The sequence below is a fragment of the Vibrio sp. Isolate34 genome (assembly GCF_022397915.1).
GTDB lineage: Bacteria > Pseudomonadota > Gammaproteobacteria > Enterobacterales > Vibrionaceae > Vibrio.
The window spans coordinates 1-57,671 of sequence record NZ_JAKEUO010000009.1; the positions used below are offsets into that span (position 1 = coordinate 1).

Sequence of the window (57,671 nt, forward strand, 5' to 3'; positions counted from 1 at the left end):
GAGCGACATGAGCGACATGTGAAAATCAGGAGTTCAGCGACTCCTTTTGACCCTGAATACCAAGAATACTTGGTAAAGCGGAAGTCAAAAAGACAAGCTCGCAACTCGTGGATTGATCCTGCTCTAACTGCTTTATAAGTTGTTGGGTGTCAAACGATGCCTTAGTGGAGGCTTGAGCCGTATGCAGTGAAAGTTGCACGTACGGTTCTTAGGGAGACGGCACTTGGTAACAAGTGTCGTCCACCCGACCAAAATGAGTTTGGATAGGAGGCAAATGCAATTTTAATCCGCCTGTTTTATCAAGCTGTCAAATTAGGAAACAACCTGTTTCCTAAATTATTCCTGCCCCAAAGTTTGTCTGATCGGGAATGAGCTTAATTTCAAGTTCGGTAACCTGATTTATTTATCCTAATGCCTAAAACTTCATCTATTTGTATAAATTTGCTCATTCGCTATGAATAGAGTTCTTCAGAAGTTGGAAGCTGCAAACCCAAGTATCTGATACGCTCTTAGCAAATTGGCTGTATTGGTTCTGGTTCTCTTCTTCTTTGAGGTTTAGCTGTATTGTTTTTACTGGGTGGCAATCTAGCGCATTAACTATGGCGTTCAATCCCTCGTTCTCCGCGCTAACCTTCTCAGCAGCATTTACATTGGCTACCAGTATTAACGAAACCGTTAGTGCCATTACCTTGATCATGTTTCCTCCTTAAAATCTAAATATAACCCCTAGTGCGCCTGAATCTAAGCTCATAGTATACTTCTCTGTATCCATTTCGCCGCCTGTTGTGGCAGACAAGCCAAGCACCTTAGTTACGTTGCAACGAAGCCCTGCACTAAAGCTAAGAGGCTCCTCTTTTGCTGCCACACGATGCGTAGCTTTGGGCGCATCAAACTCCATCGGACGACTACCAGAGCCTATAGGTTCAATACTTGAGCAAACACCTGAGCATGCGCACAGAGGGAGCCCTAAGAGGATTGGAACAACAACCTTAGAGATCATTAAGTTAAGCCAAAGTTAAATTTATTAAAATAAGCGTACTATTTAAACTGGTCGGTTTAAACGAACAAATCTGGAATCTTAGTTGTCAACCAAAAGCTTTAATATTGATAGCTTAATCAATATGAATTAACAAAGAGAATGTGCCAGACTATAAGTAAAAATATATTGGTTCACTCCCTTTATCCCATCCCCTTACTAGCCTCAACAAGGACAACGTATGAAGATAAAACTACTCGCACTATTAAGTTTGGCGGCTACTTCTGCATTTGCTAATCCAGCAGGCAATGACTTTTACAATTTTGTAAACGAAGACTGGCAGAAGTCGGCGGTGATACCCACAGGCTATCCTTCAAATAACTCTTTTGTTGAAGTTCACCTTCGAACGCAAGCGCAGCTTCAAGAGCTTGTAAATAAAATTATTGAAAGTGATGACCGTAAGCTTACGAACGACGAGCGTAATATAAAAACTCTTTACATGAGTTACACGAATATTAAGGAGCGTGAAGCTTTGGGTTTAGCGCCTTTGATTAGCTCTCTCGAGTCGATTGAAGCAATTAAAGACCATACAGGGGCAGTTCGAGTGATGACGCATATCGGGCAGGACTCGATTTTCAAAGTTGGGGTGTCTCAAGACGCTAAAGCTCCAAGCCATTATGCCGCTCACATCTCACAGGGAGGTTTGATAATGGATGAAAAAAACTACTACACCATACCTGAAGCACGAGAGGCTTTCCTTGCTTACACAACTCAGCTCTTTGTGTTATCAGGATTCGAAGATGCAAAATCTCGCGCAAAACAGGTTCTGGATTTTGAATCTAAGCTAGCCTTGACTCATTGGGATGGTTCAAAAATGCGTGATGTTTCCCTTGCGTACCACCCGATGACAGTAGCGGAGCTGAGTGAGTACACTAAAGGTTACGATTGGGAAACCTTTTTTACTTTCAGTGGTGCAGATAAAGGCCTGAAAGGTAAAAAAGCCATTTTAGTGACGGATAGCGCGATAAAGGATGGAGCAGATCTATTTAGCAAAACTGATATTGAAGTTATTAAGAGTTATATGTATGCCCATCTTCTTGATCGTAGTGCTTCCTTGCTTTCGTCGAAATTTGTTGGAGCTCACTTCTGGTTTCACAGTACAGTCCAACGAGGAATTAGTGAACAAATGCCACTAGAGGCTCGCGCCTTGTCTTTTACAAACGGGTATCTCGGTATGCCGCTTGGGATGATCTATGCAAAAGAATACTTCCCTGAAGAGTCGAAGAAAGAGATAGAAGAATTAGTGGCCTACATTAGTAGTACATTTGAAAGACGCTTCAAAGCTGCCGAATGGATGGATGAGCAAACTAGAAATGAGGCTATCCACAAGCTCCATCAAGTGCGCGTGAAAATCGGTTATCCAAGCCGAGAACAAGGCATATCGGTTAATCTTTTAAGCACCAACCCACTAGAGAACGCGCATAAAGCAGAGGTTTGGTTGACTGCTGATTCCATTGGGAAACTCGATGAGTCATATCGAGGTTGGGAATGGTCAATGACGCCGCAAACTGCGAATGCCTACTACACTGCTAACTCTAATGAAATCGTCTTCCCTGCTGCATTCTTGCAACCTCCGTTCTATGACAAAACAAAAGATGCTGCTTACAATTTTGGCAGCATTGGGGCGATTATCGGACACGAACTTGGGCATGCATTTGATGATCAGGGTAGTGCCTTCGATGGTCGTGGTGTTATGCGTGATTGGTGGAGTAGAACCTCTAGCGAGAAGTATAAAGTAAAAACCACACAACTCATAAAACAATACAACCAGTACGAATCGGCGGGGATGAAAATTAATGGACTCCTAACATTGGGTGAGAACATAGGTGACTTGGGGGGCTTAACAGTTGCGCTGGAGGCATACCGTCAATATAACCGTGAAACGTATCCTAACGGGGTTGCACCTATCGTTAATGGATTAACGGGAGAGCAAAGATTCTTCTTAGCGTGGGCTAATGTTTGGCGTGAGAAGACGACTGACGAGTTCACCAAAGAGATGATAATGACAAACCCACATGCTCCGAGCAAATGGCGCGTAAATGGTGTGGTTCGCAATATCGATGCGTGGTATGAAGCATTCGATATAGGACAAAACGATGATCTTTACTTACCACCGGAAGAGCGCGTGAAGATTTGGTAAATAAGGAGTGACCGTAGAGAACGAGGTACGATTGAGAGTTGAGATAAAAACTGGCCGAAGTTACTTGCAGAATAACGAAGTCCATCAAAAAAGGTCGCTATCATAGCGACCTTTTTTGATGGTGAGGAACTTTTACGTTTACGGTAACAACAATATTTTACCCATTACCGAACGACTTTCGATTGTATCGTGTGCTTGCGTTGCTTCGAACTGAGCTGAACCATCAATACAGAACACTAAATAGATTGATTTACCATATGGGTAGTTATCCATAAATTGCTAATTTAGAATAACCACTGACACGTTTTTGTCCAGAAATGTGTTTTGGATAAGTGGATTATAAAATCATGACGTTTCAATATGATTGGAACAGAAAGAGCCGCTTTTTAGCGGCTCTTTCTGTTTGAGTTTTAGCTATCACTTAGTAGAGCATTAGCTTTCAATTCTTCTACTTCGCATAATTCGAAGGAAACAGTGCTCGTTTCGCTTCTTCATCACGTTCGGTTTTAAATTCAATGCCTTTACCAATCTCGCGAGCGCGCAGTGCAGCAGGGCGGGTGTTGATTGCGTTAAACCAACGCTTCAAGTTCGGGTAAGGTTCTAGGCCTTCTTCACCAAGCACGAAAGGTGCTTTATCAATCCAACCCCATGCCGCGACATCGACAATGGTGTACTCATTTCCGACGATAAATTCACGACCTTCCATATGCTTCTCTAACACTTCGTAATGACGTTGTGCTTCACGTAGGTAACGGTTCACAGCGTAGTCTAGACCTGCTGGCGCAGCATGACGGAAGTGTACCGATTGACCTGAATAAGGGCCAAGGCCGCTGGCGATAAACATCATCCAAGAGAGCAGTTCAGCTCTGTCTTCTGGTTGTCCCCCAAGCTCGCCAGTCTTCTCTGATAGGTACAAAAGGATAGCGTTAGAATCGAACACGCGCTGTCCATCGTCTTCAATGGCTGGTGTTTTACCGTTCGGGTTAATCAAACGATATTCCGGCGTGTGTTGCTCGCCCTTTAAGGTATCAACAGGAACGAGTTCAAAATCTAGGCCTGTCTCTTCTAGAAACAGAGCGATCTTCATTGGGTTGGGTGTTTGGTGAAAATAGAACTTAAGCATGGGGTAACTCCTTGTATTGATAATTCATTAAAGCACCTCTTGAACGGTCGTTCAATGATTGATTTTAATTTATTTGAAAACCGGTTGATGCGTGTTTTAAATCTATGCGCTTAAAACTTCGTTATTAGAGCGAGAATGGAATCGAATGATTCAGTGTGTTGAATTTTAAGTTGTTGAAAAATGAGCTTAAAGTTGCTGTTTGGCGTGTTGTTTTCTGCGGAGTTCGGGTTTGTGATGGGTGGTTTTCGGTGGAATAGGGCGTATTAAATCCGCAGTCAGATATTCCAACAAAAACGTTGAGCACTGGTTCAAACCAGAATTATCTGGATATACAGGCTTATTGGTAAGTTCAAAATCGTGATCTGTTGCCACACCTTATGCAACAAATGAATATTAACCTCGGAGATTCTGGTGTGGTTCACAGTTTTTTAATCTTAGGGACTTACATTGGTGAGCAAATCTGATGTGAACACTTAACGACACAGGATCTTTCCATGAAAAAGAACATTATCGCCCTCGCTCTTGGTGGCATGCTTGCTTTTGGCGCAACACCTTATTCTTTTGCCGCTAACGATGGCGCAGTACAGGCTTCAGCGGATTACGCGCAGTTGGTGACTAAGCGACAAGTTGTCGACCAATTACTTCTTGATGCGTTGCAGGCCTTTAAGTCTCCGGCAAGAATTTCTCACGCGGGCTTCACGGCTAAAATGCCAAGCAACATGGAAATTGTGACTAACCGATTGTTAGAAGCGTACCAGCTAGAACCTTACCGTACTGATTTGTTGATCTCGGCGGCGAATGCTCAGATCTACAACAAGAACGCAGAGCGCGCGATTGAGTTATTTGAACAAGCGTTGACGGTTGCACCAGACGATGTCGATCTTCATGCTTACCTTGCGGTTTGGCAGCGTTTTGAAGGCAATGAAAGTGAATCCAACAAGCACATGGAGAAGCTAGAGAGCCTGAATAAAGGTAAGGCAGAAGATATTAAACGTATTTTTGCAACGGTCGACCGCGTGTTAGAAACACCTCTTAAAGAATCTGCAGATAAGGGACTGTTGAGCGACCACGGTGCCATCGTCACTTTAGGCTACGCGCTTAACCCTGATGGCTCTATGCATGAAATCTTGATTGAACGTCTTGAAACGACATTAGCGATGGCTAAAGCGAACCCAGATGCGATGATCGTGTTAACGGGTGGCGTGCCGAAGAACCATAAGACTGAAGGCAAGTTAATGGCGGATTGGCTTATCTCAAAAGGGGTAAGTAAAGATCGCATCATTGAAGAGAACTACGCGACCAGCACGGTAGGCAATGCCTTATTCAGTAGCTATGCGCTTGCTCGTCATGATATTAAGCATGCGACCATTATCAGCTCGGCAAGCCATGTTCGTCGTGGTCAAACTCTGTTTGAAATCGCGAGCTGGCAAACGGGGCCTCAAGGCATCACCTTTGATACGGTTTCTTACCCAGACAAGCCGCTCGCAGATCTTAAGAAGGCGAGCAGTGGTGAGCTGCTAGGTATCTACCGCGACGCTCTTAGAACGTATGGTATGTGGAGTTACCGCTCTTACCCATTAGAGTCTCGCTAGGCTTAGGGTTATTTCATAGTAGGCAAAGTATAAGTTGCTAGTACAATCGAGCACAGCTAGATGGTATGCTGTGCTCCTACTTAATTTAGTGTTTCAAAGGCAAAAAAATGAACCCGATTTTAGCAATGTTGAAAGAGAACAATATTAGCGACGAGCAGATCAGCGAGCTATTCAAGACGTTGACCGAGAACCCTCTTGCAGCAATGGCGACGATCAGCCAACTTGGTTTACCTCAAGACAAACTTCAAATGCTGATGGGTCAGGTAATGCAAAACCCTGCGCTAATCAAAGAAGCAGTTGAAGAGCTTGGCCTAGATTTTTCTAAGGTTGAAGCGGCTAAAGAGCAACTTCAAAAATAAGTGAGTTTGAATGAGCTGATATCGTCTTAGCTTATTCGCATTCAATGAAAAGGTCGTTTAAGTTCAGCAATAGGCTGTCTTGACGGCCTTTTTTGATCTTGGTAGTAGTTTGGGGCTTTGGTTGAGTTGCTTTCAATTATCTTATCTGACTCCATACACACCGACTATTTCAACACAATTGACAGCAATCTTGCCAAATATGTGCGACTACTGACAATTTACTTACTAGACTTAATTAACCTATGTGCGACCTGATATGTGCATCTTGATGAGCAGAGTTTTTGGATGAAGAAAGCCTTAAGTAATAGGGCTAACCGATTTTGGCCATAAGCGCGGTTTATCTATGAGCCACATTAAGGAAATGAATAAGAGGGCAACAAACTAAGCCCTTTATTGAGCAGTGATTTATAGGAAGCTAGTTATGAAGTATTTAAAGGAAACCGCTTTAGCGAGCCTTGTGCTGGCTGGGCTTGTTGGTTGTGGCGGTGATTCAGGTTCATCAAGCAGCACGACACCCATTACCTTGAGCGTGAGTGATGCGCCCATTGATGATGTTAAAGACGTCACCGTGACATTCAGTAAGGTTGCTTTACTTCCTCAAGGGGGAGGTTCGCCACTGATATATGATGTGTATAAAACGGACGAAAACGGCGATTACGTTGATGAAAATGGCGATCCATTGCCAGATGGTGAGGATCCGATTCCATTAGGTGTGAATTTGCTGGATTACCAAGGCAGCGATGCGCTTCCTTTGATTGAAAATGAGGTCATTCCGGTAGGCAGCTATAAGTTGTGTGTGTTTGCGAATGATGGCGATCATCCAACAGATCCATCATATGTCGTAGATGATAATAATGTGGAACAAAGCTTAACGGTGAAAGGTGAAGGTGCGTGTCCGCAAGGTGTGGGTAAAGAAGATAACGCTGGCGTACTTTACTTTAATAACTCATTTAATGTGAACCAACAAAGTAACGATTTTGTTGTCGAGTTCGATCTTCGACGTGGCCTAAAGAACAGTTCGACTTTCCCTGATTACACCATTCAAAGAACGTCTGTGAGCCTTATCAATACGGTTGAGACAGGAAACATTGAAGGTACTGTAGCGACCACAACTTTCGAAGCTTGTAATCCTACAGACGATAACACGTTCGTTCAGTCGGTTTATCTGTATGAAGGCGATGTCGACAAAGCTGACATGGCACCAATCGGCGGCAGTGATGAAGTGAAACCGATCACTTCAGCATCAGTGACAATGAATCAAGCACAGACAAACTATGAGTTCTCTCTGGGCTTCATTGACCCAGGTACTTACTCATTGGGTTATACCTGTACTGCGCAGCATGACAGTGATGAAGACAATGCTGCGCCATTAGCCGCAGGCTTCGCAATATACGAAGCTCAAAATGGCGTGCAAGTCACCGTGGGTCAGGACAGCCAAGTATCATTCTAATCTTGGTGTGAATTACGCTTTTTAATAAAAACGGCCTCTCATTTGGAGGCCGTTTTTGATCATGTTGCCTAGCTAGCATGAATTTGATGAGCATTGAGTGTGACTCTAGGGGAGTGATAATGTAACGTTGTATCTCTTACTTTAACCTAGCGAAATGTACTCCGGCGTTGCTCATGAAATCTAGCTTAAGCATTCGATCTTACACCAAGCAATTTAATACCCATGCTCATGATGACCATCATCAACTGGTATTGCCGATCCAAGGGAGTATCAACCTTGAGATGGTTGGATATGTCGGCAAAGTGGCCGTAGGTGAATGCGTGGTGATTCCGGTAACCACAGCGCATGCCTTTAAGGCGGATGAAGCAGCGCGGTTTATTGTCGCAGATATGGCAGAGTTACCGCAGCACTTGTTAGAGCATGAGCTCTCTGTATTTGCGATTACTCCGCCTTTGATGAGCTTCTTACTGTTCGTTGAGAAGCAGCTGGAATATCAAGTAGACAGTGGCATTGAATCGTCAATCTTGGATGTGTTCTCACTACTGTTAGAGCAACAACAAGTAAGCAAGAGCATCGACCCAAGAATCCGTGCGGTACAAAGATTGATAGCGGATAATTACGCCCGACCTCTCTCTATATCTCAACTTGCAGAAACGGCCTGTTTGAGTCCTACTCAATTCAAAAAACGCTTCAAAGAGTGCCTAGGTATCAGTGTGCTTAAATACATCACTCGATATCGTATGGAGAAAGCGCAAGCCTTGCTAAGCCATACCGATCTGCCTGTCCAATTGATCGCTGAAAATGTTGGGTATACTGATGTGTCTGCGTTCAGTCGCCGCTTCTCTCAGCACTTTGGGATGTCCCCTAGGGCGTTTCTAGGCTCGATGAAAGAGAGTCTTTCGAAATAACAATAGCGTCCGTTCTGCAAACTAATTTTAAGGCATCTTCACTATTATCTATTTCAGAGCTGAAAATTGGGTAATAGAAATGAATCTTGCCATCAATCGTGTTAACGAATTCCAAACGGGCACTTTAGCCATCTTGTTTGCTTCTATTTTATGGGGCACGACAGGCACCGCCGCAAGCTTCGCACCTGATTTAAGTCCCTTGGCGATTGGTGCTTTCTCTATGGGTGTCGGCGGCCTAATGCAAGCGGGCTTGGCGTATCGAAAAATCCTATTCGCTTTCGACAAACTTTTGCAGAACAAGAAGCTGTTGGCAGTGAGCGCTTTGGCTTTGGCTGTATACCCCTTAGCTTTCTATTCATCTATGAAGTTATCGGGTGTCGCAATTGGTACGGTCGTGTCGATTGCTACCGCACCGTTCTTTTCTGCTCTCTTAGAGTGTCTTATCAGCAAAAACAATAATATCAACAAACGCTGGTTAACGAGCTTTGCGATTGGTGTGGTGGGTATTGGGTTATTGGTGTTTTCAGAGTCGTCATCGGCGAGTGAATCTGGCGACGAACTGAAGCTTTTGGGTATTGGATTAGGTTTGGTTGCTGGTCTGTGTTACGCCATTTATTCATGGGCGACGAAGGCTTTGATAGACGAAGGCATTGAGTCGCAAGCGGCGATGGGCAGCATATTTGGTTTAGGTGCAATGCTATTACTGCCAACGCTTTGGTTTACAGGGAATAACCTGTTCGCATCGAATACCAATATATTGGTCGTGAGTTACTTGGCGTTAATTCCTCAATGCATGGGTTATATCGCCTTCAGTTTTGGCCTGCGACATGTCACCGCGAGCAGTGCCAACTTGATTACCTTGCTTGAGCCGGTCGTTGCCGCCGTGTTGGCCGTGTGTATTGTGGGTGAGCTTATTCCATTGGTTGGCTGGCTAGGTATGTTCTTGATTGTGATGTGTTTATTCATCCAATATCAGCCGACTAAAAAGCCGTTATAACTATTTGTTAAAGCGAGATTAATTGAATTAAATTCATGCGTGATTCTTATAATTGAATAAAATGAGTATCTCAGTTGCGAGAGTGCTGTTACTATCGTTATCAATAGTCGGGGGGCATATACCTTAGTTGGTGTTTGCTGAGATCGTTATTCGAGACCCGTTGAACCTGATTCAGTTAACACTGGCGTAGGGAACTATGATTACTTTGCCTACGTGGTTCAACAATGATCTCTCATTGCTTTCACCTCCACACTCTCTTTGCGGCCAAAGTTCGGTTCTCTTACGTCTTTTAGACAGTAGGAGCGACCATGACACAGCATTCCAATTCTCAAGCATCACCTAGCAGCATTCAAACACCAGAAAACCCATCTTCTTCGATCAATACTCCGATTGTTTTGACCATTGCGGGTTCTGACAGTGGCGGCGGCGCGGGCATTCAAGCTGATATTAAAGCCATGTCTGCTACGGGTAGTTTCGCTTGTTCGGTAATTACCGCGATTACATCTCAGAATACCCAAGGCGTGTCAGCAATTTTCCCTATCCCGCTTGAGCATGTCGCTAGCCAGCTAGATGCAGTGTTTACCGATTTGAATATCGTAGCGGTAAAAGTTGGCATGTTGGCGGATTCGCAAATCATCAAAGTTGTCGCGGACAAAATCAAACAATACCAGCCTAAACACCTAGTGATTGACCCTGTCATGGTGGCGACAAGTGGCGACCTTCTTTTAGAAAACTCGGCTATCACCACGCTAAAACAGGAGCTGATTCCGCTCGCAGACATCATTACCCCTAACTTGCCAGAAGGTGCAGCACTTACAGGTAAAGCTGTGCCTGAAAGCCAAGCGGAAATGCAGGATATGATTGAAGACCTGCGCGCTTTAGGTGCTAAAGCCGTCCTGCTAAAAGGCGGTCACTTGGAGAAAGATGAAAACAGTAGCGACTTACTGATTCTGCCAACCACATCTGCTTTGATTAGCGCGAAGCGTTTTCCTACCAAAAATACCCATGGTACGGGTTGTACGCTTTCTTCTGCGATCGCTTCTTTCTTGGCTCAAGGCAACACGCTTCCAGAGGCTGTCGACCTAGGTAAACAATACATTTCACGCGCGATTGCTCATGCTGACGAACTTCAAGTTGGTCAGGGGCATGGACCGGTAAATCACTTCTTCGCTGGGCATGGTAATGTCCGTTAATACGATTGGCGTTCAACTCAGTAATGCGACTCTGCGCTACCGAGATAGCGAGCACGCGACCTTGTCGGGGCTGTCATTGAACTTAAAGGCAGGTAAGTGGACTGTGCTGCTTGGTCGCAGTGGTTGCGGGAAAACCACGGTATTGCGATACCTAGCAGGTTTACTCGATGACAAAGTTGAATGGCAGGGCACATTGGCAACGTCTGATGAACTGCCTCTCACCGATCGCATCGCATATATGGCGCAGCAAGATTTATTACTGCCGTGGTTGTCGGTTATCGACAATGTGTGTCTGAGCCATCGCTTTCAAGATTCCGTAGATAAGCATCAAAATATCGAGCATAAAAATCAGGCGTTAGAGCTACTGACTTCTGTTGGTTTGGCTGATTACGCAGATACCATGCCGGATCAATTGTCTGGTGGTATGCGTCAACGTGTTGCTTTGGCTCGCACTTTAATGCAAGACAAGCCTGTCGTGTTGATGGACGAACCTTTCTCAGCGCTGGATGCGGTAACAAGACACAAGTTACAGACCTTAGCGTGTGAACTGTTAAGAGATAAAACCGTTGTGTTGATTACTCATGATCCACAAGAAGCGGTGCGTTTGGCGGATAACTTGTATGTGCTGCAAGGCTCGCCTGCGAGTGCTCACTCTTTACCTGTGCCTCACACCTCAACGCCACGAGTGCTCGATGGTGAGTGTGCCGAGTTGCAACAGGCGATCTTAGATCAGTTGGAGCGTGATTATGAATGATCTAACGCGAAGTGAAGCTGTGACTCAGTCAACGAACGTGCAGTCTAGCACTGAACGTTCAAGTCAGATGAATCCCGTTATGCGTTTGCTTATCAGCAGTGTTGTGATTCTTGGCTTATGGCAACTTGTGGTCGTTGTTTTCGAAATGCCGAGCTTCATTCTTCCGGCCCCCGCAGAAGTCTTTCTCAAGCTTATTGAACGCTACGATGTGTTACTCAAACACACTTGGGTGACCGCACAAGAGATCTTACTTGGGCTATTACTAGGTTTGTCTATGGGGCTGTTTTTCGCCTTGCAGATGTTGATGTTTGATCCGTTGAAACGTTGGCTGTTGCCTATCTTGATTGCTAGCCAAGCGATTCCTGTATTTGCGATCGCGCCAGTACTGATGCTGTGGCTTGGCTATGGCATAGCTTCAAAAGTGGTGATGGCGGCAATCATAATCTTCTTCCCAGTGACGACTTGCTGCTACGACGGCCTGCGAAATACACCGACGGGTTATCTTGACCTCGCCAAGACGATGGGCGCATCGAAATGGCAACTGCTACGCCACATTCAACTTCCTGCTGCACTGCCAACATTGGCGTCAGGTATTCGTGTGGCTGTGGTTATCGCTCCGATTGGCGCGGTTGTCGGCGAGTGGGTGGGTTCGAGTGAAGGGCTAGGCTACTTAATGCTGCAAGCCAATGCACGAATGATCATTGATGAGATGTTTGCTGCCTTGTTTATCTTGGCGGTGCTCTCTATCTCGCTCTACTTCATCACAGACAAATTACTCAAAAAAGCTATCCCTTGGGAGAATCAGTGATGGTTCGCTCAATAACCCTTTGTTTAATAAAGCTTCGCTCAAGGCTCTTTATCTAAACAAACCTCGTTAGAAATTAGATTGAAAAACACAATAATAATATTCAAAAGGAAAGGTTAACTATGAAAAATACCAAATTGGTAGGTGCAGTGGCACTGCTTGCTTCGCTAGTTTCAGGTCATGCATTAGCGGATTCTGAACAAAAGAAACTAACACTGATGTTGGATTGGTTTGTCAATCCGAACCACGGCCCAATTGTGATTGCTCAAGAGCGTGGTTACTTTGCTGACCAAGGCCTAGAGGTTGAAATCCAAGAGCCAGCTGACCCAAGCACGCCAGCAAAACTCGTTGCGGCAGGGAAGGTTGACTTAGCCGTCACCTACCAACCAAGTTTAACCATGGATGTGGCGGCAGGTTTGCCTCTGGTTCGTGCATCAACCCTTATCGCGACACCACTGAACACACTAATGGTGTTGGATAATGGCAAGAACGATTCGTTAGCAGATCTGAAAGGCAAGAAGATCGGTATCGCGATTGCGGGTAACGAAGAAGCGACGATCGGCACCATGTTAGCTCAGGAAAACGTTGAGTTCACTGACGTGCAAACCATCAATGTCGGTTGGGCACTATCGTCTTCACTGGCATCGGGCAAGGTAGATGCAATCTGGGGTGGCTTACGTAACTTCGAAACTAACCAACTAGCGCTTGAAGGCTTTAAAGCAAAAGCGTTCTTCCCTGAAGAACACGGTGTGCCAGTTTACGACGAGCTGATCTTTGTTGCGAATGCGAAGAAACACGACGACGAAGCTATCAAAGCCTTCAACAAAGCACTAGAGCAAGCAACGACTTATATTGTGAACCACCCACAAGATTCATGGAGTGAGTTTGTGGCGTATTCACCAGATACGTTGAACAACGAACTTAACCAACGCGCGTGGAACGACACACTGACTCGTTTTGCACTTCGCCCTTCTGCAGTAGATATGAAGCGTTACGATGATTACGCGCAGTTCATGTTCGACAAAGGCATTATCAAATCACTACCAATAGCTGCTGATTACGTACCGGCTTTTGACTAAGGAATCTCATGAAATATCAAGACTTAATCCAAGCCTGCCAGCAAGATTGGCAAGACTACACCGAGCATGATTTTGTGAAAACGCTGGCAAACGGCACTCTGGCTCAGCCGTGTTTTCTACATTACCTGAAGCAAGACTTTCTGTTCTTAAAACAGTATGCCCGTGCTTATGCATTGGCCATTTACAAGGCGAAAACCTTGGCTGATATGCGTCGCGCACTGCCAAGTGTACATGCTTTATTAGATTCTGAAATTTCACACCACGTGACTTACTGTGGTCAGTGGGGTTTAACGGAATCGGATTTAGAAAACGAACCAGAAGATTTTGGCACAGTCGCTTACACGCGCTACGTTCTAGATGCAGGTATGACGGGGGATCTTGTCGATCTTTATGCGGCACTGGCTCCGTGTTCAATTGGTTATGCCGTGATTGGTAAAGCGCTATTAGAAAGCAGCGATACTGTTTTAGAAGGCAACCCATACGCGAGCTGGCTGCAGCTTTACGGCGGAGAAGAGTTCCAGTCTGGCGTGGCAACGGGCGCAGAGTATTTCAATCAGCTACTGGCTGAAATTGATATTAACAGCGAGCGCGGTCAGAACATCGTTCATATCTTCAAAACCGCAACTCGTATGGAAGTGGCTTTCTGGCAGCAAGGTTTGAATGCACTTAATGACTCAACAGCGGCTTTCACGAATAAGGATTAATCGATGCTAACTGAACAAATCATCCAATCACTGCGCGCAGTACGAGAGCAAAAACCGTTGGTTGTGAACATCACCAACTATGTAGTGATGAACAACACGGCCAATGCGTTATTGGCGATTGGCGCTTCGCCTATCATGGCGCACTCACAACAAGAGCTGGCAGAGATGATGTCTTTCTCTGGCGCTTTAGTGATCAACATTGGCACGCTCGACAGTGTTTGGACACCAAGAATGTGTTTTGCTGTTGAACAAGCGAATGCGAACAATAAGGTTGTGGTTCTTGACCCTGTGGGTTGTGGTGCAAGTACGTTGCGTACTGAGACTTCTCGTCAAATCGCACGTTTAGCGGATAAGTTAATCATTCGTGGTAATGCGTCTGAGATTATCGCATTAGCGGGCGAACAAGCGCAGAGCAAAGGCGTTGATGCGTTAGATAGCAGTGATGCTGCATTAGGCGCTGCACAGTGCTTAGTGGCTGAATACGGCGCGAATGTGGTGATTTCTGGTGAGACGGATTACGTTGTCACTAAAGACAGCGTGGTGACGTTAAACAATGGACATCCAATGATGCCGTATGTGACGGGCATGGGTTGTACCTTAACGGCATTGACAGGTGCGTTTGCTGCCATTGGAGATGAAAGTGGTTTAGCGGCAGCGGCGGTATTGGGCGTAGTTGGTGAAATCGCGGCTGAAAACTCACGCGGCCCGGGTAGCTTGCAAATGAACTTACTTGATGAGCTATATCAGTTAGACGAAGAGACTCTGATTCAACGTTTGAAGATTCAGTAGAGTTAATTTAGCTCTAAGCTATCAGTTAGAAGCCTAACTTAAAACGCTTAGTTATAGAAAAGCCCCCGACACTTATGTGTTGGGGGCTTTTTATTATTGGTTTGGAACTGTGTCAGCTGTGTATAGACTGGCTGGCTAGGTTCTAAATCGGTTCACTTGGCTCTCTAGGTGATGAGCAACCTCGGTTAAGTCGCTCGCTGCACCTGAAATGCTGCTTACCGACTCTTGGTTGCTTTGAGCAATAGTGTTTGCACCTTGTGCGTTTTCACCCAGAGATTTGGTTAGACGATCTTGTTCATCAACCGATACTGCGATCTGGCTGTTGGCCTGATTCAGATCTTGGATGTGTTGATTAATCACATGTAAGTTCTGAGAAGCTTGCTGTGCTTGAGTTGAAGCATCTGAAACTGTGCTGTGGCTCTCTTTAATTGACTCTAACGCATCTTTAGCGCCACGTTGTAGTGAGGTGATGAGCTCATCAATCTGGCTAGCAGAGTCTTGGGTGCGCTTAGCGAGAGTCCTTACTTCATCGGCTACGACGGCAAATCCACGTCCTTGTTCACCTGCGCGAGCGGCTTCAATTGCGGCATTCAGCGCGAGAAGGTTGGTCTGCTCTGAAACGCCTTTGATTACTTCCAGTATTGCGCCAATGTTCATCGACTCTTTGTGGAGGTCGGTTACCTTCTGGCTGCTGACCTGCATGCTCTCATCGGCGCTGCCAATTTCGTGTAGTGTCTTATCTACTTCTTTCAGACCCATCGCCACATTCTCGGTCGCTTGGTTCGCTACTTGAGAAGCGTGGTTAGCACTTGAGGCAATTTCAGATGTACTTGAAGCCAGTTGGTCAACCGCGGATGAGATGTTCATCATTTCGCTGTTCAACTGAGTTGCGTTGGTCGAGCTGTTATTCGTCACTTGGTTAAGTGATTCAGACATCTCGCCAATACGTACACTAGAGCGGTTCACTTGGCCTACGATATCGCGCAGAGACTCAATGGTGATCTCCATGTTGGTTAGTAGCTCGCCAATCTCGTTTTTGCTCTCAATGTTCACTTCAACATTCAAGTTACCTTGCGAAAGCTCATTGGTTATCTGTTTAACCTGTGCGATGCCTTTGGTGATAGAACGAGTGACCAACACGGCACTTGTCGTGCCGATAATCAGAGCGACACTCGTTAGTAAAATGATGATTTGAATCGAGCGCTTTTCACTGGCTTGCAGCTCTGGTGTTAACGCTTGTTTCTGTTGTTCGAGAATACTCTGAGCATCGGCCACCGAAATCGCTAAGCTATCGCCAATAGAGGCGAGGGTAGCGGTTCTTTGGGTGTTCTCAATCATCTGCTGATGAACTTGCTCAAAACCTTTCGCGTACGCTTCACGTTGGTTAGAGAAATCTTCAATCAGTTCACTTTGATAAGGAGATGATTTAAGAGATTCAATATCACCTTCGATACCTGGCAGAGCATATTCAAAGATGTCTTTACCGGCTTCATAGGTTTTGAGGTCGTTGTTGTTGGAGTAACTCAGCACAGTGATCTTGGCGGCGAGGAAGTTCTCCATCAACATGCCGGCGTACAAGCTCGCGTTTGGATCGTTGTTGTTGTAAGACTCATACAACAAGCTCTGCGCAGCTTTTAGTGCGTTGGTTTCTCGTGTGACCATCTCTACGTTAACTAACTGGTCAATGAGCAGTTGGCTCTGTTTCATTGAACCATAAGCCGCATCAAACGCCGCAACGCTGTCTTGCACTAATTGCAGGCTCGACAAGCTATCAGTATTGGTGGTGGTTTGGATTAAGTTGTTCAGCAGTTCATCAATCGCCAATTTGCTCGATTGATAATTCGCTTCATATTGATCATCCAATGACTCTAAGTAACGTTCAGAGGCTAAACGCATCTGAAGAAAGTGCACTTGAATGTTGCCTGACAATGTCGCCTTGTGGCTGAGTTCACTGTATTGGCTAAAGCCGTTCGACAAGGTTTGAATACCTTTGTAACTCACAAGGCCTGAAATGACGAAAAAGAGCAAGCAGATGGCATAACCCAGCTTGATCTTGAGCGCTATAGAAAGGTGGCGCATAACTATCCCTATATTTACCTGATTCCTTCATAGGGGAGTATTTCATAAAACAGCATTCTAGGCATGCTAAAGCGAATAGTTTGTGTAATAAGTAACGCTTTTGTTAGAAAGCTCAGGTTTTTCGATATGCTTTCAACGAGTTGCGTATTTGAATTCGCCCGCCTAATTTAAGGAATTAAGTGCTAACTTCCATGCATAGGATGTGATTTGTCGGTAAAATGGCAGAAAACCATTTTTAGAAATCGACTTCAAAGGTATGCGATGAACCCTTATAAACTTTATCTGGTGACTGACGACCAACAAGATTTAGAAACGCTTAAGTTCGTGGTTGAACAAGCGGTTGCTGGTGGTGTCACTATGGTTCAAGTAAGAGAAAAACATGGGGACGTAAGAGCGTTCATTGAGCGTGCACAAGCCGTTAAATCGATTTTAGCTGGAACGGGTGTGCCCTTGATCATTAATGATCGAGTCGATGTGGCATTAGCCGTTGATGCCGATGGTTTACACTTGGGGCAATCGGATATGCCTGCCGCGTTAGCACGTAAGCTGATTGGAGTTGATAAGATTCTTGGGTTATCGATTGAGACGGAGCAGCAGTTACAAGAAGCCGATAGCTTACCGATTGATTACATTGGCCTCAGCGCGCTTTTCGCGACACCGACCAAGACAAACCTCAAGAAACACTGGGGTTACGAAGGCATTCAAATGGCGTTAGAAGCGACCAAGCTTCCGATTGTTGGGATTGGCGGTATTAACGAATCGAACATCCCACAGCTGACTGAAACGGGCATTCATGGATTGGCATTGGTATCAGCGATATGTCACGCAGAAGATCCGAAACAAGCGACGCAGGATTTGCTGTCCCTAATGGGAGAGTGAAGGGGGAATAGACTAGAAAACAAATGAGACTGGTCATTTGTTTTCTAGTTAGATCGCATTAAAGCGCTCGATGCAGTAGCCAGTAAAATGTACGGTCTAACTTACTGAATGCACAAAGCAACGGTGCCGATGATCATAAGAACGATCGCAGCGTACCAGCCGTATTGCGCAGTTTTATCAGCAACGAAAATCCTAATGTAGTTGATTTCTTCGTGCGCCATTGCGATGAAGTCGGTGTCGTTAATCGATAACTCACGGCTAGCGTCTTTCAGGTCTTGCTGAAGCTTGTTGAAAGACTCATCGATGAAGCCTTTTGTTTCCGAAGCAGACGGAGTAGCAGTTAACGCTAGGCTATTCCAAACAGCCATACGCGATTCATATTCGCTTTCACTGACACAATTAAGTACGCGTAAATCATACTCTCGTTTGTTACGCTCTTTCCCCATTTTCTCAGGGCAAATATTTCTTAAAACGTTCACGACAAATTTTCCAAAAGGTTCATTTAGATATAGAAAAGCACTCAAAGAGCGCTCATAAACTGGGGTGAATTAAATTCAAAAAGTGATCTATTTGAAGTTGTCACAAGCGGCTGCGATGCAGAACACTCATGTGGGAGTTTTGAAGTTAGGTCAGTGGTGTTAAAGAGCGATTTGGGTCTGTCTACATTCTTTTGAAAACACAAACCCGTTGGGATCGCAGTGTAGTTAGGTCACTTTGGGACATCAACTAGGGTGTTTTGTCCAGACGACAAAGATATTTATCGGTGAAACGTGTAGAAATGCGGTAGTACGGAGAAACGCACTACCGATATTGAATCTCTGAATTGATGACTTTTTCAAAATAGAGAGGCTTTGAAGAGCAGAGGAGTTTTGAAAAATAGGGGAGCTTTGAAGAATAAGGTGCAGCTAGTTTGCCTTCCATCACCATCATTTCTGGCACATTTGCCCAGCCAACATTTTGTTCGACCAATTCGATGATGGTTTTATGATTATTCGCATACCAGAGCATTGAGCTAATCCCGTAGGTGAACCAAAGTTCTCGTTGTTTTGAGCTACGATGCACGCATTGGCGGTAACGCTTTAAGTCGGTGTCATGTCCTTGCAAACGTATCTTGGTAGGTTGCCAAGGTGAGTGAGACAGAATCGTGATCAGTTCGATGATGTAGGTGATGGCAAATACTTCGCCCCATTGGAACATCGATGAAGGCTCATCAGGCGATGTTCGGCAAAACCAGCTTTGGCCGTGTTCAACGACGAAATCGACACTACTGCCCGGCGAGTCATAAGAGAAGATCGTGTTGATGTGTTTTAACGAGTCGCCAATGGTTTCGAACTCAGTAAATTGATGCAAGACGTATGGGATGATTCTTCGTCTAAAAGCAAGGCCAAGTACATCCGTAAATCGGGAAACGCCCAATTGTGATGAGGTCAGATAAATCAATCGTTTGATGGATTCCGATGGCACAAAGTCACTTTCTGACTCAATAAGATCAGGTGGTAGACCCGAGTCTTCGAGAAGTTTGTGTAGGTCTAATCCATAGTCAGTAAAAATTTGGACTAAGATCTTGGCGTAACTGGTTTGTATAACGGGTACTTGATAAGAGCTGTTGGCCATGATCAATCAATCCTTGTGCATTGATACATAATTGGAGGTGCATATCATTTACGACACTTTGTTTAGTAAATCTAACCCTATTTACTTGAGTTTTCCATGGTCAGGTTTATTTTTAAGATATTAATTTTGTTGATGTTAGTTATCTATGAGGGAGTCCCATGTCAGAAGTCAACGGGAATAAACAAGACGACAATGAAGACAGTAGCCAACTAGAGAATGGCAAGGATAAGGTAAGAAAGGTAACCAACTATTTACTTGGGTTTGTGTCATTCATGCTGGTGTTCAGTATTGTCGCCGACCGAATTATTCCAATCACCGATAATGCCCGCGTGAAGGGGTATATTGTTCCTATTAAGCCTGAAGTGTCAGGCAAAGTGCTTGATATCTTAGTTAAGCCGAATCAACTGGTTAATCAAGGTGACACACTCGCGATTCTTGATGAATCTGATTACCGAATTGCGGTGCAACAAGCCGAGCAAAATCTTGAGATTGCAGGGCAGAATGTCGGTGCTCAAACTGCAAACATCGCTTCTGCCCAAGCTAAATTAACTTCTGCTTTGGTCGAGAAACAAAACACTCAGCTTCAAGCGAAACGTGTGCTGGAAATGGCTGAAAAAGGCGTGATGTCTAAATCGGATGCTGATGAGGCTCGAGCGGCATTAGCAACTTCTAGCGCTGGCGTGACTAACGCTGAAGCGGATCTGGAACGTGCCAAGCAGCAGATGGGTAAAGAGGGTGAAGAGAACAGCCAAGTGAAGGCGGCCTTATTGGCGTTGGAACAGGCGCAGCTAAACCTTGAACGTACCGTTATCAAAGCGCCGACTCAAGGCGGTGTGTCTAACTTTAGCCTTTCTGAAGGCTTCTATGCTTCTGCAGGACAAGCGATTATGACGTTTGTCTCGACGGAAGACATCTGGATCGAAGCTTATTATCGTGAAAACAGCTTAGGTAATGTTGCGGTGGGTGATGAAGTCGAAGTCGCGCTTGATTTTGCTCCGGGTCAAATTGTCAAAGGCCGTGTCAGCAGCATCGATTGGGGTGTGGATTGGGGGCAGAACGATCAAGCGGGTAAGCTTGCTCAAGCTAGCCAACAAACGGGCTGGTTGCGTCAAACACAGATGCTTCCTATTACCATCGAATTTGAACGAGATGAGATGCAAGGCATGCTCCGAGTTGGCGGCCAAGCGGATGTGATTGTTTATAGCGGCGACAACTTTGTGTTCAACGCGATAGGCAAAGTATGGATTCGTTTGATTAGCGTATTGTCTTATGTCCGATAAGCCGATTCCTGACCAACAAACACAGCAACGGATCCTGCGGTATACCGTCGGGGTCACGTTGGCTGTTTTCTTGGCGGCGTGGATAAACTGGCCACTTGCGTTTGTAGCGCCAGTGTTCACTGCTAAGTTCTTAATCGATAAACCTAATCTGCACAAAGAAACCGTCTACGAACTGTTGTTGGCGGTGGTTGCCACCATGGCGCTCGGTTTGTTGCTGTCTCGTGGTATTACACATTATCCCATCCCTTTGCTGGTTTTAGTGGGCTTGATGATGCTGTGGGGCTACTACTTGTTTGTCGATCCAAAGTGGAATCTGTTCGCCACCATACTGCTGATTGCCGTGTTGATACTGCCATTCATGGCCATTGATAATCCGGGTGTTTCGGTGTTATTGGCATCTGGCTTGGCAACATCGGGTGTAGTTTCAGTGATGATATTTGCTTTGGTGCATGTGTTCTTTCCTGAACCTAAATCGGAGTTTTCAGGTTTCGCGGCTGCGCCACTCGAAAAGAAACAACGTTGGTATGCGGCCTTTAGGGCGATGATTATCTCTTACCCTGTGGTGTGCTTTTTCTTTATCTTTCAGATATCTGAAGCACTACTAACTATGATGTTTATCGCGTTGTTGTCGTTAATGATCACCTCAGAAAAATCTGTAAAACTGAGCGCATTTCTTGTGTTCAGTAATGGTATTGGAGGCTTGTTGGCGATTGCTGCTTTTTCAATCCTTTCTATTGTTCCCAATATTGTCTTCTATTCTTTATTTATAGGACTTATTGCCATTCTCATGGCGACTAAGATCTATACCGTTCCAGAAAAAGCACCGATTTTCGCCACTGCATTCAGTACTTTATTGGTACTCGTAGGAAGCACATTGATGAGCTCAGGCGATATCGACAGCAACACATTCATACGTATATTCCAATTAGTGTTAATTGGAGTTTATATGATTTTGGCTTCACTCTTCCTTGAAACCAGGAATTGGAAGTTTCTACAAAATCAGCCCTAACAAGGACGTCTCATGAAGTTAACCGATGATTTTTCAAAACAGGCGATTGATGCCGCAATTAAGATTGCAGCCATTGCCATGCTCGTCTATTGGTGTTTTTCAATTCTACGCCCATTCATTCTATTGGTCGTGTGGGGCGCAATCATTGCGACTGCGCTTTACCCAGTGGCAGTCGCAATTTCAAATAAAACGGGAATGTCGAAAGGTAAAGCCAGTGCATTGCTGAGCTTTATTGGTGTCATTCTTCTGTTTATTCCTTTGGCGGCGCTTTCTTCTGGTATCTACACCAGCGCTACTGACCTGATGACAGGGCTTCAAGATGGCACATTGTCATTGCCTAAACCGAAAGCGTCCTTACAAGATATCCCATTCATAGGTGAGAAGGTTTATTCAACCTTGGTTGCCGCCTCCAACAATATTGAAGGCACTTTCATAAAGTATGCTGATGAACTTAAACAGTTCGCGACGAAAGCTGCTTCTGTTCTTGGCTCGTTGGGTGGTGGCTTTATTCAGTTCATCATCTCTACCATCATTGCTGGTGCATTTATGAGTAACGCAGATAAATGTCAAACCGGTGTGACTCACTTAGTGGCGCGTTTGACGGGCGGCAAAGGTGAAGAGTTGGTACAGCTCTCTAAATCGACTGTGCGCAGTGTTGTGCAAGGTGTGATTGGTGTTGCTGTGATTCAATCCATGATGTCGGCAATCGGTTTAGTGATTGCTGGCGTTCCTGCTGCGGCGTTTTGGGCGCTAGCTGTGCTGCTAATTGCAATCATCCAACTTCCACCGATTCTTGCTCTATTACCTGCGATCATCTACATGTTCAGTGTTGAATCGACACTGGCGGCGAGCTTGTTCTTAGTGTGGTGTATTTTGGTGAGCGGCAGTGACGCTATCTTGAAGCCTGTACTGCTAAGCCGAGGCTCTCATATTCCAATGCTGGTTATTTTATTGGGTGCACTGGGCGGAATGGCGATGTCAGGAATTGTCGGTTTGTTTGTTGGTGCTGTGATTCTGAGTTTGACCTATGAGCTGATGATGGCATGGCTTGGACTTGAAGATAAAAACCAAGAAGAAGCGGAAACAAACAAAGCAGAGACAGAGGAGAAATAGATGAAGGCAGTCTCGAAAGACGACAACTTCTACTTCTTATTCTATGCACTGTTGTTGTTGTTTTTTGGTTGCGCGGTGATGCAGCAGTTTTATCCGCAAGGCCAAAAAACGATTCTATTTTTGATCATTATTACTCTAGCGGTTTCGATTGTCGGTATTCATAGAGAGCGAGCCTTGTATCGCTCTTGGTATGGGTTGCTGTTGATCACGGCGTCGGTGTCGGGTGTGTTTTCTTTCTTAGAAGGCTACAACCTATCTATCGTGACGCTAACTGCGTTGGCCATCTTTCTGTTTTCACATATTTACTCTGCGCTAAGGCAGGTGATACAAGCGAAAACCGTCACGCCAAATCACATCATAGGATCCATCTGTATTTATCTGCTGTTGGGGTTTGCTTGGTCGACCATCTACTTGTTGATTTTAGAAATCTTTCCGAATGCATTTAATGGGTTAGAAGAGCAAGTTTGGTTAACTAATTTGTTCAATGCGATGTATTTCAGCTTCATCACTTTGACTACGGTGGGCTATGGTGACATTTCACCGGCTTTGCCTATTGCTCAGTTCTTTGTGTTTATGGAGTCGATCATCGGCAGTTTTTACTTAGCGATTATGGTGGCGAGCTTGGTGAGTATTCGACTCGCTCAATCCCAGTCCTAATCGAGCAAATACAAAGAAGCCCGGCAATCGCCGGGCTTCTTCTGTTTTACGCTGTTCAAAGTCAAACGTAGCTTTGAGATTGAGCTCGCTATGAGCTACGAATCTTAGATCTTAGTGCGAGCTAAGAACCTTAAGCTTCAGTGCCTTGAATTCTCTCTAATTCAGCGATAGTCGTTTGCGATACAAGTTGACCATCCATGTAATAGGTAACGTTTTGACCGTCTTTGATGCCCGTTAGAGTCGCTGTTTCACCAGACGTATAAACAATGTCCATTTGAATCGTGTTTTCGTCGATCTTAATCATCTCACCCGTTTCAATGGTGCGATTGTTTGAAATTGGTCCTACAGGTGCTTCTTTCAGGCTTGGGTCTAGCTCATCGTTCACTTTGAAGTGTGTGTCTGTTTTTGTATCGAACACGTGTGGCGCGCCGCTGATTGGGTTTTTACCCGTCCAGAATTCAAGTGAGTTGAATACTACGTAGTCGGCTGCGGTAGTAATACCGTACACAGGCGCTAATAAGAAGTTTACACCTGCACGAGCATAGCGGTTATCGACAACTTCAACGTTAAATTTCATCACTTTCCCTGTTACGGCGTTACTGCCGATACAACCAGTCAGCGCAGAAGCCAAAACCGTTAGTCCTACAATTTTAAGTGCAATCTTTTTCATTTTAGTACCTGTATAAGTTAGAAGTCTGTTTCGTTGGAACAGGTGTAGTATGGTTTTTATTCGATGGTCAGTTTTACCATTTAGCGCCATGTGGTCTAAAAATTAGCCGAATGAGAATGTGTTGAGCGAATTTAAGCGCCTACCTGGGGATAGCGCCTGAAGTAACCGAAAAACCGTGGCTAATAATGGTATGATCTCGGGTTCAGCACCGCGAGTTATAAAGAATAGGAAAAAGAATGAGCAACCTTACAGAACAGCAAGAAGCCGCAATGGCGACGTTTAAAGAAAACTTACACCTACCAAATGGTGGTTTTTATAAACTGATTATCGAGCTAAGTAAGGAATTTCAGCTGCCTTTTCAAAAGGTGCGTGCTGTTTTAAAGAAAGCTCAAAAAGACGTTGAACGTCAAATCCGCGAAGATTTTTCGAGTGTCGATGAGTCGGTTCTTAGCCAAGAAAATTGGCTGAGTATTATTAAATCGAAGCTGGTCGAACTGGCGGTAGATAACCAAACGGTTATGGATAAACTGCAACTCAACTCGAAATATCAGAAAGTGTTGGCTGCAACCAATGGTTCAATCGCAAGTGAAGACGAGCGTGATGAATTGATCGAAGAGTTGATTCAAGCTTATGAGAAAGAGGTGTTTAAACCTTTACTGGCAATGCTGCATACAACAAAGCTGTATTGGAAGTTAATGCTGGTGGATGAGACATGTAAGATGAATGAGGAGAATCGTGAGAAGTTCAGTGATTACCCTCAACACATGCAAGCTGCAGAACACTTATATACGCTGGATCAGAAGTTAAGGTTGATGCCGTTAACTTATTAGTCCATGAATGCACTGATAATGACGCAGTGGTGATTCAGAGTTTGATATAAGTTGGTTTCAATAGAAGCACGATAACCTAGCTAGCGTTAGCCGCGTGTGAAATGCAAAAGGGCTAGGTTTCAGATCTGTTTTACTTCTACTCTATTTTGTTCTGCTAGAGCGAATTGAGGGTGACATCTTTTATACTTTGGAACTAGGCGATGTTTCTTTTTGTCGCCTTTGGGAAATGCTATAGGAGTGTGAAATGTCCTAGGGTGTTTCCGTTGCGCGAAACGATAGTTCCGGTGCTGTCTCTTTCATTAAATTCAAAGTCGATGAGATAACTGTTGTGTTGTAGCTTGGGCAATATGTGGCGGTGGAGTATATCGCTATTGAGCTGTCGAATCTCGGTGACCCATGAAAGTTCTTCTTTGTGTAAATCTATTTTGATCTTGAGCATTTATTACCTTTTAGTTTATTGACTGTTTTTTCGCGTGATAGTTGGTACCAATGGGTTTGTCTTGTTGTTCTGCGTGACATAACTGTGCCTTGTGTTTATTACATTTATATTTAAGTTTTCGATCTATTTTGAATTCGCTAAAAAGAAAGCAAATGACGAATAGAACAGTAGTGGGATCTATTTTAAAAGCTATTGAATGACTATCTGGGTGAAAGCTGACGCAGAGATGGTGTAACGAGGAATCGAGAACTGTCTATGTGGAACTTGGACTTACTTTAGCATTAACAGCTCTGTAGATTAGAGCCAAGATTTGAACTATACGCCTAGTTTAATAAATTACAACCCTATTTTTAAATTAATTTCAAATAAATTCGAATGATTTACCATCACTTGTTGAGGGGTAAATAAGCGTCTGAGTAACAAGTTCTTTACGGTGTTACCGATGAGGTATGCCAATCTACAGTTCTGCGTAATATAACCTATTTCTTTTTTCCGGTTCTATTATTGAGTGGCTATTGTTAAGTAGTTATTATTAAAGAGTTTTACATTGTAAATCGTGTTCCGTAATGTTAGCTAGTTTGCCTCTGTTTGTCGCCCAAACACTTTCGCTAATCCTAATGTTGGTTACTATCTAACAAAATGTGAATAATCACTTTTACGTTTCTGAATAATAAAGTTGTTGTGTACCTTAATTACTGCAAATATAATTGATAATAATTCTCACTTGCGTTACAAGTTTGTTGTCAAATCAATGACAGACTTTAAATTATCGTTATTTAGCAGTTGTGTAGGCCCCATACTCATCTATGAGTAATCAGACTTTCATTGTCATGAGTGGTGGTTTGTCTCAATGGCAAAGGAAGAAACATGAAGAAAACAATCAATTCAGTTCGCCAGTTATTGAGCGGGCTTGCTATCGTTCTTGCATCATCATTCATGATTACTGCTCAAGCAGAAACCGTGACTATTGAACACGTAAAGGGCACAGCGCAGTTTGATGAAGTGCCACAACGAGTCGTCGTTTTGGGTTTTGGTAGCTTGGATGTGTTAGACAAAATTGGTGTGAAGCCAGTAGGCGCGCCTCATAGCCTAATGCCTGATTACCTAGAGTCTTACAAAGAAACAACAGCAAACACTGGATCATTGAGCGAACCTGATTTTGAAGCTATCTACATGTTGAAGCCTGACGTGATCATTGCTGAAAATCGTATGCTTAAGGTTTACGACAAGTTGGCACAAATTGCTCCGACGATCATGTTCTCTATTGAAGGTGACAAGTACTGGGCTGACGCTCAAGAAAACTGGCGTGCACTAGGTCAGCTATTTGATAAGCAGGCTGAAGTTGAAGCGCTCATCACAGAAACACAAGATTCTATTGCAGCGGTAAACGACAAAGTAACCTCTGGCGAAACCACAGCAATGATGCTGATGAACAACGGCAACAACATTGCGATGTTCAACAAAGGCAGCCGCTTCTCAATTATCTTTGACGACTTCGGTTACGTTGAATCAAAGAGTGCAACAGTAGCGCCAATCAAAGGTACGCACGGTAACCTTATCTCTTTCGAATACATTGCCGATGCAAAACCTGAAGTGCTTTACATCCTAGACCGTGAGAAAGCGATTGGTAAGTCAGAAGGTCGTGCACCACAACTCTTTGATAACCCATTGGTAGCAGCAACACCTGCAGCACAGCAAGGCAACATCGTTTACCTTGATTCAAGTGCTTGGTACCTAGCTGGTGGCGGTGTGACAGCGATTCACAGAATGTTGGGTGACATTGAACGTACCATTCAACAGTAACCAATAATTAGATTTTCGGGCTTATAAGAACGTTCTTATAAGCCCTTTTTCACTTTTCATACGGGCTATCCGAGACCTACCTTTAGTATTATTTCTATGTTGAAACCCATTGCAGCTGCTGTATTTCTTGTTGTGTTATGCGTTGCGTCATTGATGATTGGGGTCGCTGAAATCAGTTTTAGTGACTTCTTCAATGGCAACCAACACGCGAACTCTATTTATATTGTTAGTCGAATCCCTCGTTTGCTCGCCATTGTACTGGCCGGTGCCGGTTTGAGTGTCTCTGGCTTGATCATGCAGCAAATCGTTCAAAACAAGTTTGCCGCGCCTTCAACGATGGGAACGATCGACTGTGCCATGTTGGGTTACATCGTTGGTATTCTAGTGCTAGGTAATGCTGCGCAATGGAGCTACTTAGGTTTCATCTTTGCGTTTGCTGTGTTCGGCACCATGTTATTGGTTCGCTTCCTACAACACCTCAAGTTCAAGAACGCAGTATTGGTGCCTTTGATTGGCATCATGTATGGCAACGTAGTTTCCGCGCTAACGACATTTATCGCCTACAAACACGACTTAGTACAAACCATGTCAGCATGGACGATGGCGAACTTCGCGAGTGTCTTGCAAGGTAGCTATGAAATCCTTTATCTCGCAGTGCCTGCTTGTGTGTTGGCTTATTACTTTGCGAGCCAGTTCAGTGCGGCGAGCATCGGTGAGAGCTTCGCGAAAAACATCGGTTTGAATTACCAGAAGATCGTGTTCATCGGCGTGGCTCTAGTCGCTATCTGCGCTTCTTCTGTGGTGATGATTGTTGGTGTTATTCCATTCCTTGGCCTTATCGTGCCGAATGTTGTGTCGCTGATGATGGGCGATAACATGAAGAAAATTCTGCCTTGGACGGCCTACTGGGGTGTGATCTTGGTATTGGCTTGTGACTTGTTAGCGCGAATTGTCATCTTCCCTTATGAGATTCCAATCTCAATGGTAATCAGCATCTTTGGTGGTTTGATCTTTATCTACCTAATCATGAGAGACAAGTCGAATGCGTGATTCAGTAAAAATTGCGATTCTGGCTATCGCGTCTTTGGGTATGACCGCGGTTTTTGTGGGGCAGGGACTGACGTGGGATAACTACGAGTTCTTCCTGTCTTTACGACTACCAAAACTGTTGTCGATTGTATTGGCGGCGGTGGCGATCTCTGCGTCGTCATTGGTTTTCCAAACCATCACTAATAATCGAATTTTAACCCCATCTATCTTGGGCTTTGATAGCTTATACATGCTGGTTCAAACGGTGCTTCTGTTTGTGTTTGGCAGTACAAGCTTCTGGGTCATTGATTCTATCGCAAACTTTTCAATGTCTGTGACTGTGATGATCTTGTTCTCTTTTGCTCTGTTCCATTTCTATTTTAAGAGCAAGCGAAACAACGTATTCACACTGCTGCTGATTGGTATCGTGTGTGGCAGCGTATTCTCGAGTTTGTCTAACTTCTTGGCGATGTTGATTGATCCGAATGAGTTTGCGGTGCTGCAGAATGTGATGTTCGCAAGCTTCAATAACGTGAAAGGCGACCTGGTTTATCTCAGTCTTATTCCACTGGGTTTGAGCTTGTTGGGATTATGGGTGTTGGCACCTAAACTCGATGTACTTTGGCTTGGTGTCGATAACGCGACAAGCTTAGGCGTGAACACTAAGCGACTGACTCAGATTACTTTGGTGATTGTGTCGGTAATGGTGGCAGTATCTACGGCTTTGGTTGGCCCAGTGCTTTTCTTCGGCTTAATTACCGTGAGTTTGGCTCGTCAGATATTCAGCTCTTATCAGCACCGTACTCTGATCATCGCTAGCAGTTTATTAGCAGTGGTGTTGCTCGTTTCTGGTCAATGGTTCATCGAAAAAGTGATGTCGTTTGAAACCACAGTGAGTGTGATCATTAACTTGGTCGGCGGTTTGTATTTTATGTTCTTGTTGTTACGCACCAGAATTCAGTAAAGGTAGTAAGTAGTGATTAAATTAACAGGTTTAAGTAAGAAGTATGGTAAATCACTCGTGGTGGATGATGCCAGCGCTATGTTCCCGAAAGGGGAAGTGACTTCGATTATTGGCCCAAATGGTGCGGGTAAAAGTACACTGCTTTCAATGGCGAGTCGCTTAACAGACAGTGATGCTGGTGAAGTGATCATAGGCGACAAACTTCTTGCAGAGTGGGATACCAAAGAACTGGCCAAGCACCTTGCGGTGTTAAGACAGTCGAACAACATCAACATGCGCTTTACGATTCGTGAGTTGGTTTGTTTTGGTCGTTTCCCGCATTCTCAAGGTCGCTTGAAAGACGAAGATCATAAGATCGTTGATACGGCGCTAGAGCATCTTGGTATTACTGATATTCAAAACAAATACCTTGATGAGCTGAGTGGCGGTCAGCGTCAAATGGCATTCATCGCCATGGTTGTGGCACAAGATACTGACTATGTGTTCTTAGATGAACCTCTGAACAATCTAGATATTAAGCACTCTGTAGAGATCATGCAGACGCTACGTCGTTTAGCGCATGAATTTAATAAAGCAGTAGTGATCGTAATTCACGACATCAACTTTGCTTCTTGTTACTCAGATAACATTGTCGCGATGAAAAAAGGCCAAGTGGTTAAATCGGGTAAGGTTTCGGAAGTGGTTGAAAAATCAGTGATGGAATCGATCTACGAGATCCCATTTGAGATTCGTGAGTTCGATGGCGTTCGAATCTGTATGTACTATTCGGGCCTTTAGACTGATTAGTATCGAACCTCACAAGTGAAAAGAGCTCCTACATCAGGAGCTCTTTTTGTTTCTCGTTATCGAATCTTTTGCTAACGCCTCTTAATATTCGAAAGCTCGGTGAACCGAAGTCACCCGAAATATAAAGTTGTGTGTGGTCGAGTGCAGACGTCGGTTCATCCATTGTTACTGTCTTGCAAAAATTCGCCATCTATTTAGGGCGAAGCCGTCTAGTTATGAATGGTTAACACAGTTCTACGTACGCTCAGCAAGGTACGCTTCGTAATCTGGGATCTCGATAATCACTTCTTCTTCTAGCAATGAAGAGTTAAACAGGAAGTTTGCAGTAGCGCGGTTGGTTGCCACTGGAATGTTCCAAACACTTGCGATACGAAGCAGTGCTTTCACATCTGGGTCGTGAGGAACGGCATTCAGTGGATCCCAGAAGAAAATCAGCATATCAATTTTGCCTTCAGAGATAAGTGCGCCAAGTTGTTGGTCGCCGCCCATAGGACCACTGATCATGCTCTTGATTGCTAAGCCTGTCTCTTTACTTAGTAGAGAACCCGTTGTGCCTGTCGCATAAAGGAAGTGGCTTTGTAGCTTTTCTTTATTTTCTTTTACCCATCTTAGTAGCTCAGGTTTGAAGTGGTCGTGAGCAACTAAGGCGATATGCTTATGCGTTGGCATTGTACGTGTTGTTTTTTGCATGAATGTTCCCTAAATTATTGGTCTAATTCTTATTGTTCTAAATTCTTTCTTGAATATATCACTAAGGTTGAACACTGAATACAGGTCGAAACTCAGAAGGTGAGAGCGAGTCGGCAATAACCTGATCTTTTAGTGTTGATGGCGTCAGAATTTCAATTTCTGGCGCCGCATGTTTATCGTAAGGCTTTGAGCGCAAGTAGTTTGTGGCTTGCTCTACGGATAAGCGTCCTTGTTCAACCATCTTGTCTGTTGGTGAAAACAGTACCTTGTGGCGAAGCAACCCGCGGTATACACCATGGCTGAGGTAAGCCGAAACCAATCCAATCTCGTCCAATTTATCGGCTGCTCTAAGCTCACTGATCGCCGCTTCAATCGCGACTGCACTGCCAACGATGTATTTTATTTCAGGTTGTTCAATCACCTGTTGGACTAAGTTTCTTTGCAGCTCTTTGTCATTATCTGCCCAGTAACTTACAGCAATATTAATATCACTTGATTTTATTGCGTCGTAGAAGCCAAGTGCGACTGGTTTGGTGCCACCACTTGCTTGAGGGCCTAACAACAAAGCAACGTCTGTTTTACCGGTTCCTTTCGGGTGCAACTCGCTTAGGAATTTTCCTGAGTCATAGCCCATCTGATACCAATCAACGCCTACCACGCCTTTTAGTACTTTTTGTTGTTTTTCACTTAAGGTCAGTTCGTTAACCGTTGCAAAAACCGGCGTAGAGCCTACCCAGTTGGTTAGCGTGTCGTAGTAAGCATCTGGCGATACCGTGCCTAGAATGATCGCGTCTGCGCCCCATTTAACACAAAGCTGCATTTGAGAGGCTTGCTTTGAAATGTTTGGGTAACCGCCAGCTTCTAGTACGCGAAGTTCTACATTTTGCTTTTTCGCTTCGGAGATCATGCCGTAGTTTACCGACAGCCAGTAAGAGTCTTTTAGGTGAGGGTAGATCGCACAGATCTTTTCTACGCCCGCAGAGGTTTCTGCCTTCGGTACAGGGAGCAGCTCAACATGGCTTTGATCCGTTGGTTTGGGTATTTTCTTTGAACTGAGCACGACATCGGAGCTTTCCGTCATCAGTGAGTTCAATGGCGCGATTTGTTCTTCTGATGAAGTCGCAGCAAAGGCCGAATTCGCAAATAAGCCAAGTAAAGAGGAAATGATTGTTGTCGCGAGCGTTTTAGATAGCATGAATTGGTGTTTTATTGGCTTTAGATAAGAAACACTACAAAATATAGCGTATTCTGGGTGGGTAAAGAAGATCGTTTTAAGGTTTAAGTTATATGTTGTTAGCCACAGCAAGTATTGGACGCAAGCTACTTGCTTCGTTTTTGGTCATGGCGCTTTTGGTTCTTGTATCGGCATTGATCGGTGTCTCTGGATTTAGCTTTGTGGCGAAAACAGAAAGAAACGTCGTAGATTCTGCGCTCCCTGCGATGATTGAAGCACGACAAGTTTCTGAGCTCAGTAACCGCATTATTTCCTCCGTTCAAACTCTCTCAAACGCTAAGAATGAGCAAGAGAGAAAAGAAGCGGGCACTGTGCTATTCGGCCAGCTTGAAGCGCTTCTTACTCATATTAAAGAGTTGGGTGTTGATAGTTTTGATTCCCAACTACTGCACGAACTTGAAACCCATGTTGAAAGTGTCATCAATACACTGGCAGAGCTGGGTGTATCGGTTGAACGTAAGCTTTGGCTCAACAAAGAGCTGACGGCACGCGTCGAAGAGATGAAATTTTTGGCTGAAGAGCTGGAACAACTCACACGTACTCAAGTGTTGAACACCGCAACCATCGCGATTGCGAACGTAACCCATATTTACGATCTGCTAGAAACCAAACAAACCGACAGAGCCTATCAAGCCCTTGATGCATTAGTTGAAGTCGATTTAGACCTTTCCGAGCGCTTACACGAACTTCATCTTCTTGCTTTCAAAATCCTTAACCAGATTGAAGAAACGCAAACCGTTACCAACGTTGAACGCATTCATCAGATCCAATCAGAGTTTGAAGCCAACCTCAAAATCATGGATCGCCGTGTTAAAGCGGTAGAAGATCCAACTCGTTCAGAGCAAATGTCATTGTTGCTTGATGAGCTTCGCAAGCGCCAAGTGGTGTTTGATATCTCGCTTGAGCAGTATGAGAACACAAAGAAATCTGAATTCTTGATGCAGAATACTCTGCAACTTTTCTCTAAATTGAACACAACCGTTAACCAATTGGTCGATGATTCAAACCTGAGCACCAAGAAGGCGGTGGACGAGCTGACTTCAACGCTGAGTGTTGCACAGTGGTCACTGTCTGTGATTTCGATTATTGGCCTTATCATCGTCGCTTTTATTGTCTGGCGCGTGGTGTATATCTCTGTGGTGAAACGCCTCGCTGAATACTCGACCGCACTAATGTCCATCGCTCAAGGGCGTTTGAATATCGATATTTCGGTGAAAGGTAATGATGAAATTGCCCATATGGGTGAGGCGATCATTACCGCGAGAAACACCGCACAAGCGCTGCAAGTGGTGGCGGTAGGTGAAGCCAAAGCCAAGCGCGAGCTTGAAGAACATAAAGAACAACTAGAAGAACTGATTACCGAGCGTACCTATCAACTTCAACAAACCAATGAAAAGCTTAATGTCGAAGTAACCAACCACGCCAAAGCGCGCAGTGCTGCAGAACAAGCAAGCCGAGCGAAATCCGCATTCTTGGCGACCATGAGCCACGAAATCCGAACGCCGATGAATGGGGTATTGGGTACGGCCCGATTACTGAAAGATACGGGTTTGAATCAGTTGCAGTCGGGTTATGCCGATATTATCAACCGCAGTGGTAAGAACCTATTAGCGATCCTTAATGACGTGCTGGATTATTCCAAAATTGAAGCGGGGCATTTAGAAGTGCGTGTCGCGTCGTTCGATCTGCATCAAATGGTTCAAGACACCTATCAATTGATGGAAGGGCGAGCATCCGAGAAGAAGCTCGACTTTCACTACTTCATTGAAAGTGATGTTCAGCGTTACTGGCGCGGGGATGTGACTCGTATCAGTCAGATCCTCAATAATTTGGTGGGTAACGCCATCAAATTCACCGACAGTGGCTCTGTAGATATTTTTGTCAGCCTTGATTTGGAAGATGAAAATCGTGTGATGTTCGAGGTTTCAGATACTGGTGTTGGTATCGATATCAGTGAACAGAAGTGTCTGTTTGATGCGTTTAGCCAAACTGAAAGTGGTCGTAACAAAACTGGTGGCACGGGGCTTGGCTTAGCGATCAGTAAGAGCGTGATGCACGCCATGAATGGGGATATTGGTGTTCATTCCGAAGAAGGTGAGGGTAGCCAGTTTTGGTTCTCACTGCCTCTTGAAGTGGGTGAGAAGATTGAAAACAAAGTTGCGGCTGTTGAAGCCTGCATTCGCGCTAAGGTACTGCTGATTGAAGACAACCCAGTGAACTGCATAGTTGCGGAAGGCTTCTTGAATAACTTAGGCCACGATGTGGTCATCGCGACGACAGGGCAAGAAGCACGAGTTATATTCAGTGAACAAGAGTTCGATATTGCGTTGGTGGACATCAACTTACCGGATTGTGATGGCGTTGAATTGATTCAACAATTGAAAGATGATGCGCGCCAACATGAACAAGCCGCAACACGTAAATTGCCACCTATGGTTGCTGTATCGGCTCACGTGTTTAACGAAGAAGTCGAAAGCTACTTGTCGTCGGGCTTCGATGGTTTCTTGCCTAAACCTTTAGAGAAAGAAGCCTTGTCAGAACTGATTGTAGAGCAATTAGATGGTCACACTCTATTGTTGCCTCAGCCCGATCCATCGGATGCTATTTGTTGTAAGGTCAGTTCGAAACCTCAAGATGCCGAGTTAGATTTATCTACATTGGCACTGGGAGGTTCAGCACAACTGGCAAATCAAGATACAGAAAATAACCAAGGAGATCAGATCGTGCAGATTATTGATCCGAAAATCATTAAAGATGACTTAGCCATTTTAGGCCACGACAAAATAGTGCAGATTGTTGGTCTGTTTGATCAAAGCAGCCAAGCCACTCTCGATGAACTTGTTGTAGCGGACGAGGCCGAGAACGCTCGTGAAATTAAGTCGCTGGCTCATAAATTAAAAGGCTCGGCGGGAAGCTTGGGTTTATCTGCCTTGTTTGCTTTGTGTCAGAGCATTGAAGCGAGTGAAGAGCCGTTGACCCAATATCGTGACCATGCCGATTCACTCTCTGAATTGGTGAGAGACTCGTTAGCGGCACTGCGCGAACAACTGTAAATAAGACGCTCATATTTAGTAAACTAATAGCCAGTAAAACAATAGCAAATAAATCAATAGCTAAACAAAATCGCTTAAAAATCAAAAAGCAGGTTATATCTTCGGGTTTCTATGAAGGTATAACCTGCTTTTTAGTCTTGGATGTAATTTAAAACCAGACCAAAGAAGATCTGTCTCAAGCCATTTTGATGTGACCTGCGGCTTTGATCTTCACGTGAACCATGTTGCCTTGTAGGTAGCTTAAGGGAATCTCGCTACGTTCAATGATTGCCACGTTTTCGCTGCATGCGCCTGCCTCAATCGCCAGTTGCTTTGATTGTTCTTCCAAGCCTTTTAAGGTTTCTTCACGAGAAGCGGGATCAATCGGGACAATCTTATCGAATTGACCTGATATTTCACCCAGCGCAACACCAATTGCATTCGCTACTTCAAAGTGTTCAGGGCGTACCACTTGGCTTACACCTTCAAAGTGATCTGGGAATAGGGCACTACCGCCACCAACCATGATTACGGGTACGCTTGCTGCGGAAGTCTTCATCTTATCGATGCCTTCCTCAACATCAGTCACCATCTGTTGATACACCTGATTTGCTTGCTCGGTTGATATACCAATCTCATCACTCAGTTGATGTTCCGCTTGCCACTGCATGTGACCGGTTTTGAGTGCTATGTCGGTTAACGTGAGTTCATCACCGCCAAAGCTGCGCGCTGTTTGCGTGAGAGTATGGCCAACACTTTCTGGGCCTAGTTCGATGCGTTCTTGCTCAAAACGCACCTTGGTGCCGCCACCAATAGCTAGCGCCAAAATATCAGGCATGCGGAAGTTGGTTCTGACTTCACCGATTTCTACCGCTAAGCTCGATTCTCTTGGGTAACCGTGAGTAAGAACGCCAATATCAGATGTTGTGCCGCCCACATCGACCACAATCGCATCTTTAAGCTTGGTTAGATGGCTTGCTCCGCGAATCGAGTTTGTTGGGCCACAAGCCACGGTAAGAATCGGGTACATCAAGGCGAACTGTTGCGACATTAATGTACCATCGTTCTGGCCGAAATAGGGTGTGGTATGAATCTCATGGTTGATGAGTGCATTACAAAAACCATCAACGAATCGTTTTGCTGTGCCTTGTAGGGCTGCATTGAGAATTGTTGCGTTCTCACGCTCTAGAAGCCCTAAGCTACCTACTTTATGGGATAGCGATAGGTTTACGCCCGGAAGTTCTTGCTGAATCCACTCTGCGGCTTGAAGCTCTTGGTCGCCATTAACAGGAGAGAACACACCGCAGATAGCGATTGAATCGACGTGGCCTTTCATTTTTTGGCAAAGCTCGCGGATCTCAGACTCTTGAATGTCGGCAATCAATTGGCCGTCGTATTCATAGCCGCCGTGTGCTTGATAGAAGTGTTCACCAAGCAGGTTTTGCCACGCTTCACTCCAACCACAAAGAGGCGGGACGCTGTCGCCACTCGGAAGGGCTAAACGAATCATGCCAACTCTGTCTAAACCTTTTCTTTCTACAATCGCGTTAGTGCATTGAGTGGTGCCGAGCATCGCGTGTTTGACTTGCTTGCCATCAATCTTCGCTTGGCTTAGTAGTGCAGAAATCGCGTTATCGATACCAGTCGAAATATCGTGTGTGGTTGCGGTTTTCACCTTAGCAAGCACATTCAAGTCTGCGTCGAGCAACACGCCATCGGTATTGGTGCCCCCAACGTCAATGCCTAAACGGCAGTAATCAAGCGTAATGTTTGTCATGCTACTACCTCTTCAATGCAGACTTTAGTTGTTCAATGGTTTGATACTCGACGGTATAGCCAAAGTAACCCGGCCCCGCGACTTCGATGCCTTTGTCGGTGCGCCATTTCGGGTCACAAGGGTAGGCGATAAGGTCGATGCGTTGTCCGTAACGAAGCTGCTCGGTTGTGATTGGCTTGCCGGTTTCGTGATCCAATATCGAAATAAGATCCGGTGTCGAAGCCAATAGATTGTCTTGATTCATGTCGGTGCGGCTTGTGCCTTTGTGTGCCAGAAGTAATTCGTTTTGGAACTGAACGAATACGTTGTCTACGCCGGTATCTTCAAACTGAGCCAGTTTCTCGATCACAACGCCGCCAGTTGCAAAACCACCATCGGTTTCGCGCTGAATATCAACAATCTTGCCGCTGATGATCGTGTGGCCACCAACAATGTCTAAGACAGCTTGTGTACCGCTCTGGTTGTTGTCGTTCGCCAATCGAATAGCTTCACCTATCTTCATCGCTTGAGTCAGTGTTGCAGGCAGTGCGCTGCGCTTTAGGTTCTTACCGTTCATTGGGTAATCACACATTGCTGCTGAGCCGCCCATTTGTTCGGTAATCGGCCTAGCAAACTTTTCAGACCAAATACCGTCTATCGGGTAGAGCGTTACTACATTGCCACGCTCGTCGGCCAATGTGTTAGGTGCAGAAGGCAAATCGTCGAGGAAGAAGGTCACCATCTGCGCTTCAGGAAACGCACGTCCCATCGCATCACAATCGATTACAGGGATGTTCTTTTGTGCTGCAACGAGAATTGGAATCAGTGAGTTGAAACCGCCTACCTCGATAGGGAAGGTTGCTGCTACCTCAGTACCAAGCGCCTTTTCCATCGCTTCGAATGCAACCAGCATTTGATCTTTCGAGTTGAGCTTTTCTACTGCAACGGTTGGTGCGCCAATCATTGAAGAGGGCACAGTCATCCAATCGTCTTGTACCTCTTCCAAAGGAATCATACGCACAGGTTGCTTTGCTGTTGCGATAGCGACTTTCGCCATCAATGCGCCGCTGTATGGGTCACCACCGCCGCCCGTGCCTAATACAGTGGCACCAAGCGCGATGTCATCAATCATTTGTTCAGTAATAATCACAACTACTATTCCTTATCACTTGAAGGAGAAAGCTTCATTAGGGCTAGGTAAATAACACCAGCTGCAAGAATGCCGTCTAACGCTGAGATGCTGGTTAATGAAGACAGGTTGAAGAATTCTGGTGCGGTACAAGCACTGAATGCAGTACCAAATGCCCAAGAGGCGAGGCCTTTAAACATCCAAGCTGGAACTTGTTGGATGTTCTCAAAACTCATTTTTGCAGAGTCTAAAACGTAGTATTGAACGATGTAGACACCAGCCGCAGGGGCGATGGTCACGCTCAGTAACATTAAGAAGTCAGTAAACTTGTTCACCATGCCGAGCTGAGCAATACCGATGCCTACGATGGTCATGACCACAATCAATACAGGGCGAGGGATTTTCGGCAGTACCATAGACATACATAAGCCACCAGAGGTCAGGTTGCTACTGTTGGTCGTCCATTGAGCAAACACCAGAACGATGATGGCAGCCATACCCAAACCAAGCGTGAAGAAGACTTCTACTAGGTCGTCGGTACCTGTCATTTTGGTCAGGATCAATGCGATAAGAATGATGGCACTGTTACCAACCAGAAAGCCGATGCCAGCTCCGAGAATCGCATCACGACGGGTCTTAGCGTAGCGAGCAATGTCAGGCGCGGCGACGGCTGCAAGAATCCAGATAGACATAACGAAAGAGATGGCTTGGCCAAGTGTTAGAGGATCTTCAATCGTTGGTGCAGCGCCACCTTGGTAGTCGGCAGCCATGAACAAGCCAATGGTAATCAGCGTCACCATCAAAGGCACTGAATAGGTGCTGAGTTTACCTAGGGCACGAACGCCGTAGATGGCCGTCATCATCATTAATACACTGCCGCCAATCAGAGCGGTTAGGTGAGAAATCACGATGTCGTATTTTGCGAGAGCGTCTACCATGATGAACGCAAAGAAATCAGCTTGGAAAGCAAACCAGCCGACTAGCGAGATGCCATTGATGAAACCAAGTATTTTACCGCCGTTACGACCAAACACCGCACTACTCATGAGTGGAGTTGATACACCCGCTTGAAAACCGATATTGGCACACAGCATCGCGATGACTGCCAGTAAGCTTGAGCCGATAAACGTTGCGAGCAACGCGTCTTCAAAACCAATCCCGCTGCTCAAAATTGAGCCGAGAAACAATCCTGAGATATCGATACCGATAGCCAACCAGATAAGGCTGATCACCCACCATGAACGTTTGGCTTTCTCTGGAACGGGTTCCAGTTCGAAGTCATCTATCTTTTTGTGGCTGTGTGTTGCTTCAGGTTTATTCATGTAAGCTTCTGTCGCCATTGTGCCATCCATGCATTGTTATTCCATAAGTGTGAATAAAGCATACTGATGTATTTATTGTTAATAAATGAATATAATCAGATGTAAACATAGTAAAAACCAAATGTGAGTGGCAAAGTGAACCCAAACAATAAGTTAGATAAAAGAGACCTACGAAGATTAGAACTTTTTTGTGAAATTGTTGAGCAGGGAGGCATCAATCAGGCGGTCGCGAGCACCGGAATTAGTCAGCCTGTGCTCAGTAATCAACTTATTGCCTTGGAAAAAAGCTTAAAATTAACATTATGCCAACGTGGTCGGCGCGGTTTTAAGCTCACTCATGAAGGTGAGCAAGTGTATAAATATGCGAACCAACTGAAATCGACCTTAACGGACTTCGCTTATAAGCTTCGAGGCGTTCAAACAGAACTTTCTGGACACGTGCGAATTGGTTGTTTGGATAACACGGTGACTTTGCCCTATAACCCACTTCCAAAAGCGATAGAGACATTTTACCAACGCAGTAACAGTGTTGAAGTGAGTGTCGATGTCGGTGATTTCACTCAGTTGAATGAGAAGCTAGCAAAGAACCAGATAGATATGATGATCGTTGTTCTCGGATCACATCAAAAATCAGCCTTTCAACATAAATACCCACTGTTTGAAGAGCACAGCTATCTTTATGCGCGTAAAGATCTGGCTGAGAAGATCATGGATAAGGATTTTTCCCTTGATGGCTGTCGTATCAACATGGGCGGCTATGCCAAAGATGAGATGTTCCGATTGCTCAATATAGAGCAGTTCGATTCCGTAAAGCCTTTTGATGGCTGGCATGTAGAGTCGGGTGTGATTCTCACCTTAGCAGGCACACACTTGAGTTTCTTGCCGTCTCACTTAATTGACCGTGGTCACTATGATCAAGCTTTGATCGCGCTACAGCCGGACAAGTGGAGCCTGAAAAGTCAGTTTTATCTAGTGTTGAAGCAGCCTTTGGACTCTCTTTCTCCGGCCGCTCGTGCGTTTTTTGATGAGCTACACCAACCGGAAACATCGGATTCAATCTAGAGCACTTTTCGCATTTCAATAGCACTTGTCGCTTCTCAATAGCACTTGAGATACTTTTCCCCATATACAAAAAATCCTCTGCCAAGACAGAGGATTTTTTGTTTTTAAAAGTTATGCGTGAAAACTAGCGGTTCTCAAAGCGGTTGTAATCCAACAGGCCGAACTCGATCGGTTGATCTTGTTGATACCAACGATGCACTCGGTCACTGAAAGGCCAGAATTCGCTAGAGCTACGACGGATTGCATACTTATCTAGCAACGCTACGTAGTCTTCCTCGGTATTCAGACGTTGTAACATTACAACCAGGTTTGGAATATCGCTTTCTGTTAGTGAAAGGTAAGCTCCAGGGTAGCTGCCTACAACGCCACGTACGAGTGTTAAGTCATCGTTGGCGTAATCTCGGTTGCTTTCTTCATGGAAGAGGCTTGAAATGTTGGTGTGAGCGTTGTTGTTAATCATGGTGAACAACTGCTCTTGTCCGTTTTCGCCTTCAATCATGATCATCACTAGTTGAGGGACGTGCTGCAGGCCTTTGCCTTTAATCAGGTTGACTTGTTTGAGTAGTGCTTCGCTGTTCTCAGTAAAGCCTGTATCTACAATTTCAAATCGATTGTTGAGGACTGGAGCTAGCTTTTGTTTGATCATATTGAGCAATTCACGCTTAGGATCTGCTGTTTTGTAAACGACACTTGTTGGCTGATTGAAATGCTCGACATTACGTTGTAAAAAGTCACTGAGTTGTATGCTTTGGTTTTGGTACCAGCTTGAGTGCTCAAGGTGGCGAACGTCTTTGGGAAGAAGGGCTAAGAAGTTACTTTCGCCTTCCAAACGCAAAAAATCCATGAACATGCGAGTAATCAGTTGATGCCCAAAGTTGCCGTATACATCAAAGCCAGCAACAAGCAGGTAGTGAATACGCTCGAGTAGGGCGTAATCAAGAATCCACGCCGTTTTAGGCTGCGGCCCAACTAAGCCTTGAACAACGGAAGCGCTGTCAAAGTGTCTGAATATCGTTAAAGCGGCATTCGGATTGGTGCCATTACCGTCCCAAATGATGCCTGTATCGAGGTTTACGCCACTTTCAAACCATTTGTTGGTGAAGTCTGATTTCGCGTTTAGGTATCGTGCTTGTTGCTTAGAGTAACGCACCCAATTAGTTGCAGGGACAGTGTTACTTTCCAATTCGCTTGGCAGCTTTAAGTTTTTCTTTTGGCTTGCATAGAAGTCGTTAATCTCAGGCACATCAGCTTTCTCAGGATCGATAAAGAACACCCAGAAACGGTCATTAATCACATTGAGCGCAAGCTGACCACGACAAACTGGCCCTTTAATGTACGCCATGATGGTGTTCTGTGCGTTATCCAACATAAAGTTAAAACGAGAGTTAACTGGCAGAGCTTCAAACGAAGTCATTGGGTTAGCGGCAACATCAACGTCGTAGCTCGGCAGCTTATTTACCACGTATTCAGCATCAACAAACCAAGTGTTCCATTTTTGTAGACGCTCTTCATTGAGCGCGAAAGGCATGTGTGTCTTGTTGACAATGGTGCCTTGCTCTGGAATCAATCGGTAGTAAACACGAGAGACTTTTGGATCGTCGTAAGGGCGACGAGTGGTAATGCGTTGCACAGCTTCACCTGGTGGTGTTGTAGAACGAACGATCGAGAAGAAGCGTGTTGGTTGCCCTAAATCAGAAAAATAAACGTGCGATAGAAACAGGTGCTCATAGATGTAACGCGCAGAAAGCTGGCTCTTTCTCGAACTCTTATTCAGGAATTTTTCGTAAGTATTAACCAGCTCTTGCTCGGCTTCGCTCAACGGAATATGTTCATTCATTAACGCGCCGTTTTCCAACCAGCTCATTAACGTCGCATACTCGGTCTTGTCTAGGTTAGGCATCCCATAAGGCATGCCCCAAGTTGGGTAATCTCTTTCGTATTGAGCGTACTCTTCGATGGTCGGACACTGTTGGTCGCGATCAATCGAGAAGTCGAAACCTTCTAACTGCTTTTGATCTGGAAGCGGGTGGTTCTCTTTTTGAATCAGCATTCGAGATACAAGACCCGCATCAAGGTTAGCGGTTGAGTTTTGCATACGCTCGTTAAGCACGGGGTGGAAGTCGGCTTCACGCCACTCTTGAGTGGTCAATGCATCTTCAAATAGGCGAGTAGGAGCAGATGCCGTTAAACGCGTACCTTGATAAACGAGCTCTTTGCTTGCGCCACGATCGATACCTTCAACTGAAGACATTTTGAGTTGGCAAGGCGCATCATAACAAGCGTGACAAACCACACATCGGTTATCAATGATCGGCTTCACTTCGTTGATGAAGTGTTGTGATTGAGCGGAAAGAATAGGGGCTTGGCGATCGCGTACTTGTTGTTCACCAAACAGCTCGTCAAAGTTTAAACCCGCGTACACGGCACAACCTGAGAAGACGCTAACAAAAGCTAAGATGAAGAGTTTTTTCAAATTCATACGTATTTAGATATTAGGCATTTTCTCTAATTATATCGAAAATGATTGAAAATGCTCATGTTCTAACAATTTTGTAGACAAGATATTGATGGAACTGAGTCACTTATCGCGTCAGCCCTATAATTAAAACAAGGTTTGGAAAGCTTAGCTAAGGCTTATTGATTGACGTAACACACCGAAAAAGGAACAGACAAGCGTTCAAACTCTTTGATCCAACGCCACTGGTTGTCTTGCAATTTGTCTCCTGGCCCTTTGACTTCAATCCAATGAAACTCATCGCCCTTGAAAGCAATCAAATCTGGCATCCCAGTTCGGAACAGCTTTAGATCACTCAATATCACCTTGAAGAGATCAACAAGTAAAGTGTTTGGAATCGAAGCCATACTGTGTTCAATAAGTGCCTTAGGGAAATGATTCCAATGAACAAAAGGATTAGCGATGCCTTGCTTGTTATCGTAAGTATCAAGCAAGTGGCTGAGCCCGTGCTCGGATAGGGTTTGGAACACAGCTTCAATTTGCTCGGCTCGTTTGTCTATGAAGTCTGAGTGGTACAAGTTCAGTGGCCGATGTTGGTAACGATTGATAAAAGCGCCTTCGACATCAGAGAAAATGACATCCCAGAAAGCCAAACCGAACAAACTACACAGAAAGCTGTTCTCAGAGAAATAGACATCCCAGCCTTGGCTTTCAAAGTGCTGCTTTACTGCAAGTTCAACTCTGGCTTGGCTAAGGTCTAACTCCAGCTTTATCTGCGTACAATTTGGCTTTGAAGGGCGGGGAACCTTGTTGCCCTGCTTGCGTAATAACCTCTGTTCAAGCTTAATCGCGACCTCTAGCTCTGATACATCCGATGGATTCGCTTTTATTTGCGTGACAATGTCACACATCAAGTCTAACTCGTCTTGTTTGTCATAGATGCGCGCAAGTCGTTCTCTGCTGGGAGGAAGTTCTGATTGCTTGAACCAAAAGACAGCTTGGTCGTTTTGATTAAGCCTTTCCAGATCGCGTGCGAGGTCGTTGATCAATCGAGATCGTTTTCTAGCAATGCTTCGGTGTTCTGATTCTTCGGGTATCGAATGTAGAAGGTGCTCAATAAACTCAGGGTCTTTACGATCACCTTCGTAATATTGGTGTTGAATTTCACGTATCTCAAGTAATTGATTGATCTGCGCTCTAGAGGTGAAGAACCGACGTTGTTTGCTTAACGGGTAACTTTCAAAGGTGTTGAGTCCAAGGTCACTCAATACGAACTGGCTTAGGTCTTGGTAAGTGTTGGCAAAAAACAGCAACAGCAATACATCAATCACCTGAGATTCGACAACGTAAATGCAATCGAACGATAGGCTCTGGAACTGTTCAAAAGCTTGCGGTTCAAGCAACGCTAACAGTTCGTCTTTTTTAGCAGATTTGTTGCTCTCAAGAGATGGGAATACATTAAGCAGTTCTGGCTTGGTGAGTAGGTTCAATCCAAGTTCGAGCTGAGTAATTTCCAGGTCATGCTGGTCAGTTGGGTGACTTAACATAATGAAGCGTGATGAGCTTAGCTCTTGTAATGCAGTGTCGATATCTGGGATTTCAACATAAGCGAGCTTGTCACTACGAAACCAACAGCCTTTACGCGAAAGCAAACGAACCATTAAACACTGGCTTGCAACAGAAAGACGCTTATATTCAGACAGCCAACGGCACTCATCCTCACTCAGAAGATCAGGGTAGTACGTTTGAGCGTGTTCAATCAGTCGATTGAAGTTGTCGAGATAGTAAGTTGGGTGTAGTTGAGGGGTGGATTCTAATGTCACTTGATACGTCGCTTGATACAAAAAGAGCCTAACCCTAAGGTTAAGCTCTTTCTTTTCAAATTCAATCTTTTATCAGATTAAGCTTGAGATGCTTTTAGCTCAGCAACTTTTGCTTCAGACATTGGCTTAGTGATGATTGCTAGAACAATACATACTGCCATCATTGCTGCAGAGATAGTGTAAGCAAGGCCGTAGCTGTCGCCGTTAGTCATAGAGTAACCAACAACCGCTGTACCGATTGCACCACCGATACCCCATGCCGTGTAAAGCACGCCGTAGTTAGTACCGTAGTTTTTAAGGCCGTAGAACTCAGCTGTAAGTGTTGGGAATACTGCTAGTAGAGTACCGTAACCAACCGCTGCTACTGCAGTACCGATGATTAGCGTGAACTCAGTGTTAAACGTAGCGAATAGCGCCATGTTTGCACCTTGCAGAATGAACGCAAGTAGAAGAGTACGAACGCCACCGATTTTGTCAGCAAGCATACCAGCAGCAACACGGCCGCCTGAGTTAAATACAGCAAGGATAGAAGCAAGGTAAACCGCGTTCGGTAGGTTTGCTTGTGCGCTTGCGATACTTGTGATGTTACCGATGATCATCAGACCAACAGAAGCTGCGAATGCGTACATGATCCATAGAGAGTAGAACTGAGGAGTCTTCAGCATTACTTTCCAAGATAAGTCTTCGCTCTTCTTAACCGCTTTTGGAGCTTGGCCAGCTTTTACTTTTGGTTCAGCTGGAGAGTAACCCGCTGGTGGGTTGTTGATTGTTGCTGCTAGAGGTACAGCGATTGCTAGTACACCAACACCAAGAATCTTGAAGCTTGTTTGGATGCCCATGCTCTCGATAAGAGCAGCAGTAACTGGAGCAAGGTAAATTGCCGCTAGACCGAAGCCTGCTGCGATAAGACCGTTAACCATACCTTTCTTAGAAGGGTGGAACCACTTCATTGCAGAAGGAGAAAGACATGCGTAACCGAAGCCGATACCAGCGCCTGCCATCACACCGAATGTGATGTTTAGCATTAGTGGAGAAGTCGCAAAACCAGATGCGATCATGCCAAGGCCAGTAAGAGCTGTACCAAGAATTAGGATCTTACGTGGACCCATGCGGTCTTGTAGGATACCAGCAACAAGAAGACAGATAGAGAATGTGATTGTTGCAGTCGCGTATGGTGCTGATGCTTCAGCTGCAGACCAGCCTTCACCTTGTAGGGCTTTGTTAAATACACTCCAAGCATACAGGATGCCAAGACAAAGGTTGATACAGAAGCCTGCTAGCAGGATACGTGTAGCTTTATCAATCTTGCTCATTTTTATTCTCAGTTTTGTCTTTGGTCTAGTGAGAGCCACAGGACTAAAGACGGGTTATTGTGATTGTTTCTTCAAAATTAGTTTGCGTTTATCAACAGATAGCGCAAAAGAGCGCGGATTATAACCAATAAAAATGTGATTGGAATCTCTTTTTCCATTTTTATCAAAATTAAACTTGAGTTGTTAAAGAACTGTTTTTTATGCGTGTTGCAGTTGTTGTTAACACCTTTCTTTTTTGTACACTTTGCTGGTTTAGGCTCCAGTATTCATGCTATTACCCAATCTCTTCCTGCTAGTGCCCCTACAAACCGTGCTGTCATCACATCATTGCAATTAATTTTAAATTATTTCTGTGGTTAATTTTGTGTAACAAAATAAATCAAATTAGACATTAATCGCCACAACCCTAGAGGGGACTTAGTTTGTTGAATTTACAAATGTTAATTGATTGTTAAGGTGGTGCGTCGTGTTTCTTGCTGGTTACAATTTGTTCGTTTTTTGGGCTTGTTTTGTCCGTAAAAAGTGGGAAAATAGTATGCAAACTGAGATTTCAAATTTGAAAGGATGCGTTTCTAGTCTACTAAGAGGCAAATGTTATGAAACTATTTTTAATTCTACTGATGTCGATTACTGGTGGTGTAGCAGCCGCTGATCATATTCATTCTTTTTTATTCGGTTTCTACATTGCAGCACTTGCAGTGGGTAGTTGCTACTGGCTTGCATTCCGCAGCACACGTTTCCCTCAGTTGGCTCTAGTGCTTCTGCTGTGTGGCTTCTTTGCTAAAATAGCGGTAACAGTGGTAGGCGTGTCTTGGGGTATTTCTAACGATATTATCCAGTCACCATTCATCTTCTCATTGTCTTACCTATTCTTCTTAGTGGTTGTGTCTTACGTGTGGTTCTCTTACCGCGATAAGCTGACACTAAAGAAACGTCAGAAACAGATTGAAGAATCTCGCAAGCAAGCTGCCGCATAGTTAAAAACAGATTTTCAAAAGCCTTCTTCGGAAGGCTTTTTTGATCCTGCGAGAACCTACATGGCCTCAGATAAAAGAAACCCCAGTATGGCGACATACTGGGGTTGCTTGTTTTTGATTCTCTATGAAAAGCGTTCTATTTCTTCATCATCTTCGCTAGATCAGCAAACGGGTTATGCGTAGCCGTTTGGTGATCATCTAAACGTGCTTTTGCGTCCACACCATAACGCTCATGGTCTGTGTATTTCGAGTGCTCATGATCGTGACAGTATAGGCATAATAGTTCCCAGTTACTGCCGTCTTCAGGGTTGTTTGTATGGTCGTGATCCACGTGGTGAACGGTCAGCTCTCTTAAGTTCGAGTAAACGAATTCACGTGCACACTTACCACAAACCCATGGATACAGTTTTAGTGCCTTTTCGCGGTAGCCTTTCTCTTGGCGAGCGTACGCTGCACTCGAGCCTGTGTAATCAGAAGACATTGCCAGTTCCTTATCAATTGTAATCCGCCGATTTTATCACAGCTTTCTGGAACGGGCAGGACTCTCGTTGCTAAATGGTGCAGTAGATTAACCAACATTGAATGAGGCTCGAAATAGAACACGAATAGATGCCTACCTTTTATATGAACCATCTCGTCAAACGGATTATGTCTTTCTGGAATAAGCCATGCTTAACAGTTTGAAAATAAATCGTATTCAGGGGTTTTAACCAAGGACATGTGACCTAATATCAGTTTGTGAGACCCTATATTAATAAGGAAATATCATGTCACAACAATACACACCGCCAAAAGTTTGGGTTAACGATGCTGCTGGTGGTAACAAGTGGGCAAACATTAATAGCCCTGAATCTGGCGCTCGATTTGATAAAGATCTTCCTGTTGGTGACCACGCCTTGCAACTGTATTCTCTTGGTACACCTAACGGTCAGAAAGTCACTATCATGCTAGAAGAGCTGTTAGCGGCGGGTGTTAAAGAAGCTGAATATGACGCGTACTTGATCAATATTGGTGAGTCAGACCAATTCTCTTCTGGCTTTGTTGGTGTCAACCCAAACTCGAAGATCCCTGCTTTGCTTGATAAATCAGGCAACGAAGATGTGAATGTATTCGAATCGGCTTCTATCTTGATGCATCTAGCTGAAAAATTTGGCCACTTTTTGCCGAAAGAAGGGGCTGCACGCACGCAAACCATCAACTGGTTGTTCTGGGCGCAAGGTTCAGCACCATTCCTAGGCGGCGGTTTCGGTCACTTCTACGCTTATGCGGATGAAAAGCAAGAATACCCAATTAACCGCTTTGCAATGGAAGCTAAGCGCCAGCTAGATGTGTTAGACAAGCAACTTGCAAACAGCACTTTTGTTGCGGGCGAAGAGTTCAGTATTGCTGATATGGCAATCTGGCCATGGTACGGCAACCTTGTATTGGGCAACTTATATGATGCCGCTGAGTTCTTACAAGTTGAGTCTTACACCAACGTAGTTCGCTGGGCGAAGCAATTAGAAGCACGAGAAGGCGTTCAGCGTGGCCGCATTATCAACCGCTCATGGGGCGAAGCGTGGGAGCAACTTCCCGAGCGCCACTCTTCAGAAGATATCGACTCGGTATTGAAGCTCAAGCCTTAGTCGCTTCAAACACCAACTCGCTATACACAACTAGAGTTTGTTTTTGATTATTTCGAATAACAGGCTCTAGTTTTTTTCTTATCGCCTCTCTCCGCTTAAGTCCATCTATTAAGATTTAGCTATTGAATGCGGTTTAGGTATAAACTTGCGACATCATAATTCTAAAGGATGGTGCCATGTACCACGGTCATATCTATTTCCCTCTGCGTTTTGCAGAGCAAGCAGAAACACTGCGTCAGAAAATTCTATCGGAACGTAAAGATGTATTAGAGGTTTTTCCGCTAATCCAGCGTTTGGTTGGTCCGCATAAAATGCCGATGTTTGAGATTCACTTTGCTAACAAAGAGTCGGGCATTGTTGAGTGGCTTGAGAAAGAGCGCGGCGATATGTCGGTGCTGATTCACCCAGTAACGGGCGGTGAAGAAACGCTAGACCACACAGTACGTGCGATTTGGCTTGGTCGTGAACTAGGTGTATTTGAAGAAACGTTGACTAGCTAATTTAATTCGCGCCCGACAGTACGCGTACATAATAAACAGTGCGTCTAGAATAAACATAAGTTAATCAATGTTTCTGCTGTCGGGTGAATTATCGCAGGTTCCCACCTCGATAAACTTTATTCTCTCAGTCATAAACCATCTCCGATGTTCATTTATTATCCTTTGTGGAACCTCCCGGTTTTAACCACACAAGACAACGAATAATAAAAAGGCTCCTCAATTGAGGAGCCTGTATTCTGTTTCAAGGAACAGTTTATCAAGAGTCTCTGTTTGTCACCTAAACAGAGTAGGGGGATTAAGCCTCTGCTGTCACTTTATCGCTGCTCATCTTTTTAAGAGCTGCGTAACCAAAGCCAGTTACTGCCGTACCAGCTGCAATCGCCACTAGGTACATAAGCACTGGAGAGATAGCACCAGGAATCAGTAGTACGAATAAGCCGCCGTGTGGAGCCATTAGCTGAGCACCAAACATCATTGATAGAGCGCCAGTTAGTGCACCACCCGCCATACAAGCTGGGATAACACGCATTGGATCTTTCGCTGCGAATGGGATTGCACCTTCAGAGATGAAACATAGGCCAAGAACGAATGATGCTTTACCTGCTTCACGCTCGCCTGCTTCAAACTTGTCTTTCACTAGGAAAGTCGCAAGGCCCATACCTAGAGCTGGAACCATACCTGCTGCCATGATTGCTGCCATTGGTGCGTAAGTTTGCGAAGCCAGTAGACCAACACCAAAAGTGTAAGCCGCTTTGTTTACCGGGCCACCAAGGTCGAAACACATCATTGCGCCTAGAATTACACCTAGAAGAATTGCGTTAGACGTTCCCATGTTGTTTAGGAAAGTTGTCATTGCGCTCATCACGCCAGAAACAGGACCACCTACGATGTAAACCATCACTAAGCCAGTGAACAAACTCGCGATAAACGGAATGATCAGGATTGGCTTGAGGGCTTCCATGGATTGTGGAAGTTGAACCTTGTCGGCAATGAATTTCGCTGCGTAACCGGCAATGAAACCTGCTGCGATACCACCTAGGAAACCTGCGCCCGTTGAGCTAGCCAGCATACCGCCGATTAGACCCGGAGCTAGACCTGGACGGTCAGCTATTGAGAATGCAATGAAACCAGCAAGAACAGGAATCATCAGTGCGAATGCAGAACCACCACCGATAGTCATCAGTGCTGCTGCCAGTGTGCCTTCTTCTTTAAACGCTTCGATACCGAACACGAAAGAAAGAGCGATGATCAAACCACCCGCAACAACCACAGGAAGCATGTGAGATACACCTGTCATTAGGTGCTTGTACACGCCTTTCTTCTCGTCAGCAGGCGCTGAATTTGAAGAAGCTGTGTGTTGGTATGGTTTAGCTTCTGCGAACGCTTTTTCCATTTCTTGCTTTGTTTTCTTCAAAGCCGGGCTTGTCGTTGTTTTGTATAGCGCTTTGCCGTTAAAACGATCCAGTGGAACGTCAATGTCGGCTGCGATGATAACAAGATCAGCGTCTGCGATTTCTTGGTCTGTTAGTTGGTTTTTCGCACCTACAGAGCCGCGAGTTTCCACTTTGATTTGGTGACCTAGGCGTTTGCCTTCTGCTTCAAGTGCTTCAGCCGCCATGAAGGTGTGTGCAACACCCGTTGGGCAAGCGGTAATCGCTACGATCTTTTTGCTGCCTGTCGCTGGTGACGTACCAGTTACTGCAACCGTTTCTTCAACTAATTCGTCAGAGATTTGAGAAGCGTCTAATACTGTTGCTTCTGCTACCGCTTTCTCTAGAAATACTTTTGCATCTGCAGTGCATTCAGAGATAGCCGCTTGGTACACTTTCTTGCCGACAAAGCGCGCTTTATCAACGTTGGTGTTAGCTGCGATAACCACAACGTCGCTGCTGTCGATAGCGTCTTGCGATACTGGAGATTCAGGTAGTACGCTTGATTGACATTCAATAGCAGCGTTCCAACCCAGTGCTTTTGTCGCTTGCTCTAACAAGCCCGCGGCGATGATGCTGTTTGCTACGCCACTTGGGCAAGCTGTGATAATGGTAATATTCATAATAAACCTTTTGTCCTATTTGCTTGTGTCTAACTGGCTAGTTGGAGCACTAAGCGCCTGTAATTGGATATTTTGTAGTACTGAATCCAGCTCTTGTTGGCTGGTGATGCCCACGCCTACCTGTGAAACTGCTAGAGCAGATAGGGCGGTTGCGAATTTAATAAGTTCTGGTTTTGGCATCTGTTGCATGTGACCCCAACATAGGCCAGCAACTAAGGTGTCGCCTGCGCCTACTGTGCTCACCACTTGCATACGCGGCGGTTGAGCATGTAACCATTCACCTTGGTTTAGCCACATCACGCCTTCTGCGCCAAGTGATACCACGATGTTATCGATGCCTTTTTCACTTAGGGCTTGGCCTGCGTGTTGGCATTGGTCGCGAGTTGTCAGTTCTGCATTGAACAGCTGAGAAAGCTCTTCGTCGTTTGGCTTAATCAACCAAGGCTGAGCATTGATACCGGCTTTTAGTGCGTCACGGCTGCTGTCGAACAACACTTTTTTGCCTAGGTCACGTAAGCGCTGTACCCAAGAAGCGCAAAGGTCTGGCGATACGCCTTGTGGCAAGCTGCCTGCAATCACGAAATATTCGTGGTCTTCAGCCAGTTTTAACAAGGTTTCTTCAAACGCTTTAACAGCGTCAGCATCAACAGGAACACCTGGGAAGTTGATGTCGCTAACTTGGCCTGAATTCTCTACCAATTTCACGTTGATACGAGTTGCGCCATCAACACGGATGAAACGATCAGTTGCGCCCATCTGTTCAAACAGTTGGCAGAAGGCTTCTTCGTTATTGCGACCAAGGAAGCCTGTTACGGTGACTTTAGCGCCCAGCTCTGAAAGTACTTTTGCTACGTTTACGCCTTTGCCTGCTGCATGGAGAGAGCCTTTGTTTACTAGGCTAACTGAACCTACATTTAGTGCGTCGATAGCACCTGTCAGGTCGAGAGCAGGGTTGAGCGTAACGGTAACGGCTTTGATTTGTTTATCAGACATATCGATTCCTTAACCTTCGCCAAGGCCTGAAGCGATAGCTTTACCAATCGATTCAAGTGCTTGTGCTGCATCGTCACCTTCAGCAACAAACTGAAGCTGGTGGCCGTGTTTAACGCCAAGTGCGATGACTTTCATCAAGCTCTTCGCGTTCACTTCTTTTCCGTCGCCATCTAGGTTTGAAACGCGGATTGTTGATTCGAATTTCTTCGCTTCAGCAACCAGCATTGCACCCGGGCGAGCATGTAGGCCGTGTGCGTTTTTGATTTTGAATACTGCGCAGTTGTCATCGTCTTGAGACGCTGTAGAAACCGCTTCACCTTTCAGAAGACCGATGACTTGCGCAATGTCAGCTGTTAACAATTGTTGCTGTTTACCCTCGAAAACCATCTTGCTTAGGTTTGCCAGAATAGATTGGTGCGCGCTGTTACAAGCTGCGAATGCGACCAATGCTTTCACTGGTGTGCCTTCGTACTCACAGTGGTTTGCTGTTGAAACAAACGATACGCCAGTGCGAGTTACGCCTTTATCGCTGCCCAACAACCACAGGCCTTGGCCTAGATGAGTCGGTGTTTTTGTTACTAGGTCAGCAACGAATGCGTTGTCAGTACAGCCAGTGTTCTTAAGTAGGCCGCCCGCAACAGCAGACATTTGAACCATGTCGCTTGCAGGGAATAGTAGCTGAATCAAAGAAGCGTCTAGGTCTGCTTCTAACTGAACTTCGCCATTAAGTAGGGCGATGATTTCGTCTTCTGATTTCGCTTGCTTTAATTTCTCTTCAACACCGTCTGCCGCTAGCACTTTCGTTAGCTGCTTAAGAATGCCTAAGTGCTCGTCAGATTTCGCTGCAATACCAATTGCTACGTAAACACGGTTGCCGTCTGCCCAATCAATGCCTTCTGGGAAGTGGTGAACGGCTACGCCTGTCTCTTTTACTAGGCCACGCGTGTCAGTGGTGCCGTGAGGAATCGCGATGCCGTTACCTAGGAACGTTGAGTTCTGGTTTTCACGGTTCAGCATTCCTTCAACGTAGCCAGAATCCACTAGGCCTTTAGCAGTTAGGTCGCCAGCAATGTTCTGGATAGCTTTGAATTTGTCATTGGCCGTTTGACCAAGAGTGATGTCAGATTTTGATAATTTAAGCATGGTGCCTCTTTAGCGTATCGCTTGAGAATTTGTGTATCGCTCCGATTCAGTCTAGAGCAAGATTCATGGAGCTTTACTCGTTGCTTGCTCTTTGCTTTATGCTTGCTGAATCGGTTCAGCATTCAGTGTAAAAAAATTCAGCAAAGCCGATTTTGGTTTTCAAAATAGTTTTGCTGCGTGTCGTAATTTCAGTTTCGTTAATAACGAGAAGTTGAATCACGACAAATGACGCTCAATCCATACAAAAGGATGATTGAAGTCACTTTTCAGATTTTGCTGAATCCTTTCAGCTTTTATACTGAATCGATTCAGCATATAATTCAACTAATCCAAGGATCAGAAGATTGGTTATATGATCCTACGCACAAAATACAGGTCACCCATATGACACTAGATGAGATTGCCAAACTAGCCGGTGTGTCGAAAACCACAGCCAGCTATGTGATTAATGGCAAGGCGCAGAAATACAGAATTAGTGAGAAGACGCAGCAAAAAGTGATGGCGGTGGTGGAAGAGTATAACTACCGTCCAGACCATGCTGCTTCGTCGCTGCGTGCTGGTAATAGCCGTTCATTTGGTTTGATTATTCCTGATCTGGAAAACAGCAGTTACGCGCGTTTAGCAAAACTGATAGAGCAGAACTCACGTAAAGTGGGTTATCAAATCTTGATCGGTTGCTCTGATGATGACGCTGAAACCGAACGTAAAGTAGCAGAAGCGTTGGTGAGCCGTCGTATTGATGCTTTGCTGGTGGCAAGCTCAATGCCAGACGCCAACGAGTTTTACTTGAAGCTGCAAAGCTCGGGCACGCCTGTAATTGCGATTGACCGTCCGTTAGACGATGAACACTTTGCCTGCGTGATCAGTGAAGATTTTGAAGCCGCGTTTGAACTGACGCATTCTATTCTTGATGACAGCATTCATAGTGTTGGTTTGATAGGTGCACTGCCAGATTTAAATATCTCACGCGAACGCCAGCTAGGTTTTGAAGCGGCAAATAAAGCGCATACTCAACAAACAGGGCTAACAGAAAATAAGCCGATGGTTGTGGGGTATGGCGAACACTTTGATCGAGAATCAGGGCGTGAGATTTTTGAGGGTTGGATTGCCAAGGGCACAGTGCCTGATGCGATTGTGACTATGTCTTACACCTTGCTAGAAGGTGTATTGGATGTGATGGTCGAAAAGCCAGAGCTGATCAATCAAGTGAAACTGGCAACCTTTGGTGATAATCGCTTATTGGATTTCTTACCTTTCAAAGTCCATTCACTGCCACAGCAATTCGAAGTGATTGCCGATAGTGCTTTTGCTTTGGCATTAAATGCGTCAGCTAAGCGTTACCAAGCCGGTATTGAGCTAGTGCCAAGAAGCTTAGTCAAACGAGGCTAGCCTTCGTTTAACAGTTATTCAGAGCTTAACGGCTAGCTTTTGTTTAGTAGTTAGCCAGAGCTTAACCGTTAGCTAGAACCAAGTAATAAGACTAACTCTACGATAGCGACAACGCCGAGTAATAGAGCCAACACCTTCCAGAACTGAATAGGGTGACGGTTTATCAAAGGTTGCTTGGCTTTGTGCTTCATTAGGTTTTGATTGGGTGTGTAGAGGTCTGCTACAAAATCGCCTAAAACCTGATATCGCTCGGTAGGAGATTCTGCACACGCCTTTTGTAAAACTAAATCAATCCAAGCCGGTAGATCCGTTCGTTTTTGCGTCAGCGGTCGGTATTCCCATTGATGATGGCGTGATTGCTTGAGAGATTGCGCGCTCATCTCAGAGTAGGGCAATTCTCCCGTCAGCATTTCATAACCGATCACCGCGATAGAGAACAAATCGGAGCTTGTCGTAGCTGTGTTGTACTTAATACTCTCTGGTGCGATGTAATTCACCGCACCGAGTGGTGTTGGGTCTTTGTCTGTTTGTTCTCCCTCTTCAATTCCTCTCACTAACACCGCACCAAGGTCGATGATCTTGATGTCCCCATTACGTTGAACCATGATGTTTTCAGGCTTTAAGTCTCTGTGAACCATGTCGGCTCGTTGCAATACACGAATGCCTTGTGTGATCTTTTCGAGTATCTCACGCACTTGTTCGAGCGAGGGCTTAGGGTTGTCGTACATCCATTGCCTTAGCGTGACACCTTCAACCAATTCGCAAATTTGATATAGGAATTGAGAGTGTTCTGGCGTTGGGTAGACCTTCATGACTTTCTTGTTGTTCAACAAAATGCCAGCCCATTGTTCATTAAAGAAAGCTCTTAGCTGAGCTAGGTCGTCATGGTATTGAACCGAAGGTACTTTGAGGACGAACTCGGTTTGTGTCTCTTTCTGCATCACACGATACACATGACTTCGAGTGCCCGCATACAACACCTCAAGCACCATAAAGTTGTCGATGCTTTGGCCAAGCTTTAGCGCTGGTGGAATCGCGCGCTTAGAGAGCTTTTCGTGAAATTCGATTAATGAGGGCGTGGGTAAGTGAGTCACTTCGACAATCAAGCAGCTCACATTGTCTGCACTATTGTGGCTTAACGCTGTGTTACAGATGGTTTGAGCGGCGTATTCGAAATCTGCATCGGGTTTATCGATGTGTTCTTTAAACGTATTTGGGGAAACGAACTCATGCACACCATCCGAAGTTAGGATAAAGCGATCATTCTTCTTGATGGGTAAGGTTTGATAGTCAACATTGAGCTGATTATCCATGCCTAGCGCTCTAGTTAAGTAATGCTTCTGTCCCATGTTCTTACGAGTGTGATCACGGGTCAGTTGGCGTAACTCCCCATCTCTTAGCAAGTAAATACGACTGTCACCCACATGGAATAGATGGGCGGTGTTAGATTTTAGAATCACACTGCTGAAAGTCGATACTAGGGCATTGTGGTTAACTTGCTGCGCGGGGTGAATGTGAGAAACCGAGGTATTGAAGAGCCAAGAATTGAGTGAGGTTAGGACTTTCTGCGCCGAACGCTGAATACTCCAACTTTGTGGGGTCGCGTAATAGTCGTCAATAAACTGCATCACACTGGTGTGACTGGCTTTCTGGCCGTGTTCACTGCAACTGGCACCGTCGGCTATGCAAGCAACACTGCCTTTTAGCTCTTGTTCTACGCGAGTCTTCGGGTGTTTTACAATGATGGCGTCTTGGTTTTCATCACGTACGCCTTTATTCGAATAACCACCAAACTTCAAAGTCAGTTGGTTATTGGTTTCTGGCTTGATGACTTGCCCTTGGCTGAATGAAATCGTCATAACTGCTCTTCTTCTTAACTGGCCGTTTTCTCATCTGCTTGAGAGCACATCTGAGAAAGAACAAAAGCTCTAGCGAATGCAGAGCCTTTGAACGAAGTAACCGAGTGTCGCAAGCCCGGTTACTTCTCCCGATTCAATGAGTGGTTAGCTCGAGACGTTGATTAACGTCACGCTACCGTCGTCGTTTACTTCGGCAATTTGACCGTTGGGCTCTTCCATGAACATCAGAGTAACGAAACCAAGCACTGCTGTTGCAGCAATCACTAAGAAGAAAGTTTGGTAACTTACGAATGAAAGCACCGTTAGGTAAACCACCGCACCCACATTACCGTAAGCACCTGTCATACCCGCAATCTGACCTGTCATACGACGCTTAATCAGTGGCACTGTCGCGAATACCGCACCTTCACCTGCTTGTACGAAGAATGAACACGCCATTGCAGCAACAACCGCTAGCCATACAGGCCATGTGCTGTCTACTTGACCCATTGCGAAGTAACCTACAGCCAAACCTGCAGTTAAGATAAGAAGCGTTGGTTTACGACCGAATTTATCTGAAATCCAACCGCCACCTGGGCGAGACATCAAGTTCATGAAGGCGTATGCCGAAGCCACCATACCTGCAAGAACGGGTGTTAGTTCAAAGGTTTCAGAGAAGAACAGAGGCAACATAGAGACTACCGCTAGCTCAGAACCAAAGGTAGCGAAGTACAGAACGTTCAGTACCGCAACTTGCTTAAATTTGTACTGGTGAATCTCTGGCACTTCTTCTTTAAATACGTTCTTGTTTACTTTCCAAACCTGAGACACTTCGTAAACATACAGAGCAGCAAGCACTGCATACACACCGTAAACCGCTGTGTCTGAAAGCATGCCAATACCTGATGGAGACAGTTTCCAAGCCAGTAGAGCCAGTGCCGCGTACATAGGGATCTTCATGAAGAGTAGAAAGAAAAAGTCACCCTTAGACGTCACTTCCATTGCTGTTACTTGAGCAGGCTTGAAGTAAGTAGAACCTTTTGGTGTATCGGATACGTTTTTGTAGAACACCACTGAGAACAGTAAGCTCATTGCACCCGTAATACCGACCGCATAACGCCAACCTTCATCGCCACCAAATACTAATGCTAGGGTAGGAAGTGTGAATGCTGCAGCCGCTGAACCAAAGTTACCCCAACCGCCGTAGATACCTTCTGCAGTGCCTAATTCATTGTGTGGGAACCATTCAGAAACAA

49 protein-coding genes, 1 pseudogene and 1 riboswitch (1 of these 51 running past the window's edge) are annotated in these 57,671 nt (G+C 45.0%); of the genes and pseudogenes, 28 read left to right on the plus strand and 22 right to left on the minus strand.

The window, feature by feature from the left end; translation table 11 throughout:
* Positions 1–445: 445 nt before the first annotated feature.
* Complete coding sequence (locus tag L1D22_RS11370) at positions 446–697, minus strand: hypothetical protein (protein WP_239829854.1); 252 nt, start codon at positions 695–697, stop codon at positions 446–448.
* A 520-nt stretch (positions 698–1,217) separates the two neighbouring features.
* Between L1D22_RS11370 and L1D22_RS11375 the strand changes: the two genes are divergently transcribed.
* Positions 1,218–3,176 (plus strand): M13 family metallopeptidase, encoded by a 1,959-nt coding sequence (locus L1D22_RS11375; protein WP_239829855.1) that lies wholly within the window; start codon positions 1,218–1,220, stop codon positions 3,174–3,176.
* 138 nt (positions 3,177–3,314) lie between these two features.
* On the opposite strand, the gene L1D22_RS22310 is transcribed toward L1D22_RS11375, so the two are convergent.
* Both L1D22_RS22310 and L1D22_RS11380 read right to left on the minus strand, forming a co-directional pair.
* Positions 3,315–3,449: a hypothetical protein gene (locus L1D22_RS22310; protein WP_275665041.1), complete on the minus strand. Its 135-nt coding sequence runs from the start codon at positions 3,447–3,449 to the stop codon at positions 3,315–3,317.
* Between the two features lie 175 nt (positions 3,450–3,624).
* Positions 3,625–4,299, minus strand: coding sequence for a glutathione S-transferase family protein (locus L1D22_RS11380; RefSeq protein ID WP_239829856.1), 675 nt, complete (start codon positions 4,297–4,299; stop codon positions 3,625–3,627).
* Positions 4,300–4,793: 494 nt separating this feature from the next.
* Between L1D22_RS11380 and L1D22_RS11385 the strand changes: the two genes are divergently transcribed.
* From L1D22_RS11385 to thiM, 11 genes are all read left to right on the plus strand, one after another.
* Entirely contained in the window at positions 4,794–5,891 is a 1,098-nt protein-coding gene (locus tag L1D22_RS11385; protein ID WP_239829857.1) for a YdcF family protein, read from the plus strand.
* A 107-nt stretch (positions 5,892–5,998) separates the two neighbouring features.
* Complete coding sequence (locus L1D22_RS11390) at positions 5,999–6,250, plus strand: DUF2999 family protein (protein WP_004731647.1); 252 nt, start codon at positions 5,999–6,001, stop codon at positions 6,248–6,250.
* A 421-nt stretch (positions 6,251–6,671) separates the two neighbouring features.
* Positions 6,672–7,700: a DUF4382 domain-containing protein gene (locus L1D22_RS11395; RefSeq protein ID WP_239829858.1), complete on the plus strand. Its 1,029-nt coding sequence runs from the start codon at positions 6,672–6,674 to the stop codon at positions 7,698–7,700.
* 173 nt (positions 7,701–7,873) lie between these two features.
* Positions 7,874–8,608 (plus strand): AraC family transcriptional regulator, encoded by a 735-nt coding sequence (locus L1D22_RS11400; RefSeq protein WP_239829859.1) that lies wholly within the window; start codon positions 7,874–7,876, stop codon positions 8,606–8,608.
* Positions 8,609–8,687: 79 nt separating this feature from the next.
* Positions 8,688–9,605 carry an EamA family transporter gene (locus tag L1D22_RS11405; RefSeq protein WP_239829860.1) on the plus strand — a complete coding sequence of 306 codons (918 nt, stop codon included), beginning with the start codon at positions 8,688–8,690 and terminating at the stop codon, positions 9,603–9,605.
* A gap of 98 nt (positions 9,606–9,703) precedes the next feature.
* A riboswitch (TPP riboswitch) is annotated at positions 9,704–9,815 on the plus strand.
* Positions 9,816–9,913: 98 nt separating this feature from the next.
* Positions 9,914–10,798 (plus strand): bifunctional hydroxymethylpyrimidine kinase/phosphomethylpyrimidine kinase, encoded by an 885-nt coding sequence (thiD, locus tag L1D22_RS11410; protein ID WP_239829861.1) that lies wholly within the window; start codon positions 9,914–9,916, stop codon positions 10,796–10,798.
* Positions 10,788–11,552, plus strand: a complete 765-nt coding sequence (locus L1D22_RS11415) for an ABC transporter ATP-binding protein (RefSeq protein WP_239829862.1) — start codon at positions 10,788–10,790, stop codon at positions 11,550–11,552. The genes thiD and L1D22_RS11415 overlap by 11 nt, the downstream gene beginning before the upstream one ends.
* Positions 11,545–12,360, plus strand: coding sequence for an ABC transporter permease (locus L1D22_RS11420; protein WP_017061914.1), 816 nt, complete (start codon positions 11,545–11,547; stop codon positions 12,358–12,360). Before L1D22_RS11415 ends, L1D22_RS11420 begins: the two co-directional genes overlap by 8 nt.
* 119 nt (positions 12,361–12,479) lie before the next feature.
* A complete protein-coding gene (locus L1D22_RS11425) occupies positions 12,480–13,436 on the plus strand; it encodes an ABC transporter substrate-binding protein (RefSeq protein ID WP_239829863.1) in 957 nt (318 codons plus the stop codon).
* An 8-nt stretch (positions 13,437–13,444) separates the two neighbouring features.
* Positions 13,445–14,140 (plus strand): thiaminase II, encoded by a 696-nt coding sequence (gene tenA / locus L1D22_RS11430; protein WP_239829864.1) that lies wholly within the window; start codon positions 13,445–13,447, stop codon positions 14,138–14,140.
* Positions 14,141–14,143: 3 nt separating this feature from the next.
* Positions 14,144–14,929 (plus strand): hydroxyethylthiazole kinase, encoded by a 786-nt coding sequence (gene thiM, locus L1D22_RS11435; RefSeq protein ID WP_239829865.1) that lies wholly within the window; start codon positions 14,144–14,146, stop codon positions 14,927–14,929.
* A gap of 135 nt (positions 14,930–15,064) precedes the next feature.
* Here the strand turns inward: thiM and L1D22_RS11440 are convergent, their stop codons facing one another.
* Positions 15,065–17,008 carry a methyl-accepting chemotaxis protein gene (locus L1D22_RS11440; RefSeq protein WP_239829866.1) on the minus strand — a complete coding sequence of 648 codons (1,944 nt, stop codon included), beginning with the start codon at positions 17,006–17,008 and terminating at the stop codon, positions 15,065–15,067.
* 261 nt (positions 17,009–17,269) lie between these two features.
* On the opposite strand from L1D22_RS11440, the gene thiE reads away from it, so the two are divergent.
* Positions 17,270–17,887, plus strand: coding sequence for a thiamine phosphate synthase (gene thiE / locus L1D22_RS11445; protein WP_239829867.1), 618 nt, complete (start codon positions 17,270–17,272; stop codon positions 17,885–17,887).
* 101 nt (positions 17,888–17,988) lie between these two features.
* Here the strand turns inward: thiE and L1D22_RS11450 are convergent, their stop codons facing one another.
* Both L1D22_RS11450 and L1D22_RS22390 read right to left on the minus strand, forming a co-directional pair.
* On the minus strand, positions 17,989–18,333 hold the full coding sequence (locus L1D22_RS11450) for a thiamine-phosphate diphosphorylase (RefSeq protein WP_239829997.1): 345 nt from the start codon (positions 18,331–18,333) through the stop codon (positions 17,989–17,991).
* 466 nt (positions 18,334–18,799) lie between these two features.
* A pseudogene (locus tag L1D22_RS22390) lies at positions 18,800–18,979 on the minus strand (LysR family transcriptional regulator); the annotation flags it as partial.
* Positions 18,980–19,659: 680 nt separating this feature from the next.
* Between L1D22_RS22390 and L1D22_RS11460 the strand changes: the two are divergent.
* Genes L1D22_RS11460 through L1D22_RS11475 form a run of 4 tightly spaced genes read left to right on the plus strand, consistent with a single transcriptional unit; the run spans position 19,660 to position 23,560 of the window.
* A complete protein-coding gene (locus L1D22_RS11460) occupies positions 19,660–20,781 on the plus strand; it encodes an HlyD family secretion protein (protein ID WP_239829868.1) in 1,122 nt (373 codons plus the stop codon).
* A complete protein-coding gene (locus L1D22_RS11465; protein ID WP_239829869.1) occupies positions 20,771–21,790 on the plus strand; it encodes a DUF2955 domain-containing protein in 1,020 nt (339 codons plus the stop codon). Before L1D22_RS11460 ends, L1D22_RS11465 begins: the two co-directional genes overlap by 11 nt.
* 12 nt (positions 21,791–21,802) lie before the next feature.
* Entirely contained in the window at positions 21,803–22,903 is a 1,101-nt protein-coding gene (locus L1D22_RS11470; RefSeq protein ID WP_239829870.1) for an AI-2E family transporter, read from the plus strand.
* Positions 22,904–23,560 carry a potassium channel family protein gene (locus L1D22_RS11475; RefSeq protein WP_239829871.1) on the plus strand — a complete coding sequence of 219 codons (657 nt, stop codon included), beginning with the start codon at positions 22,904–22,906 and terminating at the stop codon, positions 23,558–23,560. It begins immediately after the preceding gene.
* 130 nt (positions 23,561–23,690) lie between these two features.
* On the opposite strand, the gene L1D22_RS11480 is transcribed toward L1D22_RS11475, so the two are convergent.
* Complete coding sequence (locus tag L1D22_RS11480) at positions 23,691–24,230, minus strand: DUF3332 domain-containing protein (RefSeq protein ID WP_239829872.1); 540 nt, start codon at positions 24,228–24,230, stop codon at positions 23,691–23,693.
* A 236-nt stretch (positions 24,231–24,466) separates the two neighbouring features.
* Between L1D22_RS11480 and L1D22_RS11485 the strand changes: the two genes are divergently transcribed.
* Positions 24,467–25,060 (plus strand): hypothetical protein, encoded by a 594-nt coding sequence (locus tag L1D22_RS11485; RefSeq protein WP_239829873.1) that lies wholly within the window; start codon positions 24,467–24,469, stop codon positions 25,058–25,060.
* A 229-nt stretch (positions 25,061–25,289) separates the two neighbouring features.
* Here the strand turns inward: L1D22_RS11485 and L1D22_RS11490 are convergent, their stop codons facing one another.
* Positions 25,290–25,499, minus strand: coding sequence for a hypothetical protein (locus L1D22_RS11490; protein WP_239829874.1), 210 nt, complete (start codon positions 25,497–25,499; stop codon positions 25,290–25,292).
* An 867-nt stretch (positions 25,500–26,366) separates the two neighbouring features.
* Between L1D22_RS11490 and L1D22_RS11495 the strand changes: the two genes are divergently transcribed.
* The 4 genes from L1D22_RS11495 to L1D22_RS11510 all read left to right on the plus strand — a co-directional run bounded on the left by L1D22_RS11495 (position 26,367) and on the right by L1D22_RS11510 (position 30,072).
* Positions 26,367–27,302, plus strand: coding sequence for an ABC transporter substrate-binding protein (locus L1D22_RS11495; RefSeq protein ID WP_239829875.1), 936 nt, complete (start codon positions 26,367–26,369; stop codon positions 27,300–27,302).
* Between the two features lie 96 nt (positions 27,303–27,398).
* On the plus strand, positions 27,399–28,352 hold the full coding sequence (locus L1D22_RS11500) for an iron chelate uptake ABC transporter family permease subunit (protein WP_239829876.1): 954 nt from the start codon (positions 27,399–27,401) through the stop codon (positions 28,350–28,352).
* The gene (locus L1D22_RS11505) at positions 28,345–29,295 is read left to right on the plus strand and encodes an iron chelate uptake ABC transporter family permease subunit (protein WP_239829877.1); all 951 of its coding nucleotides are present in this window, start codon (positions 28,345–28,347) and stop codon (positions 29,293–29,295) included. The genes L1D22_RS11500 and L1D22_RS11505 overlap by 8 nt, the downstream gene beginning before the upstream one ends.
* A gap of 12 nt (positions 29,296–29,307) precedes the next feature.
* On the plus strand, positions 29,308–30,072 hold the full coding sequence (locus L1D22_RS11510; RefSeq protein ID WP_239829878.1) for an ATP-binding cassette domain-containing protein: 765 nt from the start codon (positions 29,308–29,310) through the stop codon (positions 30,070–30,072).
* 243 nt (positions 30,073–30,315) lie between these two features.
* Here the strand turns inward: L1D22_RS11510 and L1D22_RS11515 are convergent, their stop codons facing one another.
* Together L1D22_RS11515 and torT are read right to left on the minus strand one after the other, a co-directional pair.
* Positions 30,316–30,771, minus strand: coding sequence for a methylglyoxal synthase (locus L1D22_RS11515; RefSeq protein ID WP_017632301.1), 456 nt, complete (start codon positions 30,769–30,771; stop codon positions 30,316–30,318).
* Between the two features lie 61 nt (positions 30,772–30,832).
* Positions 30,833–31,966: a TMAO reductase system periplasmic protein TorT gene (gene torT, locus L1D22_RS11520; RefSeq protein ID WP_239829879.1), complete on the minus strand. Its 1,134-nt coding sequence runs from the start codon at positions 31,964–31,966 to the stop codon at positions 30,833–30,835.
* A gap of 92 nt (positions 31,967–32,058) precedes the next feature.
* Between torT and torS the strand changes: the two genes are divergently transcribed.
* Positions 32,059–35,058 carry a TMAO reductase system sensor histidine kinase/response regulator TorS gene (gene torS / locus L1D22_RS11525; protein ID WP_239829880.1) on the plus strand — a complete coding sequence of 1,000 codons (3,000 nt, stop codon included), beginning with the start codon at positions 32,059–32,061 and terminating at the stop codon, positions 35,056–35,058.
* A gap of 175 nt (positions 35,059–35,233) precedes the next feature.
* On the opposite strand, the gene L1D22_RS11530 is transcribed toward torS, so the two are convergent.
* The 3 genes from L1D22_RS11530 to L1D22_RS11540 are packed head-to-tail and all read right to left on the minus strand — an operon-like array spanning position 35,234 to position 39,274.
* Positions 35,234–36,814: a hydantoinase/oxoprolinase family protein gene (locus L1D22_RS11530; RefSeq protein ID WP_239829881.1), complete on the minus strand. Its 1,581-nt coding sequence runs from the start codon at positions 36,812–36,814 to the stop codon at positions 35,234–35,236.
* A gap of 4 nt (positions 36,815–36,818) precedes the next feature.
* Complete coding sequence (locus L1D22_RS11535; RefSeq protein ID WP_239829882.1) at positions 36,819–37,943, minus strand: DUF917 domain-containing protein; 1,125 nt, start codon at positions 37,941–37,943, stop codon at positions 36,819–36,821.
* A gap of 5 nt (positions 37,944–37,948) precedes the next feature.
* Complete coding sequence (locus tag L1D22_RS11540) at positions 37,949–39,274, minus strand: cytosine permease (RefSeq protein ID WP_239829883.1); 1,326 nt, start codon at positions 39,272–39,274, stop codon at positions 37,949–37,951.
* A 93-nt stretch (positions 39,275–39,367) separates the two neighbouring features.
* Here L1D22_RS11540 and L1D22_RS11545 point away from each other — a divergent pair, with 93 nt between their 5' ends.
* On the plus strand, positions 39,368–40,306 hold the full coding sequence (locus L1D22_RS11545) for a LysR family transcriptional regulator (protein WP_239829884.1): 939 nt from the start codon (positions 39,368–39,370) through the stop codon (positions 40,304–40,306).
* 124 nt (positions 40,307–40,430) lie between these two features.
* Here the strand turns inward: L1D22_RS11545 and L1D22_RS11550 are convergent, their stop codons facing one another.
* From L1D22_RS11550 to L1D22_RS11560, 3 genes are all read right to left on the minus strand, one after another.
* Positions 40,431–42,785: a fatty acid cis/trans isomerase gene (locus L1D22_RS11550; RefSeq protein ID WP_239829885.1), complete on the minus strand. Its 2,355-nt coding sequence runs from the start codon at positions 42,783–42,785 to the stop codon at positions 40,431–40,433.
* Positions 42,786–42,940: 155 nt separating this feature from the next.
* Positions 42,941–44,605, minus strand: coding sequence for a VRR-NUC domain-containing protein (locus L1D22_RS11555; RefSeq protein ID WP_239829886.1), 1,665 nt, complete (start codon positions 44,603–44,605; stop codon positions 42,941–42,943).
* A 56-nt stretch (positions 44,606–44,661) separates the two neighbouring features.
* Entirely contained in the window at positions 44,662–45,897 is a 1,236-nt protein-coding gene (locus L1D22_RS11560) for an OFA family MFS transporter (RefSeq protein ID WP_239829887.1), read from the minus strand.
* 596 nt (positions 45,898–46,493) lie between these two features.
* On the opposite strand from L1D22_RS11560, the gene L1D22_RS11565 reads away from it, so the two are divergent.
* On the plus strand, positions 46,494–46,874 hold the full coding sequence (locus L1D22_RS11565; protein WP_239829888.1) for an NADH:ubiquinone oxidoreductase: 381 nt from the start codon (positions 46,494–46,496) through the stop codon (positions 46,872–46,874).
* A gap of 136 nt (positions 46,875–47,010) precedes the next feature.
* Here the strand turns inward: L1D22_RS11565 and L1D22_RS11570 are convergent, their stop codons facing one another.
* Positions 47,011–47,355, minus strand: coding sequence for a YajD family HNH nuclease (locus L1D22_RS11570; protein WP_017632311.1), 345 nt, complete (start codon positions 47,353–47,355; stop codon positions 47,011–47,013).
* Positions 47,356–47,641: 286 nt separating this feature from the next.
* Here L1D22_RS11570 and yghU point away from each other — a divergent pair, with 286 nt between their 5' ends.
* The gene (yghU, locus tag L1D22_RS11575; RefSeq protein WP_239829889.1) at positions 47,642–48,499 is read left to right on the plus strand and encodes a glutathione-dependent disulfide-bond oxidoreductase; all 858 of its coding nucleotides are present in this window, start codon (positions 47,642–47,644) and stop codon (positions 48,497–48,499) included.
* A 176-nt stretch (positions 48,500–48,675) separates the two neighbouring features.
* Positions 48,676–48,999, plus strand: a complete 324-nt coding sequence (locus tag L1D22_RS11580) for a DOPA 4,5-dioxygenase family protein (RefSeq protein WP_239829890.1) — start codon at positions 48,676–48,678, stop codon at positions 48,997–48,999.
* A 295-nt stretch (positions 49,000–49,294) separates the two neighbouring features.
* Here the strand turns inward: L1D22_RS11580 and fruA are convergent, their stop codons facing one another.
* The 3 genes from fruA to fruB are packed head-to-tail and all read right to left on the minus strand — an operon-like array spanning position 49,295 to position 53,188.
* Positions 49,295–51,052 (minus strand): PTS fructose transporter subunit IIBC, encoded by a 1,758-nt coding sequence (gene fruA, locus L1D22_RS11585; RefSeq protein WP_239829891.1) that lies wholly within the window; start codon positions 51,050–51,052, stop codon positions 49,295–49,297.
* A 15-nt stretch (positions 51,053–51,067) separates the two neighbouring features.
* The gene (gene pfkB / locus L1D22_RS11590) at positions 51,068–52,045 is read right to left on the minus strand and encodes a 1-phosphofructokinase (RefSeq protein ID WP_239829892.1); all 978 of its coding nucleotides are present in this window, start codon (positions 52,043–52,045) and stop codon (positions 51,068–51,070) included.
* 9 nt (positions 52,046–52,054) lie between these two features.
* On the minus strand, positions 52,055–53,188 hold the full coding sequence (gene fruB, locus L1D22_RS11595; RefSeq protein ID WP_239829893.1) for a fused PTS fructose transporter subunit IIA/HPr protein: 1,134 nt from the start codon (positions 53,186–53,188) through the stop codon (positions 52,055–52,057).
* A gap of 384 nt (positions 53,189–53,572) precedes the next feature.
* Between fruB and cra the strand changes: the two genes are divergently transcribed.
* On the plus strand, positions 53,573–54,577 hold the full coding sequence (cra, locus tag L1D22_RS11600; RefSeq protein ID WP_239829894.1) for a catabolite repressor/activator: 1,005 nt from the start codon (positions 53,573–53,575) through the stop codon (positions 54,575–54,577).
* 68 nt (positions 54,578–54,645) lie between these two features.
* On the opposite strand, the gene L1D22_RS11605 is transcribed toward cra, so the two are convergent.
* Both L1D22_RS11605 and L1D22_RS11610 read right to left on the minus strand, forming a co-directional pair.
* Positions 54,646–56,436, minus strand: a complete 1,791-nt coding sequence (locus L1D22_RS11605; RefSeq protein ID WP_239829895.1) for a bifunctional protein-serine/threonine kinase/phosphatase — start codon at positions 56,434–56,436, stop codon at positions 54,646–54,648.
* A gap of 144 nt (positions 56,437–56,580) precedes the next feature.
* A protein-coding gene (locus L1D22_RS11610; RefSeq protein ID WP_239829896.1) for a NarK family nitrate/nitrite MFS transporter crosses the window boundary here: on the minus strand, positions 56,581–57,671 show its 3' portion. 379 nt of this gene lie beyond the right edge of the window; the window shows 1,091 of its 1,470 coding nt (coding positions 380–1,470); the start codon falls outside the window, past its right edge — the gene reads right to left on this strand; its stop codon occupies positions 56,581–56,583.

What these genes read in the sequence shown, in the direction of transcription:
- L1D22_RS11405 (WP_239829860.1), top strand. Translation starts at nt 8,688, where the DNA reads ATGAATCTTGCCATCAATCGTGTTAACGAATTCCAAACGGGCACTTTA.
- L1D22_RS11375 (WP_239829855.1), top strand. Translation starts at nt 1,218, where the DNA reads ATGAAGATAAAACTACTCGCACTATTAAGTTTGGCGGCTACTTCTGCA.
- L1D22_RS11460 (WP_239829868.1), top strand. Translation starts at nt 19,660, where the DNA reads ATGTCAGAAGTCAACGGGAATAAACAAGACGACAATGAAGACAGTAGC.
- L1D22_RS11540 (WP_239829883.1), bottom strand. Translation starts at nt 39,274, where the DNA reads ATGGATGGCACAATGGCGACAGAAGCTTACATGAATAAACCTGAAGCA.
- L1D22_RS11580 (WP_239829890.1), top strand. Translation starts at nt 48,676, where the DNA reads ATGTACCACGGTCATATCTATTTCCCTCTGCGTTTTGCAGAGCAAGCA.
- L1D22_RS22310 (WP_275665041.1), bottom strand. Translation starts at nt 3,449, where the DNA reads ATGGATAACTACCCATATGGTAAATCAATCTATTTAGTGTTCTGTATT.
- pfkB (WP_239829892.1), bottom strand. Translation starts at nt 52,045, where the DNA reads ATGTCTGATAAACAAATCAAAGCCGTTACCGTTACGCTCAACCCTGCT.
- thiD (WP_239829861.1), top strand. Translation starts at nt 9,914, where the DNA reads ATGACACAGCATTCCAATTCTCAAGCATCACCTAGCAGCATTCAAACA.
- L1D22_RS11570 (WP_017632311.1), bottom strand. Translation starts at nt 47,355, where the DNA reads ATGTCTTCTGATTACACAGGCTCGAGTGCAGCGTACGCTCGCCAAGAG.
- fruB (WP_239829893.1), bottom strand. Translation starts at nt 53,188, where the DNA reads ATGCTTAAATTATCAAAATCTGACATCACTCTTGGTCAAACGGCCAAT.
- L1D22_RS11490 (WP_239829874.1), bottom strand. Translation starts at nt 25,499, where the DNA reads ATGCTCAAGATCAAAATAGATTTACACAAAGAAGAACTTTCATGGGTC.
- L1D22_RS11495 (WP_239829875.1), top strand. Translation starts at nt 26,367, where the DNA reads ATGAAGAAAACAATCAATTCAGTTCGCCAGTTATTGAGCGGGCTTGCT.
- tenA (WP_239829864.1), top strand. Translation starts at nt 13,445, where the DNA reads ATGAAATATCAAGACTTAATCCAAGCCTGCCAGCAAGATTGGCAAGAC.
- yghU (WP_239829889.1), top strand. Translation starts at nt 47,642, where the DNA reads ATGTCACAACAATACACACCGCCAAAAGTTTGGGTTAACGATGCTGCT.
- thiE (WP_239829867.1), top strand. Translation starts at nt 17,270, where the DNA reads ATGAACCCTTATAAACTTTATCTGGTGACTGACGACCAACAAGATTTA.
- L1D22_RS11420 (WP_017061914.1), top strand. Translation starts at nt 11,545, where the DNA reads ATGAATGATCTAACGCGAAGTGAAGCTGTGACTCAGTCAACGAACGTG.
- L1D22_RS11500 (WP_239829876.1), top strand. Translation starts at nt 27,399, where the DNA reads ATGTTGAAACCCATTGCAGCTGCTGTATTTCTTGTTGTGTTATGCGTT.
- L1D22_RS11470 (WP_239829870.1), top strand. Translation starts at nt 21,803, where the DNA reads ATGAAGTTAACCGATGATTTTTCAAAACAGGCGATTGATGCCGCAATT.
- L1D22_RS11505 (WP_239829877.1), top strand. Translation starts at nt 28,345, where the DNA reads ATGCGTGATTCAGTAAAAATTGCGATTCTGGCTATCGCGTCTTTGGGT.
- L1D22_RS11485 (WP_239829873.1), top strand. Translation starts at nt 24,467, where the DNA reads ATGAGCAACCTTACAGAACAGCAAGAAGCCGCAATGGCGACGTTTAAA.
- L1D22_RS11515 (WP_017632301.1), bottom strand. Translation starts at nt 30,771, where the DNA reads ATGCAAAAAACAACACGTACAATGCCAACGCATAAGCATATCGCCTTA.
- L1D22_RS11400 (WP_239829859.1), top strand. Translation starts at nt 7,874, where the DNA reads ATGAAATCTAGCTTAAGCATTCGATCTTACACCAAGCAATTTAATACC.
- cra (WP_239829894.1), top strand. Translation starts at nt 53,573, where the DNA reads ATGACACTAGATGAGATTGCCAAACTAGCCGGTGTGTCGAAAACCACA.
- L1D22_RS11550 (WP_239829885.1), bottom strand. Translation starts at nt 42,785, where the DNA reads ATGAATTTGAAAAAACTCTTCATCTTAGCTTTTGTTAGCGTCTTCTCA.
- torS (WP_239829880.1), top strand. Translation starts at nt 32,059, where the DNA reads ATGTTGTTAGCCACAGCAAGTATTGGACGCAAGCTACTTGCTTCGTTT.
- L1D22_RS11395 (WP_239829858.1), top strand. Translation starts at nt 6,672, where the DNA reads ATGAAGTATTTAAAGGAAACCGCTTTAGCGAGCCTTGTGCTGGCTGGG.
- thiM (WP_239829865.1), top strand. Translation starts at nt 14,144, where the DNA reads ATGCTAACTGAACAAATCATCCAATCACTGCGCGCAGTACGAGAGCAA.
- L1D22_RS11475 (WP_239829871.1), top strand. Translation starts at nt 22,904, where the DNA reads ATGAAGGCAGTCTCGAAAGACGACAACTTCTACTTCTTATTCTATGCA.
- L1D22_RS11415 (WP_239829862.1), top strand. Translation starts at nt 10,788, where the DNA reads ATGTCCGTTAATACGATTGGCGTTCAACTCAGTAATGCGACTCTGCGC.
- L1D22_RS11465 (WP_239829869.1), top strand. Translation starts at nt 20,771, where the DNA reads ATGTCCGATAAGCCGATTCCTGACCAACAAACACAGCAACGGATCCTG.
- L1D22_RS11530 (WP_239829881.1), bottom strand. Translation starts at nt 36,814, where the DNA reads ATGACAAACATTACGCTTGATTACTGCCGTTTAGGCATTGACGTTGGG.
- L1D22_RS11605 (WP_239829895.1), bottom strand. Translation starts at nt 56,436, where the DNA reads ATGACGATTTCATTCAGCCAAGGGCAAGTCATCAAGCCAGAAACCAAT.
- torT (WP_239829879.1), bottom strand. Translation starts at nt 31,966, where the DNA reads ATGCTATCTAAAACGCTCGCGACAACAATCATTTCCTCTTTACTTGGC.
- L1D22_RS11450 (WP_239829997.1), bottom strand. Translation starts at nt 18,333, where the DNA reads ATGGGGAAAGAGCGTAACAAACGAGAGTATGATTTACGCGTACTTAAT.
- L1D22_RS11425 (WP_239829863.1), top strand. Translation starts at nt 12,480, where the DNA reads ATGAAAAATACCAAATTGGTAGGTGCAGTGGCACTGCTTGCTTCGCTA.
- L1D22_RS11380 (WP_239829856.1), bottom strand. Translation starts at nt 4,299, where the DNA reads ATGCTTAAGTTCTATTTTCACCAAACACCCAACCCAATGAAGATCGCT.
- L1D22_RS11560 (WP_239829887.1), bottom strand. Translation starts at nt 45,897, where the DNA reads ATGAGCAAGATTGATAAAGCTACACGTATCCTGCTAGCAGGCTTCTGT.
- L1D22_RS11565 (WP_239829888.1), top strand. Translation starts at nt 46,494, where the DNA reads ATGAAACTATTTTTAATTCTACTGATGTCGATTACTGGTGGTGTAGCA.
- L1D22_RS11440 (WP_239829866.1), bottom strand. Translation starts at nt 17,008, where the DNA reads ATGCGCCACCTTTCTATAGCGCTCAAGATCAAGCTGGGTTATGCCATC.
- L1D22_RS11480 (WP_239829872.1), bottom strand. Translation starts at nt 24,230, where the DNA reads ATGAAAAAGATTGCACTTAAAATTGTAGGACTAACGGTTTTGGCTTCT.
- L1D22_RS11385 (WP_239829857.1), top strand. Translation starts at nt 4,794, where the DNA reads ATGAAAAAGAACATTATCGCCCTCGCTCTTGGTGGCATGCTTGCTTTT.
- L1D22_RS11390 (WP_004731647.1), top strand. Translation starts at nt 5,999, where the DNA reads ATGAACCCGATTTTAGCAATGTTGAAAGAGAACAATATTAGCGACGAG.
- L1D22_RS11370 (WP_239829854.1), bottom strand. Translation starts at nt 697, where the DNA reads ATGATCAAGGTAATGGCACTAACGGTTTCGTTAATACTGGTAGCCAAT.
- fruA (WP_239829891.1), bottom strand. Translation starts at nt 51,052, where the DNA reads ATGAATATTACCATTATCACAGCTTGCCCAAGTGGCGTAGCAAACAGC.